Source organism: Hymenobacter negativus (assembly GCF_017571495.1).
In the GTDB taxonomy this organism is placed as follows: Bacteria; Bacteroidota; Bacteroidia; order Cytophagales; family Hymenobacteraceae; genus Hymenobacter; species Hymenobacter negativus.
This window is the reverse complement of record NZ_JAGETZ010000005.1, coordinates 1-57,671: the sequence shown is the minus strand read 5'-3', so window position 1 is coordinate 57,671 and position 57,671 is coordinate 1. Positions and strand designations below refer to the sequence as shown.

Genomic DNA, 57,671 nt, shown 5'->3' with positions numbered 1-57,671 from the left:
ACTATTTCAACAGCTCTTTCTCCTGACGGCACACGTCGCGGGCAATAGCCAGGTTGGTTTCGCGGGAATTCACTACCAGGTAGATGAACTTCTTGCCGTCGTCCGACAGGTTGATGAGGTGCAGCTGGTTTGAGAGGGTGATGAGGATGTCATCAATTTTCTCGCCTTGCAGCTTCAGGGCCGACATGGCTTTCTGCTTCTGCTTCACCACCTCGGTGTTGTAGGCAGCGGCGGTTTCGGGGTTCACGTTGGGCGAATTGGTGTGCGAAGCCAGGGCCATGCCCGAAGTAGCATCCACAACGGCTACGGCCACGAGGCTCGGCAGCGAGTTGATGATGTTCTGAACGCACTGACCAGCGGGAGTTGAAGTAGAGTAAGCCATGATGAAAAAGGGGGTTTGAGTAAAACGATGAGAAAAAAGGAGCGACTTAAAACAATGACTGGCAGCTCGTAAGGGGCAAAGCGAAGGAGCTCTCTCCGCCAGGCCGGCCCTGCTGCGCCGTTGACATTACAATGTTAAGGGCACCCTTTTGCCGGCCTTTTGGGTTTTGTGCGGATTGGGCTGTTTTTGATGTGAACGGCCGTATTTTTACAGCGAACCGAATTGCAGCGGGTACTGCGAATGGTCAATTCGGTCCATCAGGACTTCTGATATCTTGTCCCACACACGCCGAATTGACTATTCAGAGCCCTCATTCTTCTCCTCCAGCCCTATCTATGTCCGCTTCTACTTCGGCTCGTTCCATGGCTGCTTCGGCTACGGCCCGCATCGTGGAGCTGGAGGAAGCCCTGCAAGCAGCCAATGACCGCGCCGCTGCCGCCGAGCAGCGCCTTGCGGGTCTGCTGGATCAAACCGGGCCGGGTATGCTGCTCGTGAGCTCCACCGGCACCATCAAGCGCATCAACGAAACCCTGAGCCAGTTGCTGGGCCTGGATGACCCACTCAACTACTGGGAAGAGCAATCCGCCGAAACGCTGCTGGCCCAGGTGCAACGCCTGGCCGTGCTGCCCGAGCATCCGGCCCTGCAGCTGACCGCGCTGCGCGCCGCCGGGCAATCGGTGCTGGGTGAGGCCATCCCCTTGCGCGATGGCCGCATTTTGCTGCAGGACTACGTGCTGCTGCCCGCTCAGCCCGGCGCAGCACGCTCCGAGCTTCTCACCTACCGCCTGGCCCCACCCCCGCGTCCGGCCGATGCCACCACCGAAATCCAGCAGCACGAGTTGTTGAATTACCTGCCAGCGGCCGTAGCTACCCACGACGCCCGGGGCGTGCTACTCTCCTGCAACCAAGCCTTTGCCCTGCTGCTGCAACGGCCGCCCGCGCAGCTGCTGGGGCAGTCTTTGCAGGACTTTATGGAGCCCGCCGATGCGGCCCATGTGCTGCCCACCTACTTAGCGCAATTTGGCGCCCGGTCGGCGGTGACGGGGGTGCTGCCCGTGCTGGCCCGCAACGGACAGCCGCATCAGCTGCTCTATCAGGCCCACCGGCTGGGTCCGGCCGGGCGCACCGATGTGCTGCTCTGCGCCCTCGACATCACGGAGCGCATGCAGGCCGAGGGCGAACTGCGGCGCAGCAAGGAAAAAGCCGAAGCCTCGGCTCGGGCCAAGGAAGCGTTTCTGGCCAACCTCAGCCACGAAATCCGCACGCCCATGAACGGGGTGCTGGGCATGGCCCGCCAGCTCACCAAAACGCGCCTCGACCACACCCAGCAGGAATTGCTGCGCATTATTCAGGCCTCGGGCGAGCACTTGCTATCGGTACTGAATGAGGTGCTGGACCTTACCAAAATCAGCTCCTCGCGGCTGGAGCTGGAGCAGGTAGCGTTCAACCTGCCGGAGTCGATGGAGGAAGCGCTACGGCCGCTGGAGGTGCAGGCTACCGAAAAAGGTATTGCCTTTCACGTGGCGCTGCTCCTGAACTGCGGGCAGTTGCCCCGCGTGGTGGGCGACCCCTACCGCCTCAACCAAATCCTGATTAATCTGGCCTCCAACGCCATCAAATTCACGGAGCCAGACGGCACAATCTCGGTGGGCGGTTACCTTATTGGGCGCACCGAAAGCCACCTTTCGGTCTTGTTTCGCCTCACCGATACCGGCATCGGCATTGCCGAGGACAAGCTGGAATACATCTTTGAGGACTTCGCCCAGGCGGGCGTCGACACGGCCCGGCGCTACGGCGGCACGGGGCTGGGCCTGGGCATTGCCCGCGCTTTGGTAGAGCAAATGGGCGGCAGCATTTCGGTGGACAGCCAGCTCGGGCGCGGCAGCACCTTCCAGTTTACCGTGACGCTGCCCTGCGCCGTGGACGTGGAAGCAGCCCTGCCGCCAGTGCCACTCGATGCCAGTGCCCTGAGTGGCCGCCGGGTGCTGGTGGTGGAGGATAATGCCATCAACCGCGAGGTGGTGCGCCAGCTGCTGCACGGCTGGAATGTGGAGGTGGACGAAGCCGAAAGCGGCCTCGCCGCGCTGGCCCTGCACGCCGAGCGCCGCTACGATGCTGTGCTGATGGACATCCAGATGCCCGGCATGAGCGGCGTGGAAGCCACCGCCCAGCTCCGCCAGCATCCCGACCCCGAACGCGCCCAGGTACCCGTACTGGCCCTCACCGCCAACGCCTTCCGCTCCGACCTTGACCGCTACCTGCGGGCTGGTATCAACGACTGCCTCACCAAGCCTTTTAAGGAAGAAGAGTTCTACCACAAGCTGCTGGCCCTGGTGCAGCCGCCCGAAACCCCGCTCTACGACCTGGCCGAAGTGCACGAGTTGGCCGATGGTGACGCCGTGTTTGTGGAGCGCATGGTGAATTCGTTTATGCTGCACATTCCCCCCGTGATGCAGCAGATTCAGCTGGCCGCCGCTGCCGAGCAGTGGCCGCAGGTGGCCAAGCTGGTGCACCACATCAAGCCCAACCTGGTGCAGTTTGGCGTGGCCAACATAACCTCCGCCTTGCAATTGCTGATGGACGTGCCGTTGCTTGGCAGCGACGATGGCCCCGGCCGGGCGGCGGCCGTGAAGCAGCTGGTGCGGCAGGTAGAGCTGGTGCTGGAGGAACTGCCAGAGGCCCTGGCAGGGTAGCCGAACGCCATAACCGTTTAAACGAGCCTGCCTACAGCGCCCGCAGCCGCTGGGTGAACTCCTCCTGATACGGCCGGCTCACCGGCACCTCGTGCTGGCCCAGCTTCAGCATATTATCCGCCATGGCCTCTACGCGGTGCAGGTTGACGATGTAGGAACGGTGCACGCGCACAAAATGCCGGAACGGCAGCCGCTCCTCAATGCTCTTGAGCGTGCCGCCCACAATATGCTTCTGCTTGTCGGTGACCAGCAGCACATAGGTGGACAGGGCCTCGATATAGAGCACGTCCTCGAAGTTTATGCGCAGCAGCTTGCCGTTGGTTTTCACGAACATATCGGTACCAGTAGCCGAAATATCACTCGGCATGTCGCTGCTGGATGGAGCCGGCGGCTCCGGCGCAACGGGCGCGGGTGCGGTGCGGTACTTCTCGGTCACGCGGGCAATGGCCTGGCAAAAGCGGGCGTAGCCCACGGGCTTCACCAGGTAATCGAGCACGCGCAATTCGAAGGCATCGACGGCGAAAGAGGCGTGCGTGGTGACCAGGATAACGGCCGGTTTGGGCTCGGGTAGCAGCTGCACTAGCTCTAGGCCGCTGATGTGGGGCATTTCGATGTCGAGCAGCACCACATCGGCCGGGTTGCCAGCGTTGAAATAAGCCAGCGCTTCGACTGCATCGGGGAAGGACGCGGCCAGCGTGAGCTGGTCGTGGCGCTGCACCGAGCGTTCCAGCGTCAGGCGGTTGATTTCGTTGTCGTCGATGATGACGCAGGCAAGCGGAGACACGGCGGTAGGGGCTTAGGAACGGAAACAGAACATATCCCTCGAATTTCCAATTCAGCGCACTAAATGGTGCAATGAAAAGTTGTTCGAGCGGCCGAATTGGAAATTCGGGGTACACGTTCCGGATACAAGTTCGGCTAACTTACAAAGCCCGGCCGACAGGAGCCGACTTTTGTGCCCGCAGCAGGGCCGTGCCACCCGCCACCACGGTGGCATCCTCGCCTACTCCCACCAGCGCAACGGGCACCCCCGACTGCTTGCTGATGCCCGTGCGCAACGCATAGCTCACGAAAGTAGCTGCCACCGCCGCCACTCCGCCCAACAAACCGCCACCAATGGCGCTGCCGTGGCGCGACCGGTACCAGGCCGCCCCCACCAGCGCCCCCGAGAGTAGCCGGCCCAGCAGCACCGGCGGGTCGGTACGGTTGGGCGCGTTGGGCAATTTGTCACCCACCATTTCACCGGCGGCCAGCACTTTCAGCAGGCCCGCCGTGAAGGGCTTTTGTAAAAACCGCAGCCGCGAGCCAGCCAGGCCGCTATGGGGCTGCTTCGATAAGTAATGACTTAGGAAGGCCGGAGCACTCATGCTGCGCATGCCGGCGAGGGTGGCAAAACCCATCACGGGCCAGAATTTGGCGGGGCGGTGCTTCGCCGCTTTGCGGGGCTTGGGAGGAGTCTGTTTCATAAGGCAAGCATGGTGGAAATGAGCTAACGCAGCCCGCGAAATAGAGTTGAACAGATAGCGCCCCGATGGCGGGCCGAACCTACCTTTATTGTAGGGCCAGCCCACTGGCCGCGCCGCCCATTTTTTGCCAAATGACTGCCAATCCCGCACTTCCCCCTTCCACCCTTTCGGCCCGCCGTGGCCTGCTCGACACCGGCCTGCGCCTCTTCGAAGAACAGGGCTTTTCCACTGTTAGCCTCGCCGATATTGCAACCGCCGCCAACCAGCCACTAGCGGAGCTGTACCGGCATTTTGGCGCGAAAAGCGACTTCGTGCTGGGCCTCTACCAGCGCATCCACGACGAGCTGGAAGCCCGCGTGCCCGACTTGCCTGCCGGGCCACTGGCGCTACGCTTTCAGGCCCTGGTGCAGCTGAAGCTGGAATTACTGGCTCCGCACCAGCGCACGTTGCGTTCCCAAATGGCCGCTTTGCTCGATGCTGATACCCCCACCGGCGTGCTCAGCGCCGAAACCGAAAGCATTCGGCTACGCGGGCTGGCGCTGTTTAAAATAGCAGTGCGCGGCGCTACCGACGCACCGGCCGAAACGCTGGCTACACAACTGGCGCACACGCTGTACGCGGCGCATTGGGGCGTGCTGGGGTTGCGCCTGCTCGACCGCTCCGCCGGCGGCGAGGCCACCCGCGACCTGCTCGAAATGCTGAGCGCCGGCCTGGCCCTGGCCACTCCGCAGCTCGATTCGCTGCTAGGCCCGCTGCTGCTGGGGCAGGTAGGCGCGGCCGTGGGCCAGTTTATGCAGTTGAGCCCGGAGGTAGATTTTGACGTGGCGCGGCGCGTGGCCAAGCTGGTGCTGCTGCACCGCAAGGTGCTGGGACCCGAGTGCGCCGTTGTGCCCTGCGAGCAGTGCCTGGCGCTGCACCTGCCCAAGCTGCACTACTTTATCAGTCAGGGTTTGCCGGTGCATTTCATTCTGCCGGCGTTTCCGGCCAAGTCGCCCAACCGGCAAAAAGTGCTGGGCTCATTGCCCGATTTGGGCGAGGAAATTGCCTTGAACTTCCTGCAAAGCCTGTGCGAAGACATCCGGCAGGTGTACGCGCCGGGCGCCCGCATCAGCATCTGCGCCGATGGCCGCGTGTTTGCCGATTTGGTGCGGGTGAGCGATGAAGATGTATCGGCCTACAACGACGCGCTGAAGCAGCAGCTGGCCCGGCTCGGCACCCGCGACCTGGACATTGTCAACCTCGAAGACCTACTCGAAACCGAATCCTTCGACGCGGCCCGGGCCTGGATTACGGCCGAATTTGCCGAGCCGCTGGCCGAGCTGCAAGCCCGCGTGCGCGACACCGACCATCACCGTGCTATGTTCAACGGCATCCATCGCTTCGTGTCGGAAGACGGCATGGCCTTGGAACCCGAAAAGAGCAAAAGCCGCGTGAAGGAGGAAAGCAAGGCTGTGGCCTACGAGATAATCCGCCGCAGCAACGCCTGGACGCGCCTGCTGGCCCAGGAATTCCCGCACGCGCTGCGCCTGAGCATCCACCCCCAGCACCCGCACTCCGACAAAATCGGCCTCCGCATGACCCGTGCCGTAGACGACTGGCTCACGCCTTGGCACGGCGTGGTGCTCCTGCGCGACAACGACTACCTGCTCATGAAGCGCCAGCAGGCCGAGGAGTTGGGCGCAGAACTGGTAGCGCTGGATGGCCGGCCCAGCCACTTCGTAATGGGGCCGAATTCTTAACCAATTAGGCAGGATTATTTGCTGCTCCTGCTGCCGGGGTACTGCACCTTTGCCTAACGTCAAACCTCACGAGCCCCTGCGGGGCGGGCCCCTCTCCAAAAGAGAGGGAAGCCTGACGCAAGCGCATTACCGGGCCCCCTCTCCGCGGGAGAGGGGGTGAGGTTTAACGTGAGAACGAAGCGGCAGAGACAGTTCGGCTATGCTTCTTTCTCCCTTTACCTACTCTTCCAACTATGTCCACCTATACCCTCGAACCCCAAACCCCTTTCGGCCTCATCATCCGGGCCAGCCAGTCGGGCCACACCATTGCCGGCTTCGGGCGTGAGCAGATTGAAGGCTGGGTGCGCGAGCACCGCATTCTGATTTTTCGGGGGTTCGAGCTGTTCGACAAGACGGAGTTTGCCCTGTATGCGCAGCAGCTGGGCGAGCCGCTCCAGTGGCCTTTCGGGGCCATCAACGAGCTGAAAGTAAAAGTTGACGCCAAGAATTACCTCTACACCCCTAGCGCCGTGCCGCTGCATTGGGACGGCGCGTTCGTGGGTAAAATCCCCTACCTCATCTTCTTCCAGTGCCTGAAAGCACCGCGCGCCGAGGACCGGGGCGGCACTACCTTCGCCGATACGGCCCGCACGCTGGTCCGCGCCACGCCGGAGCAGCGCCAGCGCTGGGAGCAGGCCACGCTGCGCTACCGCACCGAAAAAATTGTGCACTACGGCGGCACCATCACCCAGCGCCTCACCCAGGCCCACCCCGTCACGGGTGAGGCCACGTTGCGCTTCGCCGAGCCTGTGCACGACCTCAACCCCGTGAGCGTGGAAGTGCTGGATGCCACGCCCGCAGCCCAGGCCGACCTGATTCGGGAGCTACAAACGGCCCTCTACGCGCCGGAAGTTTTCTACACCCACACCTGGCAGGACAACGACATCGTGCTGGCCGACAACCACGTGCTCCTGCACGGCCGCGACGCCTTCCTGAACCCCAATGAGCGCCATATCCAACGCATCAACCTGCTGGCGCGGCCGGCACACGGTGGGCTGCGGCGGTTTCTGAAGAACAGCAAAATCCTGCGCCGCCCCGAGTTTTTACCGGCCGAGATTCCGATTTTCTTTATTCCCATCCTGCTTAGCGCTGAAGACGCCCGCTTCCTTAAAAAGCCCGAGCTGTACGTGGGCCTGGCCGGTTTGTACCTGCTGTTCAACTTCGGCGATATGGTGAATACCTACGCCGACCGCCGCGTGGATGCCGTGTACAAAAGCCACCTTTCCAACGCCATTTTCGAGCTCGGCGACATGGGCGTGCGCTGGCAGATGCGGGCTTCGGTGGCCGGTACCGTCCTCATCAGCATCTGGCTGACGCGGCATACCGGCCGCTGGCAATTTGTGCCGCTCACGGTCATTGGCTGGGCGCTGGGGTTCCAGTACTCGTGGCAGCCGCTGCATCTCAAGTCGCAGGGTGTGTGGCAGCTAGCGGCGCTGTGGGCTGTCATTTTCTTCGGGCCGATGGCGTATTCGAGCAGCCTGGTCACGCGCTTTCCTAAGCCGGCGGTGCTCACCCTGGCCGCTGCCTACGGCATCATGCAAGTGGCCGTGCTCATGCTCAACAACGCCGAGGACTACACCGAGGACCGCGCCGCCGGCCTGCACACGGCCATTGTGGCGCTGGGCCTGCACCGCAGCATGCGCGTGGCGCAGCTGCTGACGGGTGGCGCGGGCCTGCTGGCGCTGGGCAGCTTTGCCTACTTGTTCAAAGCCGACAAGCTGCCCAAAGCCGCCTACCTCGCCTTGCTCCCGCTGGCCGGGGCCGTCGCCTACATTACCCAAGGTTACGAAACCGTCAACCGGAAAATTGCTGATAAGGACGAGGTGGACGCCACGGCCATCATCAAAGAAAACGGCCGACTGATACCCAAGTGGCTCATGGCTACGGCTTATACCAGCCTACTGGCGGCCGGGGTGCTGTTTGGGGCCCGCGTGCTGCGGAAGCGGTAGCGGCGCGACCTTTTGCGCCTCACCGTTGAACAACCATGACCTCGTCCTTCGCAAGCTTAGGATGACAGGCGCGCAGACTAAACAACATCAGCAACGAGGAGACGCGAAGTGTCGCTTCTCTACATCACCCTTACTTATGTCAACTTCTGATGATGTTATTTACGACTGCGCCATCATCGGCGGGGGCGTGGCGGGGCTTACGCTGGCCGTGCAGCTGGCGCAATCGGGGCGGCGGGTGGTACTGTTTGAGAAGGAGACTTATCCGTTTCACCGGGTTTGCGGCGAGTACATTTCGATGGAAAACTACGATTTCCTGTGCCGCATCGGGGTGCCACTGGCCGAGATGGAGTTGCCGCGCATGACGCGCTTCACCGTTTCCTCGCCGAGCGGGGTGGCCCTGCACCATTCGCTGGACATCGGCGGGCTGGGCATTACCCGCTACGTGCTCGATGAGCTGCTGGCCCGGCTGGCAGCCCGACACGGGGCGACCATTTTGGAAGGCACCCGGGTGACGGATGTGGTGTTTGCCGATGACCAATTTAGCCTCACCACGGCCAATGGAGGCACATATCGGGCCCGCCTTGCCTGCGGCGCCTGGGGAAAGCACGCCAACCTCGACAGCAAGCTGGAGCGGCCTTTCGTGGAAGCCAGCCGCAAGGAGCGCCAGTTCGTAGCCGTGAAGCGGCATTTGGAAGGGGTCGATTTCCCGGAGGCAATGGTGGAGATGCACAACTTTAAGGACGGCTACTGCGGGCTCTCGCCGGTGCTGGGCGGCCTCACCAATTGCAGCTACATTTCCGATGTGCGCAACCTGCGCGCCCACGGCAACAGCATTGCCGAAATGGAGCGCCAGGTGCTGATGCAAAACCCGCTGTTGCGCCCCTACCTCGAAGCGGCCCACCGCCAGGCCACGCCGCCCATCGTCATCTCCCAAATCACGTTTCGTGAGCGTTCCACCGTCGATGCCCACGTGCTGATGCTGGGGGACGCGGCCGGCACCATTGCCCCACTGGCCGGCAATGGCATGAGCATGGGCATGAACGCCAGCTTCCTGCTCCACGGCCTGCTGCTGGAGTTTTTGGAGGGCCGCATCAGCCGCACCGAGCTGGAGCAACACTACACCCGCACCTGGCGCGGCCTGCTGAGCTTGCGCATCACAGCAGGCCGGCTTTTTCACCAGGTATTCGGGATGCCCTGGCTCACCACGACCGGTATTCAGGTGCTAAAGCGGCTGCCCTTCATGACTAACGTGCTGCTGAAGCTGACGCACGGGCGGGCATATTGAGCGTGTGGCCTGCGCACCCATAATCCAGCGCTTTTTCAAGGCCCGTGGAGGATGGGCCAAGCCGCGCCAACCTGCAAAGAGGATGTAGTGCGGGCCATCACTACCCCTATCCCAAAGCAGAGCTTCGGCTACTGAGGGTGGTTAAGAAAAAAAAGTAAGGCCCCTCAGTAAGCATTGAGGGGCCTTACTTTTTTTTCTTAACCACCCTCAGCGCATATTGCAAAGCCCTCTGCTCTCATCCATTTAGGGGGTCTGGAGCCTGATATTCCCCGCCCGCACAATTACGACTACAAGCCCGCATCCAGCCGGACAATCTGCCGCAAGAGCTATTGTCAATAATTCCTCACCAAATCACTACCTTTCCCGCCCCACCGACCCCGCACTAGCCTGCGGTCCGGCACCGTCAGTTACGCCAATCCTAGGTTACCCTTCGATTTCGCGGCCTTTACTCACTTCTGACTTTTGCTTATGGACGGTCTGGTGGTTGTTATTATTCTTGCTATTGTGGTCCTTGTCAGGAACTGGGGCCTCCCCGGCCGCCTGACTGACCTGCAAAAGGAGCTGGCCCAACGCCTCGCTGACCAGAAAAAGCTCCAAGAAGAGCTCCAGCATCTTCGCGAACAGGTGGCCCAGCTGCGCGAAGCCGCACCCAGTCGCCCGCTAGCCGAGCCGGTGGTAGTACCCAAGCCGACGGCACCACCCGTAGCGGTTCCGCTGGCCCGACCAGTCACCCCCGCGCCACCTGTGGAAGCACCCGTAGCGCGCACCGCCAGCCCCGCACCGCCCAGCCCGCCAGCGGCTCAACCCGAGCCAACAGCCCCGCAGCCCGTTGCGGCCCCAACCCCGCCGGTTACCCCACTACCCGCACCCGAGCCCAAACCGGCGCCAGCTCCCCTACCCGCACCCAAGCCAGAACTGGCACCGCTGCCCAAGCCACCAGCGCCAGAACCCGTTTCACTACCCGAGCTTTCCGCCCCGGAACCCGAACCTGCTTCACTGCCCAAGCTGCCACTACCTGAACCCGAACCGGCTCCACTGCCCATTGCCGCTTCCATTGCTGTAGAGAAGCCGGTGGAGCAGCCCGCTTCATCCGCGCCGCCAGCGCCTGTGCTGCCCCCTACTGTTGCGCCGGCTCCAACACCTCGGCCGGTGCCTTTGCCCAAGCCGGAGCCCGCTCCGCTGCCTTTAGCAGCCGCTGTTGCGGTTGCGCCACCCGTCGCCCAGCCGCCCATTGTGCCGCCGGTTGCGCCGCCCCCGCCGGCCCCACCCCGCCGCCCGCCACCACCGCCCGTGCCCACTGGCCCCAGCTGGTGGGAGCGCGCCTCTACCATTTTACTCGAAAACTGGACCGGTATTCTCGGGGCGGTGGTGCTGGTGACGGGTGTGGGCTTTCTCGGAATCTATGCGACCCTGCGCATGGCGCCGCCGTTCCGTTTCTTGATGATTTGTGCATTCTCGGCCGGGCTGCTGGGGGCGCGGTTTGCGCTACGCAATAAGGAATTTGCCCGGCAGCTGAATGGCTGGCTGCTGAGCAGTGCGGCGGCCATTTTCCTGTTTGCCTGCGTGGGGTCGGTAAGCATTGCGGGGCTGCGCTGGGTCACGCCACCGTTCGATTACTTGCTGCTGTTGGCCGGCGTGAGTGCCAACCTATGGCTGGCCTGGCGCTCGAGCCGCCAAGAAGTGTCCACGCTGCACGGCGTATTGAGCCTGGTGGCGCTGGCGGTGCTGCCGCCCACAGCCCTCACATTGGCAGCGGCGGCGGGCGTCACGGCGTTTAGCATTGCCATCACTTACCGGCAGCAGTGGAAATACCAATTGCTGCTTAGCATCGTCAGCTTCTTCGCGTTTCACCTGTATTGGCACCAGGAGCTGGCTGCTATTTCGAGCACGCTGCGCCTTGTGGCCATGGGCCTGGTACTGCTGGTGGGCGTGGCCGCCGCAGTGGTGCAATACCGCCGCGTATACGCCAAGCGCACGTTTGAGCCGCTGCTGTTTGCCGCGCACCTGCTGAACTGGACCTGTCTCGGCATCAACCTGTACCTGTACAGCACGGGCTCCATCTGGAAAACGATTCCACTAGCGGCAGGTGCCCTGCTCACGTTCTGGGCCGGCCGCAAGGCCAAGCAGTTGGGCATTGGCTGGCTGTTCCAGACTGATACCATCATTTCGCTGATGCTGGCGCTGGCCACCGCGTTTTCGCTGCAAGGCTGGCATGCTACCAACTCGGTCATCCTGCTGTTCATGCTGCTCGAATCGTTGCTGGTGGCCCTGATTATGGCCCGGCAAAGCGAGGCCTTGGTGTACCGCGTGGCCATGAGCGGGGCCGGACTGGCCGCAACGGGCCTGCTCCTGCTGGCCGGCAGCAAGCTCAACCTCAGCCCACCGCACAGCCTTTACCGCGATGCTTTCGTGCTGGCCCTGGCCGGTTGGGCAGGCCTCGCCTTCGTACGGTTCATCTTCAAGCAGCCCCTCCTCAACCTGCCTGCTTCGCCGACGCCCAGGCGCAATGCGTCGCCCGAAACGTCGCACCGCAACCTGCTGAGCACTTTTGCTGGGGTGGCCGGTCTGCTGCAAGCGGGGGCGGGCATCCTGCTGGCGCGGGTGCTGTTTGCTTGGGCGGGGGCCCCGGTTGGCTTGCTGATTGGGGCAGTGCTCGGCTTGGCCGGTGCTGCGCTGGGCATAGCCGCGTGGCTGCGCACCGATAACCGGATACCCGAGTGGATACGCCAGCAACAGTTGCTGTTGGCGCAATTCTTCGCGCTGCTGGCGGTGTTTGGGCTGCACGAAACGGGCCTGAGCTGGCCCGTGCTGCTGGGCCTGCTCTACGCCGAAAACCTGGTAGTTGCCCTGGTAGCGGGCCGCTGGCGCGAAACCCTGCTCTACCAAACGGCCCTGGCCGGTGCTTCCCTAGCCGGCGCGAGCCTGCTGCTGGTTGCGGCCGGCAAGGCCAGTGCCGGCCTCCCACCAGAACTCTACCGCGATGCACTGGTGCTGGCCCTGGCCGGCTGGGCAGGAATTCTGTTCACACGGCTGGCACTCCGACAGCTCCTGGCCCGCGCCCTTGCTAATTCTACTGAAGCGGAACAGAACTCAAATGGCCCTCGCGCTGCTGAAGGCACCTGGCTGGGCGGCCTCGCCGGACTGGCTGGGTTGCTGCAAGTCGGTGCCGGGCTACTGCTGGCCCGCGTGGTTTTTGGCTGGCAGGATGTCCCGGTCTGGCTGCTCCTCGCGGCGCTGCTGTCCCTTGCGGGGGCCGCGCTTGGCCTAGCCGCGTGGCTTCGCACGAGTACGTACGTTCCGGCCTGGGTGCGCCAGCAGCAGCTGATACTCGGCCAATTCTTCATCGCGTTAGCCGTACTTGGCTTGCACGAAACGGGCCTCAATTGGCCTGTGGTGCTGGGCCTGCTCTACGCCGAAAACCTGGCCGCGGCCCTGCTCTCGACCCGGCAGCGCGAACCGCTACTATACCGTCTCACCCTGACGAGTGCCTACCTAACGGGCGCAACGGTGCTTTTGGCAACAACCGGCAAAATGGCTGATATCGCGCCAGCCCTGCTCTATCGCGATGCCTGCGTGCTGGCCCTGACCGGCTGGCTCGGCATCGCCTTTGTTCGGGTTGCCCATGCGCAACTAACCCTTCTTATTGCCGATGACGCTTCCCAAAGCCCACAATCCACCAGTGGCTTCGTGTTTAATGATGGCAGCTGGCTGAGTGGCTTTGCTGGTCTGGCCGGGCTGCTGCAAGTGGGTGCGGGCCTGCTGCTGGTCCGGGCAATCTTTGCCTGGGAGCACGTGCCCGTAGCATTGCTGATTGGGGCCTTGCTGGGGCTGGCCGGGGCAGCACTGGTACTAGCCGGCTGGCTGCGTACGAGCCCGCTCGTGCCGGCCTGGGTGCGCCAGCAACAGCTGGTTCTGGCCCAGTTCTTCACCGTATTGGCAGTACTCGGAATGCATGAGCTGCACCTGAGCTGGCCAATTGTGCTGGGCCTGCTTTACTTTGAAAACCTAGCCGTAGCATTGCTTACCGCCCGGCGGCGCGAGCTATTGCTCTACCACATTGCCCTGACGGGCGCGTACGCAACGGGCGCCGGGCTACTCCTTTTAGCGGCCAATGCCATGAGCAACAGCCAGCCGCCGGTGCTCTACCGCGACGCCCTGATATTGGCCCTGACGGGCTGGGCAGGCATTATTTTCGTGCAACTGGCCCACCGGCAACTGTTACGACCCACCAGCAACCAGCAAAACATTGACCCCGAAATCAGCAGCACCGACCGCGACTTGCTGAGTGGTTTTGCCGCCTTGGGCGGGTTGCTGCAAGTTGGCACCGGAGCGCTGGTAGCGTGCGTGGTTTTTGGTTGGCAACATGCGCCCGTGGGTTGGCTGCTCCTTGCGTTGGTAGCGCTGGCTGGCATTGCGCTGAGCCTGGCGGGCTGGGTACGGGCCCAGGGCTATTCGCCTAGCTGGGTGCGGCGGCAGCAACTGGTGCTGGGGCAGTTTTTCGCGGTCCTGGCCGTGCTGGGCTTGCACGAAATGGGACTGACGTGGCCCGCCGTTTTCCTCATTCTCTACGCCGAAAACCTGCTGGCAGCCCTGCTCCTCAATGGCCGCAACGAGGAAACCCTGCTACACGTCCAAACCTACCTGCTGCTGGTACTAGCAACCTTGCTCCCCTTCCTGGTCCGGTATGCCACCCCTGAAACCCTGGGCCTGGTATCACGCGCTGCGCTGCTAGCGGGCGGCGCCCTGCTCACGGTCGCCTACCAGCTCCGACACTACTTCCTTCCAAAAGCCGACGAGGAGTTTTCCGTTATCCGGTTCAGCACTACGCTCCAGTTGCCAGCTTTGGGGCTGGAAACCGGCTGGCTGCTGCTCAACGCCGGGGCCTTGGTGTATGAGCAGTCCTGGGCGGCCTGGGTCATGGTGGGGCTGCTCGGCAGCCAGCTGCTCCTTCGGCAACGGCTAACGGTGCCAGGACTGTGGGCCGGGTTGGTGCTGGCGGGCGTGGGCTACATCGGGCTGCAATGGAGCCACGTTTTAGCGCCTCCCCCTGGTCAGCATTTCAGCCCCGGCTACGTCCTGTTCTACATATTGCCCACAGTAGCCCTGCCAGTAGCCGCCCTCGGCACATCGTGGTGGGCAGCAGCCAACCGCTACCTCCGCTGGCCGTGGCTGTACTTGCTGGCGCTGCACCTGGTAGTGGCCCTGATGGCAGCTGTGCCCAAAGGCCACATTGCCTACCTGATGCTGGGCCTGCTGACACTGGCCGTAGCAGCCTTCGCAGCGGCCCAAATCTGGCGGCGCATCCTGCCCAACGAAGCCGCCGTGCAGCGCGCCGGCACCCCCGACCGCTTCCTGCTACACGTAGCCTACTGGCTGCTGGCCTGCAGCGTGGCCACCCACCTGTGGCTTATCACCCTGAACGAAACTTTCTTCGGCCAACCGGCTGAATACTTTACGGCCGCCGCGCTTTTTGCCGCACTGTCCGCCTTCACCTTGTCGCCACCTCCGGCCACTGCGCCGGTTTACAACTCCTGGCGCATCCTGCACCCGTGGCTTCCCGAAGCCACGCTGCTGTTTGGCACGGCCACGCTGTGGCACAACATCCGCACGCCGTGGTTGCCGCTGGTATGGATATTGGCAGCCTTGGCCCTGAGCTATTCAGCTGCCCGAATTCCGATTCGCCTGCGGCGGCTGGGTGTGTACGGGCGCCTGTATTACTGGCTGGCAGCTGGCACTACCTGCGTAGCCAGCTTGCTATACATCTCACCCGCACAGCTCCTCAGCCCCGAATGGTGGGAAGTTGCCGCGGCCGTCACCCTGCTTTTCGGCTACGTGGGCATGGCCCTGCAAGCCGGCACCGCTCCCTACGCCGGCCTCTCCCCTGCCTGGGATGCCCTGGCCCGCCCGCCCCGCCGCGTCCTCGAAGCCTGGCTGCTCTACCCCGCTTTCCTGGCCCTGGCCCTGCTGCTCATCCAGTCCTTCGACCGCTCGGTGCTCACCGTGCTGCTGATGGTGGAAGTGGTGGTGGTGTTCAGCACCAGCCTGCTCCTGCGGCGGCAGGACCTGCGCTACCTCTCGCTCACGGGCATGCTGGCCTGCCTGGTCCGCTTGGTGTTCTTCGACCTCAGCCAGAGCGGCACCGTCACGCGGGCCGTTGTTTTCATTCTCATGGGCCTGCTGCTGCTGGGCATGAATGCCCTTTACGCCCGCTTCAAATCCCGTTTCACCCCCGATGAAGAACCGAATAGAGTCTCCGATGAGGAAGACATTGCCCCGGAGCCAACTGGTTAAGAATCCACGGCTTGGAAATATAGGATTGAGCACACTCCTGTATTTCTAAACCCTGCTGCGGAAACACAAGAAAGCCCGTCCATTCAATTGGACGGGCTTTCTTGTGTTTGCAAAAGCCAGCTACCGCGCAGCGCGCAGGCAGCCTAGTAATTGGGTTAGTTAATTTCATCAACGTGGGCGCGCAGCACCTCCCGGGCGATAGCCAGGTTGGTTTCGCGCGAGTTCACCACCAGATAGATGAACTTGTTGCCGTTGGGGGTCAGCTTTAGCAGGTGCAGTTGGGTGGTGAGTGTGATGAGGATGTCCTCAATGGTCTCATTCTGCAGCTTGAGCGCCGTCATGGCTTTTTGCTTCTGCCGCACCACTTCGGTGTTGTAGGCGGCGGCCGTCTCGGGGTTGATGTTGGGCGAATTGCTGTGCGACGCCAGGGCCATGCCCGAGATTACGTCCACTACGGCCACCGCCATCAGACCTGGCAAATCACTAATAATAGCATCAACTATCTTACCTGCAGCAGTATTCTTGGAATAGGCCATATCGGCTGGGGAGGGAGAATGGGATAAAGAAGACTCTTTGAGCTTATTCGCCACGTGCTTACGGTAGGTCCTCGCTTTCACTTAGATAACACGGATAGGCAACTATAAAACAATGATTTAGAGCGCAGTTCGTACTTAGCAATAAATAGCAAGTAGCTGACTGAACCATGCTGCGCAATTGGCGAATGGCGACGTCTTGCTACTTGCTACTAAATACTCGCTGCTGAATGCTAGCCATTTAGAAGAACAGCCAGTGCTTACGCTTCTCGGCACGGGGCTGCAGCTTCACGCCTTGCTGGGCAGCGGCGCTGGCTTTCACATCCTGGTCGTGGTAGCCAGCGTAGCCGTACTGCAACGTGGCCGTGGCAGCTTCGGCGGCGGGCACACGCAGAGTGTAGGTGCCAGTAGCATCAGTGCTGGCGCCAAAGTGCGTGCCTTTACGCATTACGGTGGCTCCCACCAGAGGCGCGCCGGCTTCGTTCAAAATACGGCCCGAAACGGTTACCATACGCGTGACGCTGGCCTCGGCAGCAGCGGCGCTCGCCGTTTCCAGCGAAGTCATTTCGGGCATGCTAACTGGCATGGCAGGCATGTTGTGCGAGGGCAAACGAGTGCCGGCCATCGACACGCCGGCAATCAGGGCGGCCATGCCAACCATCGAGAAGGCGCGGCGACGGAAACGCTGGGGCTGCTCACGAATGAACATCATCTGCTTCTGCATCCAGGTCGTGGGACGGGCATCCTCGGCCTCCTGGGTGGTCATTTCGTGCCAGCGGGTCACGGTGCTGTGGGCTTGGGTGGCATCTTTGCGCAGATATGCTTCCACGGCACGGGCCGAGGTGCGCGCCAGGTCGCCACGCAGATAGGCATCGCGGTATACCGGCAATAGTTCGCCAGTTTGGGGGTCGAAGGGGGTAGCGGTGAGTTTCATGGTTTTTGAGAAAAAAGAGTGAAAGTGTATTTGTGGTCTAACCGGCTAGCCACCAGCCTAAACTACTCCAGCACTAAAGGTTCTAATAGTTGAATGCCACTGCGCATCACGGCGCGGGCAATGCCCAGATTCGTATCGCGGCTGTCTACGGCGAGGTACACAAACCGCAGCCCACTGGGCGTCAAATGCAATAAATGCAGTTGCGAGGGCAGCGTGAATAACATCTCTTCCAGCTGCTCATCAGCTGATTGCTGTGCCGCCAGCGAGGCCCGCACCTGCCGCACTGCTTCGGCGTTGAAGCCTGCTACGGTTGCGGGGCGCAGCCCACGGTCGGTAGTGTAGGTGGCCAGCGGCTTGCCAGTGGCTACATCCACTACAGCGGCCATTAACAAATCGGGCAGTTCATCCAACAAGTGCCGGATGGTTTGCTCGGTATTGATACCTTCCGGGCCATTTGTGGTTAGCTCGACTTCGTTTGGAACCGGCCCGGCCAGGCGCTGTAGCTGCTTGAGAAAGGGAATATTCATAGGGCACGGGCAATACTTCCCGGCTCGAGCCCGCTACGCCAGAATGCAGCAGCCGGTCCGATGTGGCAGTGCGACGGCCTAACCGTCAATGTTGTTCAATACTTAGTTGAGCTGGTCGGCGGTGGCGCGCAGCACCTCCCGGGCAATAGCCAGGTTGGTTTCGCGCGAGTTCACCACCAGATAGATGAACTTGTTGCCGTTGGGGGTCAGCTTTAGCAGGTGCAGTTGGGTGGTGAGTGTGATGAGGATGTCCTCAATGGTCTCATTCTGCAGCTTGAGCGCCGTCATGGCTTTTTGCTTCTGCCGCACCACTTCGGTGTTGTAGGCGGCGGCCGTCTCGGGGTTGATGTTGGGCGAATTGGTATGCGACGCCAGGGCCATGCCCGAGGTTACGTCCACTACGGCCACGGCCATTAGGCCCGGCAAGTCGTTCAGAATGTCTTGTATTACTTTGCCGGCGGGGGAATTTGTGGAGTAAGCCATGCGTGGGATGTGTAAAAATGGAGAATAAGAATGGGTTATCAGAATGAATTGGTCAGGCAATAATTGATTTGAGTACTTCGCGAGCTAGGGCCAGGCTGGTGTCTTGTGCTTTCACCACCAAGTAGCCAAACCACTGTCCGTTTTTAGCCAGCCGAATCAGATGCAACTGCTTGCGAAAGGGTATCAGAATATCTTCGAGTCGTTCGCCACGCATGGCAAATTCTTTCATCACTAATGATTGCCGGCGTACTACTTCTGCGTTTTGAGCAGCTGCCACGGTTGGGTTGATTCCCCGCGTACCAGCGTAAGCCAAGCAGGTGCCAGTGGCTACTTCCACTATTGCGATGGTCTGCAACTTCGGGAAATGCGTCGTTGCCTTTTTTATTATTTTTTCAATTTCGGCCGTTTCAATTCCAGTTGAATCATGTGCTGGGCTGCCAAAACGTATTCTTGTAGGTATAGCTGTTTTTGGAAGACTCTTATTGGCGAGAGAAGGATTAATCATGGATAATAAGCTCAAGTCTAATTCAGCTCATTTATCTCATTATCCAAGCGCTTGCATCGATTTCGAGAGCTTATTTAGTAAGACAAAGCTCTACGGTTATCGCGCATTAAAAAATGATATTCGTCACTTTTTTGAATGATTAATATCATAGAATGCACCTATTTATCACTAAGAAATTATATAACTTTTCCAATAAAGCTTATCCGCTCATTATATGCCGCTAGAACTGTAGGCAACTGGTTGCGCCAAGCCTTGACACCATGCCATTTATGAGCGGTAAGCCATAGTCCAGGAAGCAAATTTGCGATGGTTTAGAGGCGCATCTTCCAGCATTTGCATATTGGTATGGCGAGGGTCGCACAAAATTTTGTCGTATAATATTCGGATGGTAGCTTCTTCGCCTTCTAGCACTTGCACGAATTGCCCATCACGATACAGGAGCATTCCGCTAATCTGGTTTGCCGCGTTAAAGGCCCGGGCCTTGACCAGCATTGCTCGCATATCCTCTTCGGCGATGGGCGCCACTATCGTGCTCTGATAGCGTAGGCTGTGGAGTGACATAAAGTGCTTTGGCGTAATAGTGGCAGCTTAAACTTACTATGCCGCAATACGGCTGAGACGGTCCGCCTTTAGGATGGTAACTTGGCTACCGCGAGTGGCGATAATGCCTTCTTCCTTGAATTCGGATAACAACCGGGTAGCCGTTTCCTTGGCCGTGCCTACCAGCGACGCCAAATCCTCGCGCGAAATGCCAATGACAAAGGGTTGCGGTTCATCTTCTTTGCGGAATGTGTGGTAGAGCATCAACAAGGCCTCGGCCAGCCGCTCGCGAACGGGCTTGTAGGCGAGGTGGAGCATCTGTACTTCCGCTTCGCCCAGGGCCTTGGCCATCATCTGCATCAACGACACCGAAAACTGCAGATTGGACTGCCACACCCGGAAGAAATCGGCCCGCGGAATAAAGCACACAATGCAGTCCTCCAAAGCCACCGCCGAGCTTGAATACTGCGTCTCGGTCAGCACGGAGCGAAAACCCAGCATATCGCCTCCTTTCGCCAATCGAATAATCTGTTCCTTGCCGTCGCTGCTGGCTTTGCTAATCTTTATTTTCCCTTGGTTGACACAATGCAACCCCAAGGCTGGGTTGCCTTCAAAAAAGATGCGTTCTCCCTTCTGATAGCTCTGGGATACTTTGGCACTAGTGATAAAATCTAACTCTTCTAATTGGCAGCAGCCCATGAGTGGGCCCTTGCGGCTAGGGCAATTCTGGCAGACGGGGGTAATAAACTTTCCCATAGATAGCGGTGCTAAAATCATTACTTAGTCACATAGGCGTCAAAGATACTACTTCGTTTAATAATTCAATTACTATTTTATTTTTCGACCGGCAAAAATATGTTTTTATCGCCTAAATAGGCCTGTATGTCGTCCAAAAATGAAAAAGCCCAATTCCCGATTTGGGAACTGGGCTTATAAAAATCCTAAAACAGGAATTACACTCCTAATAGCAGACGCGTGGGGTCTTCGAGCAATTCCTTTACCCGCACCAAGAAGCTGACCGACTCACGACCGTCAATAATGCGGTGGTCATAGCTTAGAGCGAGGTACATCATCGGACGAATAACCACCTGCCCGTTCTCGGCGATGGGGCGCTGAATGATGTTGTGCATGCCCAGAATAGCCGACTGTGGTGCATTGATGATAGGCGTGCTGAGCATAGAGCCGAATACGCCGCCATTGGTGATGGTGAACGTACCACCGCTCATTTGCTCGATGGTCAGCTTGTTGTCGCGGGCTAATGTGGCGAGGCGCACCACTTCCTTCTCAATGCCGTCGAAGGACAGCTGCTCGGCGTTGCGAATGACGGGCACAACCAGTCCTTTCGGAGCCGATACGGCGATGCTGATGTCGCAGAAGTCAGAGTACAGAATTTCGCCGTTGTCAATCTGCGCATTCACGGCGGGCCATTCTTTCAGGGCAACGCACACCGCTTTGGTGAAGAAGGACATAAAGCCCAAGCCCACGCCATTCTTCTCCTTAAACTTGTCTTTGAACTTGTTGCGCAGGTCCATGATGGGCTGCATGTTCACCTCATTAAAGGTGGTGAGCATGGCTGTCTCGTTCTTCACGGACACCAAGCGACGGGCCACCGTCTTGCGCAGGTTGCTCATGCGTTCGCGGCGCACTTCGCGGCTACCTCCGGCTGGTGCCGGATTGCTGGTGACTGGTGCCTGCGTAGTTGGAGCAGGTACGGCCGCAGCCGGCGCGGGGGCGGCGGGTTTGGCTTGTGCATTCTGCGCGTCTTCTTTGGTGATGCGACCATCGCGGCCGGTACCGGCAACATCGGCAGCCGCAATGCCTTTCTCCCCGAGGATTTTGCCAGCAGCCGGCGACGGCACGCCCGTGGCATATGTAGCGGCACCGCTGGCAGCCGGCTGGGCCAGGGCCGCAGTGGGAGCTGCAGCAGCTGGTGCTGTAGCGGCGGGGGCGGCGGGAGCACCGCCACTGGTTACACCACCTTCAATGCGGGCGATAGTCGCACCGATGCTGATGGTTTCGCCTTCTTTCACGGCGTGACGCAGGGTGCCGGCGGCTTCAGCCGGCAGCTCAAACGTGGCCTTGTCCGACTCCAGCTCGGCAATCACTTCGTCGCGCTCTACCTGGGCACCGTCGGGCTTCAGCCACTTGGCCACCGTCACTTCCGTGATGGACTCGCCTACGGCCGGGATTTTCATCTCCGTTGTGCCACCAGTGGCAGGCGCAGCGGGAGCCGCAGGTGCGGCGCCGCCTTCCGGCGTGCCGCCATAACCGGCTTGGTCGCTGGCTTTGGGGTTTTCCTCTCCTTTATTAATGGGGTCGGCAGTGGGGTCGCTGGCGGGGGCGGCGGCCGGAGTGGGCGCGGCTGGTGTGCCAGCCGCGGCACCATCGAGTTCAGCAATGGTGGTGCCAATGCCGATGGTTTCGCCCTCCGCTACGCGAATTTTCAGGATACCATCGGCTTCGGCCGGCAGCTCAAACGTGGCTTTGTCGGACTCCAGTTCGGCAATTACTTCGTCGCGTTTTACGGCCTCGCCGTCTTTCTTGAGCCACTTGGCAATGGTGACTTCGGTGATGGATTCGCCAACGGCGGGAATTTTGATTTCGAGGGCCATGTGCAGGCGTTTGGGATTAGTCAGTGTAAGTAAGAAGTGTCGGGCAGGGAAATTAGTCAGTCACCTTTTTGTCAGCAGCCACCACTACTTCCTTGATGTTGGCATCGGCTATGGCTTCCTTGGGCTTGTCGAAGGCGCGAGCTACAAGCTCTTTTTGCTCCTTCACATGGATTTTGTTGTAACCCGTGGCTGGCGAAGCCGAGGGTTTGCGTGCAATCACGTCTTCCAGGTCGCGGCGCATGAAGCGAAGCATGTAGTTCCAATAGCCCATGTTTTCGGGCTCTTCCTGTACCCAATAGATTTTGGCTTTACTGTACTTAGCCAGTTCGGCATCGAGCTGCTTTTTGGGGAAGGGGTGTAGTTGCTCTAGGCGTACGATGGCCACGTCGGTACGGTTGGAAGTGCGCTGCTCCTCTAGCAGGTCGTAGTACACCTTGCCCGAGCACAGCAGTACGCGCTTCACCTTTTTAGCGTCGGCAAAGTCGTCGCCCAGCACTTCGCGGAAGCTGCCGCTGGTGAACTCTTCCACCGGCGATACAGCCAGCGGGTGGCGCAGCATCGACTTGGGCGACATCACCACCAGCGGCTTGCGGAAGCTCCAGGTGAGCTGACGGCGCAGGGCGTGGAAGAAGTTGGCTGGCGTGGTGATGTTGGCCACGATGATGTTGTTCTCGGCGGCGAGCTGCAGGAACCGCTCGGGGCGGGCATTGGAGTGCTCCGGGCCCTGGCCTTCGTAGCCGTGGGGCAGCAGCATCACTAAGCCGTTCATGCGCTGCCACTTGCTCTCGGAGCTCACCACAAACTGGTCAATCATGGTCTGGGCACCGTTGGCAAAGTCGCCGAACTGCGCTTCCCATACCACCAGGGCGGTGGGGTTGGCCATGCCGTAGCCAAATTCAAAACCCAGCACCGCGTACTCACTCAGCAGCGAGTTGAAGATGCTCAGCTTCTCGTTTTCGCCTTCGATGTTGTTTAGCGAGTTGTACGGGGCCGACGTTTCGGCATCGTGCAGTACCGCGTGGCGATGCGAGAACGTACCCCGCTGCACGTCCTGACCGCTTAAGCGCACAATATGCTTTTCGCTGAGCAGCGAGCCGTAGGCCAATAGTTCGCCAGCGGCCCAGTTCAACACGCGGGTGCCATCGTACTTTTTGGTGTAGTCCCGCATCCAGCCTTCGGGCATGCGCGACCAAGTACCGTAATTCTCGAAGAACATGTTCCGGCGTTCCTTCAACAGATTATCAATCTGCTTAATGGGCTTGAAGCCCTCCGGAATTGTGGTCAGTGCCTTGGCCACTTTCTCCACCGTCTCAGCCGAAATACCAGTTGCGGGCGACTGCTCGAAATCCTCGGGCGTGCTGCGCCGCAGACTGCGCCACTCGTTTTCCAGCGCCTGATACTTATAAGGAAGGGGTTTCTGTTTCACCATATCCAAGCGGGCCTGGAGGGTGTCGCGGAATTCCTTGTCCATCTGGTTGGCCAGCTCGGCATCCACGTCGCCGCGGCTAACCAGCATGGTGTTGTACACCTCGCGTGGGTTCTGATGCTTCGAGATAATGTTGTAGAGCGTGGGCTGCGTGAACTTGGGCTCATCCGACTCGTTGTGACCGTGGCGACGGTAGCACACCATATCAATGAAGATATCGGCGTGGAACTGCTGGCGGTATTCGGTGGCCAGCTGCACGGCAAATACCACGGCCTCAGGGTCGTCACCATTGACATGCACTACCGGTGCATCAATAATTTTGGCCAAATCCGTTGAGTAAATCGACGAGCGGGCGTCCTCGAAGTCAGTTGTGAAACCAACTTGGTTATTAATCACGAAGTGGATAGTGCCGCCTGTCTTATAGCCTTCCAGCTGCGACATCTGCGTTACCTCGTAGCCAATGCCCTGACCAGCCAAAGCAGCGTCGCCGTGGATGATAATGGGCAGAATCTGGTGGTAGTCGCCGCCGTACTGGTGCTCGATTTTAGCGCGCACGAAGCCTTCCACCACCGGATTCACCGCCTCCAGGTGGGAAGGGTTGGGAGCCAGTTTGAGGTTAACTTTCTGGCCACCGCTTGCTTCCACCTCCGAGCTGTAGCCCATGTGGTACTTCACGTCACCGTCACCCATGGTCAGGTCGGGCACAGCCGTACCTTCGAATTCGCTGAAAATCTGCTCATAGGTCTTGCCCATGATGTTGGCCAGCACGTTGAGCCGGCCGCGGTGGGCCATGCCAATCATCACTTCCTTCACACCCAGTTCCGCGCCCTTGCCAATAATGGCATCAAGGGCCGGAATGGTCGTTTCGCCGCCTTCGAGCGAGAAGCGTTTCTGCCCCAGAAATTTGGTATGCAGGAAGTTCTCAAAAACAACAGCCTCATTCAGCTTCTTCAGAATGCGCTTCTTGTACTCCACACCGGGGTTGAAGGCCAGCGAGTCATGCTCCACCTTGGCGCGGAACCAGTCCAGCACCTGCGGGTCGCGGATATACATGTACTCGAAGCCAATGGCGCCGGTGTAGATTTTTTCCAGTGCCGCCACAATGTCGCGTAGCTTAGCTTGCGCACCTAAGCCCAATACTTCACCGTTGAGGAACGGCGTATCCAAGTCAGCCTCGCTCAGGCCGAAATCGGCGAGGTCGAGGCGGGGCTGGCGGTCTTTGCGCTCACGTACCGGGTTGGTTTTGGCACGCAAGTGACCACGGCTGCGGTAAGCATGGATGAGGTTGCGCACGGCCGTTTCCTTATCGGAAGCAGGCTCGCCGCCAGCCACACCGGGTGCATTATTGGTCGAAGCAGCGGTGTTGAGTACGCCGTAATCGTTGGGCTGGGGCCGCGGGCCGGGGGCCGGGGCAGCTTTGGTGGTCCCAGCAGCATTGCCGTTGGTAGCACCGGTGCCGTTGGCACCGGGCACTACGGGTGCTCCTTCGGGAAACTGTTGCGAGAAATCAAACCCCTCAAAAAACTTGCGCCAGCCAAAATCCACCGATTCGGGATTTTGCTGGTAGGCCTGATAAAGGGTTTCGATGGCCGCCGCGTCGGCGTTGGCGATATACGAGTACGTGTCCATTTGGGAATTCAGCTTAGTAAGGTAGCGTAAAGGTAACTGTGTTATCAATCAGGAGGAAACCTAAATTCGGTTACACGAATTCAACTACCAACCAGCAATTTACAAACACTTTCAGGCTACAGTCCCCTGTGCTTGCGTGACCAATTTATTAAAAATTAGAAGGATGCCTTGCCTGTACTTCCATGACGCCGACGATGATATCCATCTTCGAGCGTGCCGGGAATGGTTGAAAAGTTTTTAGACAGCCAAAAAACGCGCGTTTTATATAAACTTTTTGCTATGTCATGGCTCAGTTGTCCATACAGGCATTTTGGAATTGGACATTTACTTTTCAACGAACTCATCTGGCTATCACAGCGTTACTAACCTCCTGTCCACTTTCCAATTGAGAGACAGGGCTTGTACCGCCGGGCGCTATGGCGGGTGTACGAATGCTTCATTGATGAATAATGTTAAACTGCTAACAGAAATCCTGATTGCCGCTATGGCCCTCGCCACGCCGCTTTTTAATTCCAAACCTGCCGCAAAAGCTACCGGTCTGACCGGATTTCTGGCGCCCCGACGGGCTGTGAAGCGGCTTCATTCCAAAACCAAAGCGCTGGTGAAGCGCAAACCCACCTATACCGTGACGGCTACTGCTTATCAGGCGGTGGCCAACCAGACAGATAACGAGCCCTTTATTACGGCCGACAATTCTCATATCAAGCCCCATTATGGGAGCAAAAAGCGCTGGATGGCTTTGTCGCGCGACTTGCTCAGGCCCTGGGGCGGGCCCTTTAACTTTGGGGATAAGGTGCGCGTCAGCGGCATTTCGCCCATACTGGACGGCGTGTACACGGTGCACGATACGATGAACCGCCGCCACCGCCACTGCATGGACGTGCTAACCCACGTGAGCGAGAAATTCGATATCTTCCAGAAGGGTGTTAAGATTCAGCTGGTTGAGCGCAAGAAAGAAATTGCAAGGCTATAGCTAGCGCCAGTTCATGCTACAGGTAAGATAAAAGCCCGTCATGCTTCACTCAGCATGATGGGCTTTTTGTTTCTATCAGGATATCCTATCGTGAATCTACTTTGGCAAAGCCATTTTGAAGATGCGGAACGGCGGCCGGGGCTGCCCTACGCCTTTGTTCCAGTTGGGCGTTTTGTGGATGGAAGAGTTGGTAACGTAGAGGTTGCCGTCCTGGGTCAGGCTATAGGTATCGGGCCATTGCAGACGGTCGTCCTGCACCAGGGTTTCGATTTTGCCGGCGGGCGTGCGACGCAACAACGCGCTTTGCTCGAAAGAGGTGAGGTACACGTTGTTGGCAGCATCAATTTCTAAGCCGTCGGTGCCGGGGATTTCACCTACCGTTTCGACCTGCTGGCCGAGTTGAGCTTCGGTTAGGGCGGGGTCGCGGAGAGCGGCGGTTTTGATGCGGTAGAGGGTGTGGCCGGTGAGCGGGCAGTAGTAGAGATAAGTATTGTCCGTGCTGAGCGCAATGCCGTCGGCATTGAACTGGGCAGGCTTGCCTTCAAGGTCAATCATGGGGTGCCCAGCGGCTTTAACAACCAAGCCTTTCACCGCTTTGGTGGATGGATGATTAGCCAGCAGGCGGCGCGATTTCAGCGTCTTCAGGTCCGTCACAACCAGCGCGCCCAAGCCTGATTCGGTCATGTAGGCGTAGTTGTTCTGGAGGTCGATGCGCACATCATTGAGGTAGGATTTGCGCGGGGCAACGCTTTCGGGAAAGGGAATGGTGAGCAGAACCTGACCGGTTTTGGGGTCGGTTTTGACCAGTTTGGGACCACCGGCTACGGTAAATTTCAGGCCGGGTGAGGCTGGGTCGAGTACCCATATCATGCCCGATTTATCGGCGAAGACGCTTTGTGGGCAAATCCAGTGCTTGAGTGGCTCGGATTTCACGGAGTCGTTCCACATGCACCAGCTTGCGTTGGGATAGGGCGTGAGGGTGCTGTTGGGCCCGACTTTGGCAATGGGAAACGAGGGGTTCCAGTCCCAGCGCGGAAAGCAGGCGAATACTTGGCCGCCGGGCGCCACGGCCACGCCCACCATTTGCGGGTCGTTGAATTCGGCCACCACTTGCAGGGGTGAATTGGCCGGCGCGGCGGGATTGGCGGTGTTGGTGGCCGACGAATCGGCAGAGGCAGCAGTAGTGGCCGAACCTTCTGACTTGCTGGTTGGCGAGGAGCAGGCTCCGAGCAGTAGCGTAGCAGCTAAAGCGGGCCAACCAATTGAAAGAGAACGTGAAACTGGCATGAGCAAGAATAGTGGAAAGGAAAAAGAAAACCCCAGCCGAAAGGACTGGGGTTTAGCATACGACCTTGAAGCCAGTACGTTGAGCTAAAAAACCGAAACCTCGGCCGTGATTGCAGCGTCTTATTGGCTAACAGCAGAATCGGTAGCGGCGGGGGCAGCGACAGAATCGGTGACAGCAGGAGCTGGCCGGGGCTGAATGACCGGGGCCGGGTGCGCTGGTGCCACGCGAATGGTTTCGGGCGTAGCGGTGACGGCGGGCAGTTGCTCGGCCTGGGGGCCAGTGTCGATGGTGGCGGCAACGGAGTCGGCGGCCGTCTGACTGGTGCTGGAAATGTGTTCCGATGGCGGCCGGTTGAGGGTGAGGTAGGCTACCACGGCCAGAAACACCAGCACCCCGCCGATGGACAGAATGAGTGCTAAGGGGTTGCGGGCTGGGGTTTCCTCCATGGGAGGAAACTCATCGCCGGTCCATTTTGGGTCGGGCTCAGTGGTTGGCACCGCAGTAGGGGCCCATGCCTCAGGCGCGACTGAGCGGGGCGTTTCGGGTGTAGCAACCGGCGCGCTGGGTGTGATGAGCGCTTCATCAGCAACATCCTCAAACATGGGCGAATGCGGCTCCTCAGCTGGCGCGGGCGGCAGTACGACTGGCGGCAGCACGACTGGTGGCACCACAGCCGGCATAGGCGCTACAGGTGTAACGGGCGCGGCAGGCGGCAGCGGGGCGCCGGGGTTCAGTACCAGGCGCTGCTTCAGGGCGTCAAACTCGGCGGGCGTAAGGGCACCGGCATCGAGCATCTCCTTGAGCTGGCGCAGGGTATCGAGGGGCGACGAAGGGTTGTTGTCCATGAACCAGAATACGGCCGGCGGTAAGGCTAGTTTTTACGGTCGAGGGCCGAGAGGCGGTCGCGGCGGCGCTGCAAGCGCAGGCGGCTTTCGTCCAGCAGCTTGCCGTTTTTGAGTTGCGAAGCCGAATCGGCACGCGACTGGACTAGGTTTTCGGCATTTTTCTTCTTCAGCTCCTCAATGCGGGCCAGGTTGGCTTCGGTGTTGGTTTTGAGGAAAACCTGCTCTTTTTCGAGACGTTCTTTCTCCTTTTCAGTGGCCTTCAGCTTCTTTTCAGCCTCGGCAATCATCTCCCGGTAAGCTTTGAGACGGGCGGCACTGGCAAAGTTCTGGGTCATGGCCCGTACGGCGTCGTATTCGGCTTTGGTGCTGCTGGGGTCGAAGAAGGTGTTGTCATCGAAGCCCCCGAAAACAGCTACTTCGGCCGTCGAATCGGTGGGCGCGATGACAGTGGCATACAGGTCCACGAGCTTGCCCGATACGGTACTGGCGGGGGTTTGGCGTGCCAGTAACACGTCGCTTTTGCCCATGCCCAGCACACCACCGGTTTTAAACTTTACATTGTAGCTGGTTTTCATCCACTCCTGGAAGAAATCGCGCACATCGGTCGCCTTGCCATCGACCTGCACTTTGAGGGCGGCACGGGGCTTTTTGTTATAGTTTATCTCGCTGGGGCGCACATCGTAGAGTTGGGCCGAAACGGGCGCGGCAGTAAGTAAAGCGGCCAGGGCCAGCAGCAGAACGTAGATTTTAGACATTCTAGGAATAGGGAAAGAGCCGGCGGCTAGCGCAGCTCGTGACGGTCGAAAGCGGCTTGTAAATCATCCCGCATGGCTTGGAACCGAGCAATGGCGGCGGCGAGAAATTCATCGTCGAGCAGCTCGCGGGCCTCAGTATCGGTGCCGGTGAGCAGGTCGAGCTCGGCTACTTTATAGGTTTGCTCCAGATTGCCTTGCTCCAGCTTGAGTAAAAACTTGCCGTTCCAGGCCAGGAGCGTGATTTTGACGGTGGGGTGCGGAATATCGGCGACGTGGCGCATGAAGAGGGAATGAATGGCCAGAACCGGGGCGAAGATACTAAGCTCCTCCTAACTCCTCCCCCACTCCACGCGTAAAATAAACCTGTGGCCCAGCACCACGGGCCGTTTCCTTTCCACTTTTATTTCATTACTGCCATGGCACAGGGAGATAAATCTAAGTACACTGATAAACAGAAGCGTCAGGCCGAGCACATCGAAGAAGGCTACGAGAAAAGAGGCGTACCGGAGAAGGAAGCGGAGGCCCGCGCCTGGGCCACAGTCAACAAAAATGACGGCGGCGGGAAACAACCCGGCGGCTCGGGCCGTAAGAAGGACAGTAAATAAATCTTGATTGCGCTTATGCGCTAGCAGGTGGCTGTCGTTCCCCCACAAAAAGCCCCACCAACTTACGTTGGCGGGGCTTTTTGTTTCGTAGCAGTTCCGTCTATCACACAGGGTACAGCAGAGCCTGACGGCTCGAATTCTGTTCCAGACCTTCGTCTCTACGGCTTTTGGGCCACCATTTTCACGAGGCGCAGCTGCTCTTTGGTGAAATCGGCGGTGCCGACGGGTTCTTCGTAGCGGAGGATTTTTAGGCCGGCGGCGGTGTAGAGCTTGGGTAACTCATCGGTTTTGAAGAAGACGCGGTAGTCGCCGCCTACCACTTGCAGCCGATTGGTGGCGTCCATGTGGAAAGCTTCGAGTACCACGATGCCGCCGGGCTTCAGGGCGCGCATCACACGGTCGGCGTAGTCGCGGCCGCCAGCGTAGCTCAGCACAATGAGGTCCCATTTGTTGGTACCCCAGTCGTATTTGGCCATATCGGCCACTTCGGTGGTGAGCTTCACATTCAACGCTTTTGCCCGGTTTTGGGCATAGGCCAGAGCTTTTTCGGCAATGTCGACGCCCGTCACCTGCCAGCCTTGCTGGGCCAGGTAAATGGCGTTGCGGCCCTCGCCCATGTCGGCGTCGAGGGCGGTGCCGGGCTTGCGGCCCTTCACGGTTTCGACCAGCAGGGCGTTGGGTTTTTCGTTGAGCATCCGGGCGCGGGCCACGGAGTCGGTGAGGAGGTAGTTCCAGCGCTGGCGGGTGCGCTCGGCCATCTGGCTCTTGTATTCGGCCTGCTGGACGGGCGTGGGGTTGGCGGGCAGTACCGGCTCGGGGCCCAGGCCGGGGATGGGCGGCAGGTTGCGCTTGCCGGTAGGCGTGGGCTGCTGAGCCTGAGCGGCCAGGGCAAATAAGCACAGGCACAAGGACAAGGCATGTTGAAAAAGCTGATTCATAGTAGCAGGGAAAGGTGAATACCACATATAAATATCAATATTTGTTTTCAACTACAAACACGCGCATCGGTCCAACGCCCACAGAAGCCGTAATTTTCGGGCATGAACATGAATAAGCTCTTACCCGTGGCGCTGGCGTTGCTGCCACTGGCGGCGGCCGGCCAAACGACCACCAACGTTCTCACCCCCGAAAAGCTTTGGCAGCTGGGCCGCCTGGGCGAGATGCAGGTTTCGCCCGATGGCAAAACCGTGGCCTACACCGTCACCAAGTATAATCTGGCCGACAATAAGGGCAATACTGACATCTGGACGGTGCCCGTAGCCGGTGGCACGGCTAAGCGCCTGACCGATACACCCGGTTCGGAAAACACCCTGAACTGGCGGCCTGATGGCAAGCTCACGTTCATTTCGGGCGAAAGCGGCACCGACCAGCTGTACGTGATGAACGCCGACGGCTCGGGCAAAACCAAGCTCAGCGACTTCCCCGACCAGGGACTGAGCAACCTGAAATACGCGCCCAAGGCCAATTTTATCCTGTACACGCAGGACGTAAAATCGAGCCCGAGTACGCTGGATATGTTCCCGGACCTGCCCAAGGCCGACGCCAAAATCATCGACGACCTGAACTACCGCCACTGGAACGTGTGGGACGACCACTTGGCCAGCCACGTATTCTTTCAGCCGCTGAATGCCGATGGCAAGCCCGAGGGCTACGGCAAGGACGTGATGGCCGGCGAGCAATTCGACTCGCCGCTGATGCCTGACGGTGGCTCGGAGCAGCTGGCTTTTTCGCCCGACGGCTACCGTATTGCCTACACCAGCCGCAAACTGACGGGCAAGGCCGAAGCCGAAAGCACCAACTCCGACATTTACCTCTACGACATCCACGACCAGAAAACGGTGGACCTGAGCGAGGGCCTGCCCGGCTACGACACCGAGCCCGCTTTCAGCCCCGACGGCCAGCACGTGGCTTGGCTGAGCATGGCTACGGCCGGCTTCGAGAGCGACCGCAACGGCATCATGGTGTACGATTTCGCCAGTAAGAAGCGCGAGGACATTACCAAAGGCTCGGAGCTGAGCGCGGGCAACGTGCGCTGGAGCGCCGATGGCAAAGCCATCTACTTCATGGCCGTGGTAGCCGGCACCGAGCAGCTGTTTTCGGTGCCCAGCAAGGGCGGCAAAATCCGGCAGCTTACAACCGGGGCCCAGAACTACAACGCGTTTGAGCTGGTGGGCAAGGACCAGGCCGTAGCCAACCGGACCACGCTGTCGGCCTTCGCCGATATTGTACGGCTGGACCTGAAAACCGGCAAGGAAACGCCCCTCACTACCATCAACCAGCAGGAGCTGGCTGGCATCAAAATGGGCAAGGTGGAGGACCGTCGCGTGACCACCACCGACGGCAAGCAGATGCAGGTGTACGTCATTTACCCGCCCGATTTTGACGCTAGCAAGAAGTATCCCACCCTGCTCTACTGCCAGGGCGGCCCGCAAAGCCCCATCACCCAAAGCCAGAGCTACCGCTGGAATTTCCAGCTGATGGCGGCCAACGGCTACATTGTGGTGGCGCCCAACCGGCGCGGCCTGCCCGGTTTCGGCCGCGAATGGAACGACGCTATTTCGGGTGACTGGGGCGGCCAACCAATTAAGGACTACCTCTCGGCCATCGACAAAATCTCCGAGGAGCCCTACGTGGACAAGGCGCGGCGCGGCTGCGTGGGCGCCAGCTATGGCGGCTACTCGGTGTACCTGCTGGCCGGCAAGCACGAGGGGCGCTTCAAGACCTTTATTGCCCACTGCGGCCTCTACGACATCACGAGCTGGTACCCCAGCACTGAGGAAATATTTTTCGCCAAGCACGACATGGCCGGCGCACCCTGGGATGCCAACCTGGCGAAGGCCTACACCGATTTCAACCCCCAGCAGTTTGCCAAAAACTGGGACACGCCCCTGCTCGTCATCCACGGCGGGCGCGATTTCCGGGTGCCCGAGGGCCAGGGCATAGAGGCTTTCGGCACGGCGCAGCTGCGCGGCATTCCCAGCCGCTTCCTGTATTTCCCCAACGAAGGCCACTGGATTCTGAAGCCGCAAAACGCCATTCTGTGGCAGCGCGTGTTTTTCGACTGGCTGGGCCGCACCCTCAAGCCCGATGGCACGGCGGCAAAATAAACGCCCGAATTAAGGTCGGTTTGTATCCGGGTTGCTTCTTCCAGTCATAACGGAATGGAGCAACCCGGATTTCTTTTTTCCGGTAAGGTGAATTTGCGGTGAATTAGTGGTTCTTTGCCAATCAGTCTTATTCTGGTAACTGCCTATGCGGTTTCTTCTACTTCTGGTGCTGCTGGGATGGTGGGTTGGGGCTAATGCGCAAACCAGTGGTATCACTGGGACGGGTGAGAAGCCGCAAATCATGCGCGACACGCTGCCGCTGAAAGACCCCAAGGGCCCCCACATTTCGGAAGCGTACCGCTACTACACCGAACCGTTTAGCGTGGCCACCGACCCGGAGCAGGTGGAAGCGCAATGGCGGGCCGGCAAGCTGCAACCCGGCCCCTGGCACAAAACCCTGAACCTGGGCCTGCGCCACGAGCGGGTCTGGATGCGCTTGGTGGTGCGCAATGCCGATTCCTTGCGCCTGCGCTTCTTCTGGAGCGTGTTCAATTTCACCGACAGTGCCGCGCTGTATTGCCGACGGGCCGGCGAAACAAAATTTACCCGCATTGGTGCGGCCAGCTCCTGGGTGCCGGCAGCCGGGCGGCCCTACCCGGCTCGCTCGCTCAGCCTGCCATTTGCCCTGGCCGCCGGCGAAACGGCGGTGCTCTACCTGCGCCTCGAAGCGCATTCGGGCGGGATTTACCTGCCCACTTACATCGAAACGACCGAGCACTTTCTGGCCTGGGAAATGGGCTTCCCGTTTGAGCGGCACTGGGTGTGGCTGCTGGGCTTTTACCTGAGTAGCGCGCTGTTTAACCTGGTACTGTTTGCGTTTTTGCGCGACCGTATTCACTTGTGGTACCTGGCCTACGTGGCCTGCATCACGGTGTTTTTGATGATGGAGGATGGGCTGGATGCCTGGCTGCTACCCACGGGCCTCTACCAGTTGCTCTGGACGGTTGGGCAGTTCAATTTCGTACTGCTGGCCGCGGCCGTGGGCATCCGCATCATGCAGCTGTTTTTGCGGCTGCAAAGCGGACGGCGCGGGCAGTACCAAACCGGCAACTGGCTCATTGGGTCCGTAGTGGCGTTTGTGGCGCTTTATGCGGGGCTGTTTCCGTGGGCGGTCCGCCACAGCCTGCCACTGGTGCAGGGCCTGAATACGGGCCGCGAGTTACTACTGGCCGCCGTGTTTGGCTACGGATGGTGGGTGCTGCTGGTGGGCTTACTCACGCGGCGCCGCCGGCGCCTGACGGCCTACTACGTGCTCACGTACTTTTTCTTTTTTGTGGGCTACGTGGTGTTCTGGTTCAACCATTTAGGCTTGAGCAGCTTCAATCCCGTTTACCCGAATACCCTGGCCTGGGGCCTATTTTTGGAGCTGCTGGTGCTGAGCGCGCTGCTCACCGGCCGCTTCCGCCAGACGCTGCGCCAGAATGCCCAGCTGCGCATCCGGCAGCTCAACCTGCGCAATGCCCAGGGCGCGCGCCTCATTGCGGCGCAGGAGGAAGAGCGCGAACAGCTGGCGCGCGAGCTGCACGACGCCCTCGGCCCCAACCTGATGGCACTGCACCTGGCTTGGCAAGGCCCGGCCGTGCGCGATGCCCTGGCTGCCTCGCCCGCAGCCGCCGCAGCTGGCCAGCAGGCCGAACTGCTGCTGCGCCATCTCCGCGACGAAGTGCGCACCTTCAGCCACGTGCTGCTGCCGGCTGAGGCCAGCCTGGGTAGCCTCTGCGATTCAATACAGGCTTTGAGCAAGCTCATCAACTCCTACGGCAATCCGACGGTGAGTACGTATTGCGAGCCTAATCTCGACCAACTGCCCATGCCGCTGCAACACGCGGCCTACCGCATCGTGGCCGAACTGCTCAACAATGCCGTGCGCCATGCCCACGCCACCACCGTGCAGGTGCAGGTATTACATCACCCCAATAGCCTCGAAATTCTGGTGGAAGACAATGGCCAAGGCTTTGCGCCTGATGCGCCGGCTGCCGGCATTGGCCTGCGCGGCGTGCGGGCCCGCGCCGACTACCTGCGGGGCCAGGTGCACATCGACAGCGCGGCCCACGGCACCAGCATCGTGGTTCAGATTCCTACCCAGGATGCGGTTTAGTGATTCAGCCTAGCCGTCAGACTGACTAGCTTCAATACTACCTGATTCCCCCTATTATTCTTCATTACGCTGTGAACTCTCCTTCTCCGTGCCGGCTGCTCATCGTCGACGACCACCAGATGCTGACCCAAAGCCTGGCTGCACTGCTGGCCAGCGAGGCCGACCTGCGCGTGGTGGGACTGCTGGCTTCGGGAGCCGAGCTGCTGGCCTGGCTCCCACCCCACACTGCTGCCCCTGCCGCCGATGTGCTGCTGCTCGACCTGCACCTACCGCCGCCCGATGGATTTACGCTACTGCCCCAGCTGGCCCAGCAGTGGCCGCAGCTGCGCGTACTGGTGTTCAGCACGCTGGCCACGCCCGAGGTTATTGCGAAAGTGCAGGCGGCTGGCGCACGCGGCTTCGTACCCAAATCAGCCGATGCAGGGCAGCTATTGGCGGCTATTCGCTCAGTGGCGGCGGGGCACCTGGCGTTTCCGGCATCGGCGGCCGTGTCTGGCCCCGAAGCGGGGAGCCTAACGCGCCTGCACCGCCTGTCGGCTCGGGAGCGGGAAATTATCCGGCTGATTTGCGAGGGACACACTACCCGTGAAATAGCCCAGCTGCTATCACTATCGGATTTCACGGTGAGTACGCACCGGCGCAACATCCTGCACAAGCTGGAACTCCACAACGTGGCGGCCCTCACGCAGTTTGCCCGCGACTACGGGCTGTAGCTTGGACTACTAAGTCCGCGCTACTGATTCGCCGGCTAGTACTTCCGTTACCTTGCCGATGTCGGTGCTGACTTTTTGCAAGAAGTTAAGCTGGTCGAGCAGGGATTTATCGTCGGCGCTGGCGGGTTCGATGGGGGTAGTGGAATTGAATTCGGCGGTGGGCTGGTCGGCCGTGGGATTAATGCGGGTGAGGCTTTTGCTGAGGGCGGCGGCGGCGCTGGTGAGGGCGCGGCGGCCTTCGGGAGGGAAGGGCGGCACGGCGGGCGCGGCCTCCCGCAGGGTGCCAGTAAGGGCCGCGATGTTGGAGGACAGAATGTGGTTCAGCACCACAAATTCGTGGGTTTCGGTGGGGCGGTGCTGCTTGCTCTTGGGCTCGGTGAGCATGCGCTGGAAGGCCGCCGCGAGGTTGGCCCCGCTCACGTACACGTCTTTGCGGAGCAAGCGGTACTTGTCGGGCGGTAGGGGGCGGCCGGCGAGGCGGTCGGCCAGTTGGCGCAGGTAGGCCAGGTTGGCGCGCAGGGCGGCGGCCATGTAGTCGGTCAGCTGCTCCGATTCCCAGTTCGGAAACAGAAAATAGCCGGCCGAGAAGGCAATGGCGCAACCAATAAGCGTATCGACAATGCGCTCCTGCGCCACGCCCAAATAGCTCAGCCCCAGGAATCGGAACATGATGAGCAGGTAGGCTGTGAGAAACACCACCGTGACCAGGTACACCGTGCGCTGGAAGCTGTAGGCCACCACCATAAACACCACCAGAATGGCAAACCGCGCCTCGGGCCACGGCACTGCCCACAGAATGAGCCCACCCAGCGCCCCGCCCGCCAGCGTGCCAATGATGCGCTCGGTGTTGCGCTGCCGCGTGAGGCTGAACCCGGGCTTGAGCATAATGGTCACGGTCATCAGAATCCAGTAGTTGTGCTGGCCCTGCCACAGTGTTTCGGCCAGAATGTAGGCCGTGAGGCAGGCCACCGTCATGCGCACGGAGTGGCGAAACACGGCCGATTTCATGGTCAGGTTCTGGCCCAGGGCGCGCAACTCGATTTCCTGGCGGGCCACAAACTGGGTGTGTTCGGCGGCGCGGCTCACGGCGGGTGCGTCGGCGGCCCGGGCCTCGTCGAAGTAGCTGCGGATGTTGCCCACCCGTCGGATGATGTCGCGCAGGTTGACCAATATTTTCTTCAGCACCCGCGTATTGCCTTCGATGGCCGGGTCGGCCTCCAGAGCACTGATGCGGGCTTGCAGGCGGTCCCACTCGGCGGTGAGCACGGGGCCGGTGCCGGGGTGCGCGTTGTTGGTTTGGATGGCCACGCCGAGGTGGTCGAGCTCGGTCGCCACGTGCCGGATGAGTCGTGCCACCTCGTCCAGAACCCCGGTTTTGCCGAATGTTTCGCGCACCGCCGAGTAGTCGTAGTAGCCCACGGTGATGCGCTCGTACAGGTCCACCGTCTCCACGAAGGTGAGCACGAGTCGGCGGCCGGTGCTGGTGGTTTCGTTCACTATCTGGCGGGTGCGAAAGATGAGGTCGCGCACGGCTTCCTGCTTCTCGTTCACCACCACCTGCTGGGCCACCAGCTGCCGGTAGTCCTCCTCAAGGGCCGTGGCGGTGTTGTAGAACTTGGCTTTCAGGGACAAAAACTGCGCCAGGGCGTGAATGCACTCGCCCAGCGCCTGCTGGGCCGGGCGGTAGGGCCGCACCTGGTAGGCCACCATGGCCAGGCCCGCGTACCAAAGCCCACCCAGCAGCAACAGGCCGGCGTGCAAGGGCGCATCGGCCAGCTTGGGCGGGTGGGCCAGCAGCAGCACCACGTTCAGCAGGGCCGCCGTGCCCACGGCGCCGGCCCGGGCGCCCCAGACAAGCAGCATGGTCATGAGAAAGCTGAGGATGCCCACTTGCAGGCCCAGCAGCCAGGGGTTGACGGCGGCCAGGCTGGTGAGCAGCGCGGTGCTGCCCACCAAAGCCAGCGCCGCCAGCATGCCGTTGCGGCGGTGGGTGGCGGGGCCGGGTGTGTCGGTCACGCTCACGCACACGGCCCCGGTCGAGATGGTCAGGCCCAGGTCGAAGTGCCCCCACTGGCCCAGCAGCACCGCTGGCAGCAGGATGGATACCGTGATGCGCACTCCATCGGAGAAGTTTTGGCCGGAGAAAAAATAGCGAAGGCGGCGCGTCTGTTCGTTCATGCAGCGGAAGCGGGTAATGCGGCTCCTAACGCAAATAAACGCCAATTGGGTTGGCCTTTTCGGCTAAAGCTGCGTGAGGCCGGGCCGGTAGTCATCGTCGTAAGCCGTCGAGTCCTCGTCTTCATACACCGCGTTTTCCAGGTCGTTGACGCAGGTTTCGAGCTGGGCCACTTCCGCTTCTTTCTCGGCCAGCCGCTGGCGCAGGCTGGCCAGTTCGCGGGCCTGCTCCTGCTGCGCGGCTTCGAGGCGGGCCAGGCGCTGCGGGTCGGTTTGGCAAGCGGGCAGCGCGAGAGCCAGCGCTACCAGCAGAGCGCTCTCGCAAAGGATGAAAGCAGACCTCCGGGTTTTCATAAGGCCAAAACTACAGCAAGGGGGTGGCATCCGCCTCCATCGGCTTTATGACAAAATCAGTCACTTCGGCTGGGTCCCCATCGACGTACGCAAACACTTCCAAAAAGTCCAACCGTCCGTCCTTTGTAAATAGGCAACTGCCCGCGTTATGCGAGAGCTCGGTCGCCTCCACATCGCTTCCACCGTAGTACCCCTTCGGGGCAATAATTAAGGGACAGTTGGCAGGGGTGGTAAGCGTGGTAAAAAAGCCGCAGCCGCTATACTCGCGTAGTACCACCCGGCACTGACTGATTTGCACCGTCAGGCTTGGGTTTTGATAGAATTCGGCAATATTCCGCAGCAGCGCTGCTTCCATTGGTGTGGGCAAATTATCGGCTGGCCCCGGCACTGATTCGCGCATAGCTAATGAGTTAGGCTGGTTTCTCTCCCTTTACCACGGCCACCAGCCAATCGTCGCCCATGCGGCTGAGCTGGTAGCTGCGCCGCCGGCCGGTGTGCCTCATTACCACCAGCCCCGACTCGCGCAGCTCGCCCCACGTGCGGGTGATGGCGCCCCCGACAGCGCCAGCGCCTCCGTCACGGTCGGGGCCGTGCTTAGCTGCATGGACTCGCCCAGGAACTGGTAGCAGATGATGGCCAGCGAGCGCAGGCGGCGCGGGTCGCGCTGCCCCAGCTGCTGGTGCAAGGCCCGGCGCACGCGTTCCTGCACGCTGACCGCATCAAAGCGCAACGGTTCGGGCAGGGTGGGTTCGTCGCGGGTGAGGACGCGGTGCTCGAATGCTGCCAGCAGGTCGGCGGGGGAGGTTTCGGGCGTGGAAAAAGGACTCATGGCAGGTAGGCAGCGAGGACGGCCCGACACAAGGTAAGCAGTACGCTCAGTTACCAGCGCATCGCCAACAATACCAGACGTATTCTACCCAGCATCAAGCCGTCTAGACCCGATACCAGGCTTAGCTTGCCTGACATCCATCGTTGTCATATCACCATCAGGCTTATTCAAATAGATACCAAGCTCAGTCGCAAAAACGCCAATCGTTGTTACTGTGACGCCAAGCTTAGCTTCCTCAAATCAACGCTTCGGTTCAATGATTATAGGCGTATTCTGTCCGATTCCAAGCATTGGTCACTCGATACCAAGCTTAGGCGAATTTGTACCAGGCTTTACACAGCTGGCAAGTTGCTGTTGGCGGGCCCACTTAGCAGCTCGCCCAGCGCGGTGAAGCGCGAGCCGTGGCAGGGGCAGTCCCAGCTCTTTTCGAGGTTGTTCCAGTGCACCACGCAGCCCAGGTGCGGGCAAATGGCGGAGCATTCGTGCGTGGCACCCTTGTCGTCCTTATACACCGCTACTTTGGTGAGGCCGCGCCGCAGCACGGCGCCCGCGCCGGCCGGGATTTCGTCGGCCGATTTTACGTCGCCCCCGGTCAGCAGGTCGGTGTATTCGAGGGCCACGTTCACGTTTTCCTTGATGAATTCCTGAGCACTTTCCCGCTTGATGGTGATGCGGCCGGGGTCGTAGAGTTCGGCCCAAGGGTTGGGCCGGCCCTGGATGAGGTCGGTGATAATCATAGGCCCGAGCGTGCCGTGCGTCATGCCATGGCCCGAGTCGCCGGTGATGATGTAGACATTGTCCGAGTCGAGCGGGTTACGGCCGGCGTAGGCCAGGCCGTCCTGCGGCTCCATCACCTGGCCCGACCAGCGGTATTCCACGTCTTTCACCATGGCAAACCGCTCGCGCACCCATTCTTCTAGGCAGTCGAGGCGGGCCTCCGGGTGGTCTTCCTGGCCGGTTTTGTGGTCTTCGCCGCCCACGATGAGCAGGTCGTAATCGGTTTGGCCGCCGCGTGGGCCGGCCGCCACTTCCTGCACCCGGATGTAGTGGTAGGGGTCGGCCGTGTCCCAGTACAGGGCCTGTGCCACCGAGCCCTTAGGAACGCGGGCGCCCACCACGTAAGTGCGGTAGGGCGCCTGCTTGGTGTGCATCACCACCCGGTCGTTGAAGGGCGTATTGGTGGCAATGACCAAGCCTTTGGAGGCACGGGCTTCCACCCCATCGGCCGTCACCACGCGGGCCTCGGTGCCACCGTACACCTCACTCACGTGCGTGTTGGTGCAGATGCGCCCGCCCCGCTTCGTGATGGCCGCCGCCAGCCCGGCCAGGTATTTCAGGATGTGGAACTGCCCCTGTCCGGGCCAGTGCAGGCATTCGCCGGTTTCGAAGCCCACCAGTCCGGCGCTGGGCAGGTACGCCACCTCGGTGAGGCCGGCGCGATGGGCGGCGTCGCGCTCCTCCGTCAGCTCCTTGGTGGTGCCACCCTTGGGCAGAAACAGGTAGCCATTGAGGCGGGTAAAGTCGCAGTCGATTTTCTCTTCTGCCACGATGCTCTCAATCTGAGCAATGGCTGCCGTGTGGCTTTCGGCCGCCAAGCGGGCCCCCTCCTTGCCAAACAGGTTTTCGAGGGTGGTGTACCGGTCGTCGAGGGCATTGGAGAGGTGGGCGGTGGTGCGGCCGGTTTCGCCGCTGGCCAGCTCGCCGTCTTCCAGCAGCAGCACTTGCCGGCCTTCCTTACTCAGCAAATACGCGGTGGTGAGGCCGGCAATGCCGCCGCCGACAATCACAACGTCGGCGGTAGTGTTTTCACGCAGCGGCTCATAAGTGGGCAGGGCGGGCGCCGTACCAAACCAGGAAGTGTTGGTGAGGGCCGACGTACGGGCGGGGTTAGCAAGGTTGGACATCAGGCATTTCGGGGAAGGTGGAAAGATGCCATCCCTTACGCCTCCGGGCCGTTTGTCGTTAGGTCGAGCTTAGGTTGCCGTCATCCCAAAGCGGTTGTAGCGCGAACTTTCAGTTCGCGCTACAACCGCTCCAAGCAGCCCGGCCTTAGTACAGCACGTCATCAACCGCCACAACTTTGGCGGGCAGCTCGGTTTCCTGTAGCAGCTCGCGCAGGTCGATTTCGATGCTGCGGCAGATGGACGTCATTGGCACGTCGTAAATGTCGTTTTCGAAGGGGTTTTCGCTGGTGTGGCCTACCACTTCAATTACGTTGAACACCCATGACACGAGCACCGAAAATGGCACCATCAGCCAGACGTGATACTGACCTAGCGCCAGGCGGCTGTCGAACTCCTCCACCAAGCCCAGGGGCAGAATGGCCGCGAATATCCAGACGAACACGAAGCTAAAAAACGCAAACTGGCGCGGAAACGGCGTGTTTTTAATGCGCTCACAGCCGCCCTGTGCGTTCAGCAAGTCCTGGATGGTTTGCATGAGGGCCACTTGGCGGAACTCGGTGAGCAGGCCCCGCTGAAACAGCTCGCGCATTTCCACGCTTTGGCGGCGCAGCAGGTGGGTGGGCGGGTTGCTGAGGCCTTTGGCCGTAGCGGCCTCGGCCGAGGGCAGGAAGGGCGCTACCTCGGTATCCCAGAGCTCGGCGGTTTGGCGGCGCAGGTGCAGGCGCAAGGCATTGCACCAGGCCACCTGGCGGTAGAGGAGGCGGCGGTGCAGCTCGGTAATGTCGCGCTGGTCGGGAATCACCTCATCAGGCGTGGCCTGCACAAAATCGAACACCCGAATGGCCCAAACGCGGCTGGTGTTCACGATGCTGCCCCAGAGTTGCCGGCCCTCCCAGAACCGGTCGTAGGAGCCGTTGCTCTTGAAGCCGATGTAGAAGGCCACCGCCGTACCAAGCAGCGCCACGGGTTGCCACGGAATATCGAGCACGTGCACATTAAGCGGCCCGTAGAGGAAGCAGATGAGCGTGTTATAGATGAGAAAAACAAGCAGACTGCGGCGCGTCAGGCGCCATACCACACTCCAACGAAGATTATTGCGAACGTACATGGCGAATTAGAATGTGTATAATCAGCAGTAAGGGCCAGCTAAAGCTGTAAAATCATTAGCTGTTGTGCCTAAATCTGAGGCTGGCAGCAAAATTTATTACAAACCTAGGCCATCCCACCCGCGCAGCCACGAACAACACTACATTAAAATGTCATTAATGGACCGTTTATTGCGGGGCCTTAGCACCCCACCACCCTTTTTTTCACCCTTCTCCCCCCTCTTTTTTCACCCCGGTTCCCTAATGAGAACATTGTTTACGCGTTTTGCCCTGCTGGCTGCTTTCGGCTTGGGCATTCTTCGTCCCGCTGCGGCTCAGCAAACGGTTTATGTGCCCGCCGCCGTCACCGGCTATACCGATGATGTAATTGCCAACGGCACAGGTACCGTGGCCAGTTCTACCACCAACACCGTAGACCGGGGCATTCCCACAGTACGTTGGTGCTTTGCCAACTCTACCTTCCCCGGCCTCAGCGCAACAAACTCGCTGCCCGCTAATGGCCTGATTAATAGCATCAGCACGGTCGGCCTGACGTTTCAGATGGCTCCCGCCACGGGCAACAACTCCCTGCGCATTGACGGCGCCGGCACTGGTACGCTCACACTGACCAATCCCTTGTCCTGCAGCGAAGTGATGGTGCTGGCTACGGAAGGCAACGGCACCACCGCCGCTGATAAGACCTTCATTGTCAGCTTCACCGATGGGACCATCCAAACGTTCAACAACGTTATCGTGCCCGACTGGTTCAACGGCACCATCACACCGGCCATCAACGTGGGCAGCCGGGTGAGCTACGTGACCAATGCCATCGACCTGACCGGTAGCAACCCGCGCCTCTACGAAGTACGCCTGAGCCTGGCCGTTGGTAACTATAATAAGTCGGTGCAGAGCGTAACAGTGATCAAAACCGTTCAGGACCCCGTGCTGAACGTGATGGGCATCAGCCTGGGCTCGAACTGCCTGAGTGCCCCGGCGGCCGGCATTGCCACGGCTAACCTATTTCCGGCGGTGGTATGCCCCAACACGCCGGTGGTGCTGGCACTTTCCGGCAACGACAACTCTAGCAGCATCACATACCAGTGGCAGTCTGCGCCTGTGGGCAGCACCACCTGGACCGATATCGCGGGTGCCACCACCAACCCTTACACCATCCGGCCCACCGCGACGGCTCAGTACCGGGCCCGCGTAATTTGCCGCCTGCTGTCGAGCACCTCCACGCCTGTTACTGTCACGGTGCTGCCTACCACGGCTACGGTATCGTATACAACCTCGCCGCAGCTACCGGCCACGTTCTGCACCGCTGGCACTGCGCCGGTGGTAACGGCCACCCCCGCCGGCGGTACTTTTACCAGCACCGCTGGGCTGAGAATTGACGCCACCACGGGTACCATCGACTTGGCCACTACCACCCCTGGCACCTATACGGTGACCTATAGCGTGCCGGCCCCGGCCCCCAACAACTGCCCGGCGGTGGGCACCACTACCGTCAGCATTATCCGCACAATAGCGTCGCTCACGTATCCCGAAACTACGTTCTGCCGCACAGGCAACAGCGGAGCTCCGGCATTTGGTCCAACAGGGGGCACCTTCAGCGCGCCGGCCGGACTGGCCATTAATACCAGCACGGGCATCATCGATTTGGCTAATTCCACGGCTGGCACTTATACCATCACCTACAACAGCGGCGGGCAGTGCGCTGCTTCGGCCACGGCTTCGGTGCTTATCAAGAGCGACGCCCTGCCTACCTTCCCGAACATCATCACCCCGAACGGGGATAAAGTGAACGATGAGCTGAAGCCGAAAGTGGCCGATGTGACCAACTACCACATCCGCGTATTCAGCCGCTGGGGCCGCAAGGTATACGACGGCACTGACCCCAACGCCGGTTGGACCGCCACCGACAGCGGCGCCGGCATGTACTACTACCAAGTGGAGTACAACGACTGCGCCGGCCGCCACCAGCTCTACAAAGGCTGGCTGGAAGTGGTGAAATAATCAAGATATGATTTGTGAGCGAGGCTACCCAGTGGGTGGCCTCGCTTTGGTTAGGCCCCTTTTGCTTGTGTCAATTCAGTTGTCGGCCCCCGGCGTGCGTCGCGAGGCTGCGCCACCCTTACTTTCCTCTCCTCCCTGTAATGACCTCACGTTTTACCCGTTTTGCTCTTTTGGTGCTGGGATTATGTGGCGCCCGGCTGGCTTCGGCCCAAACTACCTACACGCCCGTCACCGTCACTGGCTTCACCGATGATATTGTGGCCAATGGCGCGGGCACGGCCAGTTCCTCCACCACCAACCCCGCCGACCAGGGGGTGGCGGGCAACCGCTTTGCCTACATAGCCCCCAACTTTGTGAGCCCCACCAGCGGCGCGCCCACCCGGTCGCTGCCCGCCAATGGCGTCATCAGCAGTGTGATGACGCCCGGGCTCACGTTTCAGTTGGGGGCGTACACCGGCAACAATTCCTTGCGCCTCGCAGGGTCCAGTTCGGGTTCGCTAACCCTGGCCGCGCCACAATCTACTCAAAGCGTGTGGGTGGCCGGGGCCTCGGGCAATGGACAAACCCTAGGCACGCCCGTGAACATGACGGTATTTTTTACCGATGGTACCAGCCAGGCATTCGTCAACAGCGTGCCCGACTGGTTTGGGGGTACGGGCTTCGCCGTCCAGAACTTGGGCCGCGTGAACGTCGATACCGACGTGTATGACAATACGGTGGGCGAGCCCCGCATCTACCAGTTCCAGCTGCAGCTGCTGCCATCCAACTACGGCAAGCTGGTGCAGCGCATCCAGTTCGCAAAAACCCAACCAGCAGGGGCTGCTATCCTGAACATATTCAACGCCATGGCCGTGACGCTGAGCAGCAACTGCACGCTGCCAACGGGCTCTATTACGCTGGCCACCACCACTGTGTGTCCTGGCACGGCGGTACCCCTTACGGTGCAAAGCACGGGCAACCCGGGCAGCGGCTACATTGGGCAGTGGCAATCGTCGCTGAATGGCGTGACTTGGACTGATATTACCGGGGCAACTACCACTACTTATACCGCCACCCCGCAGGTGACGACGAACTACCGCTTCCGGGGCAGCTGCGGCACTACGCAAGTATTTCTGGGGCCGGTTACCATTAACGTCGTGGTACCCTCGGCTACGGTGGCGTATAATGCACCCTACTTTTGCCCAGTTGGCCAAACTGCCTCACCGGCCGCATTGCCTCTCGGAGGCGTATTTAGTGCACCCACCGGCCTGGCCCTGAATGCTGCTACGGGCATTATCGACCTGGCCAGTTCCACGGCTGGGGCCTACACGGTTACTTACACGGTCACGTCGCCCTGCCCCGTTACGGCCACTACCCAGGTCATCGTAGGGCTACCGGCCCCAACGTTCAGCTACGCCTGCCCCCCGTTCTATAAGAATGGCCCGCGCGCTACCCCCGTGCTAACGGCTGCAGCCGGCGGCACATTCACGGCCCCGGCCGGGCTGGCTATCAATGCTAATACCGGCGCGGTGGACCTGACGGCCTCCACGGTGGGCCGCTATACCATTACCTACACCACAGGCCCAGGCTGCACCAGCACCGCCGGCTTCGAAGTGGTAGATGCACTGGTTTTCCCCAACATCATCACCCCGAACGGGGATAAAGTGAACGATGAGCTGAAGCCGAACCTACCCAACGTGACGGGCTACCGCCTGCAGGTATTCAGCCGTTGGGGCCGCAAGGTGTACGATGGTACTGATGCCAACGCAGGTTGGACGGCTGCCGACAGCGGGCCGGGCATGTACTACTACCAGTTGGAGTACACGGACTGCACCGGGGGACGCAAATCCATCAAGAACTGGGTGGAAGTGGTGAAGTAGTGGTCAATTAAGAAACGCCTGTCATCCTGAGCAGCGCGAAGGACCTTATTGCGCTTCAACAGTTTGCAGTAATCATTACGCAGATACTGCGATTGTTCCGGTATGATAAGGTCCTTCGCGTTGCTTAAGATGACAGGCGTTTATATTTAGTTCTACTTCAGTTCCGCGATGCACTTCAGCTCAATGGCGATGGGCGTGGGCAGGCAGTTGATTTCGAGGGTGGTACGGCAGGGCTGGGCGGTGGCGAAGTACTCGGCGTAGAGGCGGTTGTAGACCGGGAAGTCGTCCTGCATGTTGGTCAGGAACACGGTCACGTCCACGAGGTCGTCCCACTGGGCGCCGGCTTCTTCCAGGATGTAGCGCACGTTCTGGAACACGGCATGGCACTGGCTCTCAAAGTCATAGCGCAGGATGTTGCCGTCGGCGTCCACTTCCACGCCGGGAATGGCTTTCTGGCCGCGCTGGCGCGGGCCCACCCCGGACAGGAACAGGAGGTTGCCCACGCGGCGGGTGTAGGGATAGGAGCCGACGGGCTCGGGGGCACGGCTTTCGGTGGTCATGCGAAGAAAAGGGGGATATGTAGAAATATTTCGCGCCAAAGAACGTCAACCAGAAGAGAAAGCGAAACCAGACAGGAGGCCGGCTGCCGTTCTTTGCAGTGCGCGGCGGCACTATTTTGGCCGGCGCAGCCTTGTTATTTCAAACCTCAACCATGCTGTTTTCGCCCATCTCGTCCCGTTCTGCTCTACGCATGAAACTCCCGATGCTCCTGCTGCTTGGCGGCTTTAGTTTCTTTTCCCTCAGCGCCCACGCCCAAAAGCGCAAGATGCCGGCCGCGCCCTCGGCCAATACCGTGTATGATTCGGTGGCCCAGCCGGCCGTGCCCCTGGGCGGCACCGAGCGCTACGCTCAGTTCCTGGCCAGCCACCAAAAATACCCCACCACGGCCATGCAAAAGGGCATTCAGGGCACGGTGAAGGTGAGCTTCATTGTGGAGAAAACCGGCACCGTGAACGAGGTAAAAGTGGAAAGCCCGGTATCGCCGGAGCTCGATGCCGAGGCCATTCGCCTCATCAAGAGCGGGCCGAAGTGGACGCCCGCCCGGCACCTGCGCAACCAGGTAGTGCGCCAGCGCGTGGTGGTGCCCATTTCGTTCGTGCTCTCGCCGGGCAGCACCGTCACGGTGAGCCGGCCGGGGGCCACGAACCCCATCGCCGCGCCGGCCGCCGACATTGCCGCTTCGGCCAACCCCGACAAGCCCGCCGTTATTCCGCCCGACCGCCCCACCCAGCCTGTGGGTGGCAACCAGGTGTTTTTCGACTGGATTGAGAAGAACCAGAAGTACCCCGCTCTGGCCCGCCAGCGCAAGATTCAGGGCAAGGTGATGGTTGAGTTCATCGTGCAAACCGATGGCAGCCTGACCGATGCCCGCGTGATTCGCAAGATGGGCTCGGGTCTCGACGAAGAAGCTCTGCGCCTGATAAAAGCAGCACCGAAATGGGAGCCGGCCGTGTACCAGGGCAAGCCGATAAAGCAAAAGATGGTTTTGCCTGTTCTATTCCAGCTGTAGACTACTTCGCGTCAGCTGGGCGGGCTGCCCTGGTTGAACGACCCCGCACGATGCAGTAGCCAACCGGTCAATGGCCTCCCCCATCCGGGTTGCGGCTTGAACATCCCCCTGCTCACATGGAGGGGAGTTTTCCTTTTTACCCTCCTACCCTTCCCACCCATGCTTTTTTCCTGCTCCTTGCCTATTCTTCCTATGTCTCCGCTCGTTGCTTCGCCCGCCGTCACCCAACTATGGCCCCACCAAGTGCGCTACCGTCAGGGTGCCCAGACGCTGGCCACGGAGCTGTTCGATGTGCTGGACGATGACCTGAAGCCCTTCGTACTGCTGCTGGCCCTGCCCACCGACGACAGCCTGCCCGCCCGCTGCCTGGAGCCGGAAGATTGCGGCCTGCCCGCCGAGGCATTTTCCGACGTCATGGCCCGGGGCCGGGTTATTCAGCACACTTCCTCCTGGCCCTACCCGGAGCGCGACGGCGTGACGCCCGAAATGGTGCGGCGCAAGCACCAGGGCCTGGGTATTCGGACGGCCGTGCAGGAAACCCTCGACCTACTGGATGAGCACAGCGGCCAATACCAGCACTTTGCCGGCTGGCCGGTTGAAATCAATGGCTACTTTGTGGTGACGGTGCTGCGCCTGCAACGCAAGCCGCTGCGGGCCTACCCGTCCCTGCGCCCCGCCCGCTACTACACCGACGGCAAGCCCCTGGCGCCTTCGCTGGTGCTGGCAGCCATGTACCGCTTCAACGAGGAAGGGGTGAAATCCCTGAGCGAGCCCGAGCCAGGCGCCAGCTTCATTGTGCGGCCCCGCGAGAGCGAGGAAGTGCTACGCTCAGCCGGTAAAACCTTCCTCGACACGCCCGCCCAGGCTCTGGGGCTCGACCCGTCCGTTACCAAGCTGTTTGCCACCTGCAACACCATCAGCAGCCTCCGCTACGAAGGTGCCGAAGGTGTGGGCAAGCTGCTGCTGGCCCGCCGGGGCCACCCCAACATTGAGGAAGTCTTCGCCCTCACCTGCCCCACCGAGCTCACGGACTACCGTGCTGTGCGCAAGCTACTGGAAATGACTACGCCCGACGTGCACCTGCTGGCCGACGGCGAAAACGTGTACGCCCTGGGCCGCCAGGTGGGCCACTACGACGCTGTGCGCGAGGACATGTTCGTTATCAGCTTCGTGACGCACTACGCCTGGGAATTCCAGCACGCTGGCAATGTGCTCATGCGCTCGCACTACGGCCTGCCCGGCCTGCCGCGCACCCGCCTCAGCCGGCCCGAGTTCCGCCGCGCCCTCAAGCGCACCTTTGGCGTGATGGATGCTCCCCGGGTGGAACGGCTTTGGGACGTGGTGCTCGAAGCCAGCCGGCAGAAGCACGGCACCATGCTGGTCATCACCACCGAGGCCCTGGCCGAAGCTGACCGCCTCAAGCTGCAGTGCACGCTCATCGAGCCCGTGCCGCTCACGCCGCTTATCACCCGCCTCGTCACCAGCATCGACGGGGCCGTGTTGCTCGACCCCGAGGGTTACTGCTACTCCATCGGCGTCATTCTCGATGGCCGGGCCTCGGGCCGGGGCGACAGCACCCGCGGTGCCCGCTACAACTCGGGCCTACGCTACGTGGAGAGCTCCGAGTACCCGTGCCTGGCCGTGGTAGTGAGCGAGGACGGCTTGGTAGATGTGATTACGTCGGTAAAGGAATAGGCACCTTGTGCAACGACTGCTTCTCACACGGGTTCTACGGGTTCGGCTCGGCAGCAGCTTATGCAGTTTTTGAATCGCAGTTGCAGCACCAACTAAACGGGGTTCTGCTACCTGCTAAGCAAAATGTGAGAACAGACGCCACCGGATTCTGTCAGCCCGAAGCCTATTACCACTGCGCTACCTGCCACGAAACCTGGGCCCTCGCTTCGCCTGACAACGCTTGGCGAGGGTACTTTCTACCAAAAGATGCTGCCACTGCTTACTGCGGAAAGCTTCTGCGGAAGGACCATTGGATTCGCTACTTAGCCTTGCTCCTGGCTGTAACATTAGGCGCGGCATTGCTTTGGGTATTTCGGTGAGCATGGCTGCTCTCCAAAGCAAAGGCTTTTCCGGACCGGGGCATGCGCTCTTAATATTGGCCCACATTGTTTGGGCACCAGTCACGTTAGCTTATGCGAGGCAGCGGCGGCGGGCTTAACTTCACCGCTTAGCTAATTCTATGCAGCACCCTTCCACTAGCAGTTTGGCGCGTGCCGCCGTTCACGCATTGCCCCAGCTAAACACGCTGACCAAATACCCGTCCATCCTGACACTGCACGCGCTTGGCGACCGGGGCCGGCTCACGCCAGTGCTCACCACGCCAGCCCTGTTCGACCAGTCCCTGCTGGCTACCGAAAAGATTGACGGCACCAGCGCTCGCCTGCTCGTCTTTGCGGATGGGTCCTACGTGGTCGGCTCGCGTGAGAACCTGCTCACGGTTAGCGGCGACTTGCTATTTGACCCCGCCGTGGGCATTGTGGAAGGCTTGCGGCGCACCGTGTTTCCGCAGCTGGCCGATGACCAGGGCCACCTTCCTTCTCTGGTTTACCACTCTTTGCCTGGCCAACCTGCTGCCCTCACCGTCATCTTTGGCGAGTTCTACGGCGGCAAAGTCACGGCTAGCTCCAAGCACTATGGGCCGCCGGAACAGGTTGGGTTTCGCGTGTTCGATGTGGCCGTATTTGCCGACCCGGCCCGCCTCGCCGAGCAGCTGACGGCCGACGTGCGCGACCTGTCGGCCTGGCGGGAATCGGAAACGCCGGTCGGCCTGCGCTATGGGCAACCCTTCCTGCCTGCGGCTGGCTTAGCGGCCTACCTGGCCCAGGTTGGCCTGCCAGGCGTTCCGCAGCTGGCACCTTTTTCCGCCTCCTCCGACGTGAGCCACGAGTATGTGCTCGACTGGCTGCGCCAGCACATTTCCCACACCCAGGCCCCGCTGCCGGGCCTGCCCACCCCCGGCCGGGCCGAAGGTGCCATCCTGCGTACCGCCGACCGGTCGGCCATCGTCAAGATTCGCTTCGAAGACTACGAGCGCACCCTAAACCAGCGCAGTAAAGGGTGATTACCTAGTTGTGCAGCAGTCATCGCAGCCAGGAAATCCGACCTAAGCAAATGGCCTGGGGTAGCCGGCTATAGCTGCGATTACCCGGGTTTTTCAGACTCCCGGCCGGGCATATCTCTTCGTGGTGAGGTTCTGCTTCGCTCATTATCAACCTGCCGACCCGCGGCCCGCCGCCCATGAACAACTCATTTCCTGTTTCCCTGCCCGCCACCGTGGCGCAATGCCGCCAGCAATTGCTCGACAGCCTCAAGAGCGGCGAGTACGCCTTTTTTTCGGCCGACAAGGAGGGTTACCGTACGTTGTGCTACTTCCGTGGCACCTTTCTACGGGCTGCCGTGGGCGACGAGGGCACCAGCTTGCTGCGCCTGCCCAGCGACGAGCAGCTACTCACCTACATTTGGCAGCAGAGTGGCCCCCTGCTCGAGCTGGTCGACGGCCAGCCGCAGTGGCGCTACGAGCTTAGTGCCGCCGAGCAGCTCACGCAATGGCAGCAACAACTGGCGCGGCTGCAACCCTTCAGCCCCTCGCAGCAGCAGTTTGTGGCCGGAGTGCTGGCCGAGTTTGCTGCCCTGGCCACCGCCTGACGCCCCCGGGACGGACAGGGCAACCGCCGCGCCTCGAAGGTGTCAAACGTGGCCAGGGTTGGGGTGTTGGCCTTGAGGATATCAATCTGAGTCTGCTGCTCCTTGAGCTGGAGGCGTTGCCATTCGGATAGAAGCCCGCGCTACTTGCGGGCCTGTCCGCCACCGGCTTCCAGAGCCCGTAGGCGCTCGGCGAGGCTTTCGAGGGTGGCCGTGGTCTGGGCTTTGTCGGCGGCGGCCTGTTGCTTCAGGGCTTCGTTCTCCGCCTTCAGCTCCTTAAGGGCCTCAATGAGCACGGGCGTGAGCTGGGCGTAGTTCACGGCCTTGTAGCCTTGCGCGTCGGTGCTCACCAGCTCGGGGTAGATGCGTTCCACCTCCTGGGCCAGCAGGCCCACCTGCGGGGCGCCGGCCGTGCCGCCGCGCCGGATGCCCAGCGCGTTCCACTCGTAGCGCACGCCGCGCAGGGCCAGCACCGAGGCCAGGGCACTGGCCAGCGGGCGCACATTGGTTTTGAAGCGGGCATCGGAGGCCGTGTTGAAGGCCGTGGCCTGCACGCCGCCGCTCACGCTGAATATGTTGGTGGGCTTGGTGGCCGTGCCCCCGTAGTTCAGGTTGAGGGTACCGCCGTTGCTGATGAGGCGGGTGGAGTAGTCGAGGCCCGTGTTTTCCACGAAGTCGAGGTAGGGCGACTTGCCGCTGCCGCGCAGCTCGATGCTGGGATTGCCGCTGCTGCCCCCGCCCAGCAGCACGCCCAGGGCCGTGCTGCTGCCGCTCTCGGGCCGGTCGATGTGCAGGCCGCCGGCGGGGCTGGTGCCGATGCCCACGTTGCCGCTCACCGTGGCGCTGCCCGTGATGCTGGCGCTGCCCGTGATGCTGGCGCTGCCCGTGATGCTGGCGCTGCCCGCCGTGAGCAGGCCGCTCACCGTGCTGTTGCCACTCACGTTGGCATTGCCGCTCACGTCGAGCCGGGCGCCGGGGTTGGTGTTGCCAATGCCCACGTTGCCGCCATCCTGCACGAAGAGGCGCCCCCCGGCTACGCCACTCTCGCTCAGGTTCAGCCCGCCGCCTTGCAGGCTGAAGTTATACTTATCGGCCCCGGCCGTGGTGTAGAAGCCCAGCAGCGGGCTGTTGCTGGCGGAGCCGGCCTGTACTACCAGCGGCTGGTTGAGCGTGCCCGTGGTGCCAATGCCCACGCTGCCGGTGCTGCTGATGGCCAGGCCGGTGCTGCCGCCGTTGCCCACCAGCTTGTACGTACTCAGGTTCAGGTTTTGGGTGGCGGTGTGGTTGCCCAGGTTGTCAGCCGAGCTGGGCACGGTCACGCTGCCGCCGTTGGTCAGGCTAATGATGCTGCCGCTGATGCTGAGCGCTTGGTTGTCGGCGTCAGTCACGCTGCCGCCATTGGTCAGGCTGATGGTGCTGCCGGCTTTGCTCAACTGCTGGGCATCGGCATTGACCGGAATGGCCGCCGTGGCCAGGATGCCGCTGGCATCGGCGGTTACCATGCGGGCGCCGGTGCCGGCCAGGCTCCCGAGCTTCACGGTGCTGCTGCTGCCGCTCACTTCCAGCGTAGCCGTGGGGCTGCTGGTGCCGATGCCCACGCTGCCGGTGGCGCGGTACACATCGGAGCCGCTCACGCTCCAGGTGCCGCTCACGTTGGTGCCGTCGAGGGCCGGGGCGGGCAGGGTGCCCACGGGGGTGAGGGTGATGCTACCCCCGTCGCCATCAGGCAGCACGCTATACTGCACGCTGCTGAAGCCGGAAGGCGTCACGTAGGAGCTGCCGCCCCCGCCGCCGCCCGTGCGGGCGCCGCCGCCGAAGTAGCCGCCGCCCCCCCCGCCGCCATAGTTGGTACTGCTCGCGTTGTCGCCCTGGCCGTTGGCCCCGCCCGTGGTTTGGGTGGCCCCGGCCCCGCCGAAGTAACCGCTGCCGCCCTGGCCGTCGCCGCCAATGGGAGCGCCGCCGGCCCCACCCCGGCGGGCATTCTGTGGCGTGCCGCCACCACCGCCGCCACCGGCTACCAGCACCCGGTTGGCAGGGCCAGTGCCCCCGAGGCGAATGTCGGTGGCCCCGCCGCCGGCCGCGCTACCTTGGCCGCCGCCATGGTATCCCCCGTTGCCGCCGCCATTGAACCCGCCGGCAACCGAAACGCCGGCGGTGGCGTCGGTGTATGAATTGCCGACCCCGCCCACAAACAAATTGAGCACCTGCCCGGGGGTCACGGTCATCGTGGCCTGCACGCGGGCTCCCCGGCCGCCCGGCTGGAAATACGTAAACTGCTGGTTGGCGCCCCCGGCCGCGCCCCGCGCATCGACCCGCAACTGGGTCACGCCGGCGGGCACGGTGTAGGTTTGCATGGCTCCGGTGGCGTAGAACGACCGGGCCGCGCCCGGCAGGGTGCCGTCTTCGGTGGTCGAAAAGAACTCCACCCAGGCCGTGCCGTTGTAGAAGTTGAGCCGCCCGGTGGTGAGGTTGAAGATGAGCAGGCCCGCCGTGGGGCTCAGGGCGTCACGCTGGCTCTGGGTGAGCTGCAGGATTTGCAGGTTGCTGCTGCTGACCGCTGCCGTTGGCGTGATGCTGCCGCTAGCCAGCAGGCGGATGTAGCCGTTGCCCGTCTGGTTGCCGCCCACGTAGGTGGTGGTGCTGGTGGTGCCCTGGTCGACCCAGGAGCTGCCGCCCCCGCCGCTCTGATTGCCGTAGTTGGCGGAGCCGGTGCCGCCGCCGTAGTAGCCCCCGCCGCCCCCGCCGGCGAAGTAGCTGCCGTTGGCTCCCTGGCCCAGGCTGCCGCCATTGAGGCCGCCGGCAGTTTGGGTAGCGCCCGACTGAGGCGAGCCGGTCCCGTCGCCCCCGATGGGGCCGCCACCCCCACCGGCCCCGTCCTGGGGATACCCTTGGCCGCCGCCGCCGCCGCCGGCCACCACCACCCGATTGCTCAGGTCGGTGCCCCCGCGCCGGATATCGGAGGCTCCGCCACCACTCCCGCCACCATAGGGGTTGCTGCCGCCCCCATTGTAGCCGCCTGCGGCGCCAGAGCCATAAGGGCTTTGCTGCCCGGCACCACCCACGTACAGGTTGAGCACCTCGCCGGGCGTTACCGCCAGCAGGGTTTGAACGGTAGCGCCCCGGCCGGGGCGCGACTCGTCGCTGCCCCCCTGGGCGCCGGCCACCGTGGCTTGCAGCTGGGTTACGCCGGCGGGCACGGTGTAGGTTTGCACGGCACCGGTGTAGCTGAACAGGGTGCCGCTGGCCGGGGCCAGGTCCTGACTGGAGTAGGCATCGGTCCAGCTGGTGCCGTTCCACACGTTGAGCTTGTTGGTGCCGAGGTTGTAAATCACCAGGCCCGTGGCCGGGCTGGCAATGGCATCGCGCTGGGTTTGGCTGAGGCGCGGGGGCAGAAAGCCCTTGGTGGTGCTGCTCACGTCGAGGGCGGCCGAGGCAGCGGGCGTGGTCGTGCCGATGCCCACGTTGCCACTGCCGAGCAAGGTCATGGCCGTCATGTCGGTGCCGCCGGTGGCCCCGTTGCCCAGGTTGAAGTCGAGGCGGGTCTGGCTGTTCACGCCCGTGGCGTAAGAGCCCACGGCCAGGTCGACGGTATTGGCCCATTTGGCGCCGCTGGTGCCGGGGCGGCTCAGGCGCAGCTGCCCGGCCGTGCCGGTGGTGGTGTAGGGCGCGTCGGCCCCGGCCACTTCCAGTTTCTGGCCGGGGCTGGTGGTGCCGATGCCCACGTTGCCGTTGGAGGCAATGCGCAGGCGCTCGGTGAGGGCGTTGGCCACTCCGCCGGGGGCCTTGGTCAGGAAGCTGATATGGGCGCTGGCAGCGCCGTCGTCGGTGGCCTGCAGGCGGGCCGTGCCGGGGTTGGTACCGGGGTCGTAGGTCTGCAGGTCGAGGGCTACGCCGTTGCCGGCCCCGCCGCTGGGGTTGCGCAGCAGCAGCAGGGGCTGGGCCCCCGTGCCGCCGCCCACCACGGCCAGCTTGTTGGTAGCGTTGGCCACCGTGCCGATGCCCACGTTGCCGCCCACGCTGCCGGTACCGCTCACCCGGAAGCCCCCGGTCTGGTCGGCGCTGGTCTGGTTCTGGATGAAGCCAGCTGCCCCGGCGGCAGTCGTTTGAATGGTGTTATCCGGAAAGCGGAAGCCGCCGGTGCTGCTGAATACCTGCCCCGCCACTTCCAGCTTCTGGCTGGGCGTGGTGGTGCCGATGCCCACGTTGCCGCCCACGTAGCTGTTACCGGTCACATTGGTGTTGCCTGCCACGTCGAGCCGCTGGCCGGGCGTGGTGGTGCCGATGCCTACGTTGCCGTCCGTCGTCACGCGCAGGCGCTCGGCCTCGCTGCCGGCCGCCCCGGTACTCACCAGCACGCTGCCGCCGTCGCGGCCGGCCAGTACCAGGCGCTTGCCGCCGTTGCTGCGCAGGATGGCGTCGCCGGGCTGGGCCAGGTTGGAATACTCCCCTGTGTTGGCGGCTAGGGCCAGGTTCAGCGAGCCGCTGTTGTTGCTGATGCCCACGCTGACCGGCTGGGCCGTGCCCGCGGTGGCACTCAGCTGCAGGCTGCCGTCCCTGATTTCGAGCTTCTCGGCCGGCGTGGCCGTGGTGCCGATGCCTACCCGGCCGCCCACGTAGCCGCTGCCGCTCACGCGGAATCCACCGGTCTGGTCGGCACTGGTTTGGTTTTGAATGAAGCTGGCTCCAGTGGCCGTGGTGGCGGCGGTGGTTTGCACCGTATTGTCCGGAAAGCGGAAGCCGCCGGTGCTGCTGAATACCTGCCCCGCCACTTCCAGCTTCTGGCTGGGCGTGGTGGTGCCGATGCCCACGTTGCCGCCCACGTAGCTGTTGCCGCTCACGTTGGTGTTGCCGGTTACGTCCAGCTTCTGGCTGGGCATAGCCGTTCCGATGCCCACGTTGCCGCCGTTAAGCAGCGCAAACTGGTTGACGTTGTCGGCCCCGGCTGCCGAGAGGTACACGCTGCCCGTCGTGGTGTAGAGGCCCACGTTGTTGCTGCCCGCGTTGTAGTTGCGTTTCAGGCCGTGGCCGCTGTTGCCCAGGTACAGGGCCCCGGCCGTACCATCGGTCTGGCCCACCGTCACGGCGGCCGAGGCGTCGGTGGTGCGCACGTCGAAGGTAGTAACCGGGCTGGCCGTGCCCACGCCCACCTTGCCGCTGCCGTCAACGCGCAGGCCGTTGGCATTGCCGGGGGCGTTGCTGAGCCAGTTGCCGTTTAGCCCGATGTTGGTGGTGGCCGTGTGGTTACCCAGGTTGTCGGCCCCGGCCGGAATGGCCTGCGTGCTCAGGTTGCCGCTGTTGTCGGCAGTCACCATGCGGGTGCCGGTACCGGCCAGGTTGCCCAGGCTCACCGTGCCGCCGCTGCCGATGGCCAGGCCGGTGGTGCCGCCGTTGCCCACCAGCTTGTAGGTGCTTAGGTCCAGGTTCTGGGTGGCGGTGTGGTTGCCCAGGTTGTCGGCCGTGCCGCCGCTGCCGCCACTGGGCACGGCCTGGGTGCTGACGTTGCCGCTGGCATCCGTCACCAGCATGCGGGTGCCGGTGCCGGCCAGGCTGCTGATGGTTAGGGTGCCGGTGGGGCCAATGAGCAGGCGCGGGCTCGCGCTGCCGCCCGTGTGCAGGCCCAGGCCGCTGCCCGACGAGAGGATGCGGGAAGCGTAGTCGGTGCTCAGGTCGTTCACGAAATCGAGGTAGGCCGCCCCGTTGGTGCCGCGTAGCTCAATGTTGGGGTTGCCCGAGGCCCCGCCCGACAAAAACACGCCGCTGCTGGTCGAGATGGAAGTCTTCTCGGCCGTGCTCACGTGCAGGCCCGCACCGGGGCTGGCGGTGCCGATGCCCACGTTGCCGCTGTTATCAATGCGGATGCCGTTGGCGTTGCCTCGCGCGTTGCTGAGCCAGTTGCCGTTTAGCCCGATGTTGGTGGTGGCGGTGTGGTTGCCCAGGTTGTCGGCCGTGCCGCTGCCACTGGCGGCGGTGGCCTGGGTGGTGCCGTCGGGGAAGGTGAGCACGCTGCCGGTCCCGGTGAACTTGATACCGCCGGCCACTTCCAGCTTCTGGCCGGGCGTGGTGGTGCCGATGCCCACATTGCCGCCCACGTAGCCATTGCCGCCGATGTTGAAGCTGGCCCCGCTTTGCACGCTGGTCTGGTTCTGGATAAAGTCCGTCGCACCAGGCAGGGCCACCGAGGTAATGGAACCGTCCGGGTTCACCACCACCGCCCGCTGCGGTTGCGAAAAGATAAAGGCCTGCAAGCTGTTGCCCTGGTTCACCACGTAGGCCGTGCTGCCGCTCACGGCCACGCTGACGGGGCCACTGCCCGTGCTCACGCTGCCCAGCAGCACCGGACTGGCCGGGCTGCTCACGCTGAAGGCCTGCAAACTGTTGCTGCCTGTGCTCACCACGTAGGCCGTGCTGCCACTCACGGCCACGCAGTTGGCGCCACTGCCCGTGCTCACCGTGCTCAGCAGCACCGGGCCAGCCGGGTTACTCACGTTGAACGCCTGCAAGCTGTTGCCGCTGTAGTTTGCTACGTAGGCTGTGCTGCCGCTCACGGCTACGCTGCTGGGGCTGCTGCCCGTGCTCGCGGTGCCCAGCAGCACCGGGCTGGCCGGGTTGCTCACGTCGAACACCTGCAAGCTGTTGCCGCTGTAGTTTGCTACGTAGGCCGTGCTGCCGCTCACGGCCACGCTGACGGGGCCACTGCCCGTGCTCACGCTGCTCAGCAGCACCGGGCCGGCCGGGTTGCTCACGTCGAACACCTGCAAGCTGTTGCCGCTGTAGTTTGCTACGTAGGCCGTGCTGCCGCTCACGG

The 57,671-nt window shown here is 61.6% G+C and carries 41 protein-coding genes; 16 read left to right on the top strand and 25 right to left on the bottom strand.

Annotated features, from left to right (window positions below):
- Window position 1: 1 nt before the first annotated feature.
- Window positions 2–382 (bottom strand): hypothetical protein, encoded by a 381-nt coding sequence (locus J4E00_RS12620; RefSeq protein ID WP_208175529.1) that lies wholly within the window; start codon window positions 380–382, stop codon window positions 2–4.
- A gap of 335 nt (window positions 383–717) precedes the next feature.
- Here J4E00_RS12620 and J4E00_RS12615 point away from each other — a divergent pair, with 335 nt between their 5' ends.
- A complete protein-coding gene (locus J4E00_RS12615) occupies window positions 718–3,075 on the top strand; it encodes a response regulator (RefSeq protein ID WP_208175528.1) in 2,358 nt (785 codons plus the stop codon).
- A 31-nt stretch (window positions 3,076–3,106) separates the two neighbouring features.
- On the opposite strand, the gene J4E00_RS30015 is transcribed toward J4E00_RS12615, so the two are convergent.
- Window positions 3,107–3,859 (bottom strand): LytR/AlgR family response regulator transcription factor, encoded by a 753-nt coding sequence (locus tag J4E00_RS30015; protein ID WP_208175527.1) that lies wholly within the window; start codon window positions 3,857–3,859, stop codon window positions 3,107–3,109.
- Window positions 3,860–3,998: 139 nt separating this feature from the next.
- Window positions 3,999–4,541 (bottom strand): DUF4126 family protein, encoded by a 543-nt coding sequence (locus J4E00_RS12605; protein WP_208175526.1) that lies wholly within the window; start codon window positions 4,539–4,541, stop codon window positions 3,999–4,001.
- Window positions 4,542–4,672: 131 nt separating this feature from the next.
- Between J4E00_RS12605 and J4E00_RS12600 the strand changes: the two genes are divergently transcribed.
- The 4 genes from J4E00_RS12600 to J4E00_RS12585 all read left to right on the top strand — a co-directional run bounded on the left by J4E00_RS12600 (window position 4,673) and on the right by J4E00_RS12585 (window position 15,844).
- The gene (locus J4E00_RS12600; RefSeq protein WP_208175525.1) at window positions 4,673–6,280 is read left to right on the top strand and encodes an L-tyrosine/L-tryptophan isonitrile synthase family protein; all 1,608 of its coding nucleotides are present in this window, start codon (window positions 4,673–4,675) and stop codon (window positions 6,278–6,280) included.
- Between the two features lie 233 nt (window positions 6,281–6,513).
- Complete coding sequence (locus tag J4E00_RS12595; protein WP_208175524.1) at window positions 6,514–8,268, top strand: TauD/TfdA family dioxygenase; 1,755 nt, start codon at window positions 6,514–6,516, stop codon at window positions 8,266–8,268.
- A gap of 136 nt (window positions 8,269–8,404) precedes the next feature.
- Window positions 8,405–9,553 carry an NAD(P)/FAD-dependent oxidoreductase gene (locus tag J4E00_RS12590; protein ID WP_208175523.1) on the top strand — a complete coding sequence of 383 codons (1,149 nt, stop codon included), beginning with the start codon at window positions 8,405–8,407 and terminating at the stop codon, window positions 9,551–9,553.
- A gap of 468 nt (window positions 9,554–10,021) precedes the next feature.
- The gene (locus J4E00_RS12585; RefSeq protein WP_208175522.1) at window positions 10,022–15,844 is read left to right on the top strand and encodes a FimV family protein; all 5,823 of its coding nucleotides are present in this window, start codon (window positions 10,022–10,024) and stop codon (window positions 15,842–15,844) included.
- Between the two features lie 155 nt (window positions 15,845–15,999).
- Here the strand turns inward: J4E00_RS12585 and J4E00_RS12580 are convergent, their stop codons facing one another.
- The 9 genes from J4E00_RS12580 to J4E00_RS12540 all read right to left on the bottom strand — a co-directional run bounded on the left by J4E00_RS12580 (window position 16,000) and on the right by J4E00_RS12540 (window position 25,033).
- Window positions 16,000–16,380, bottom strand: coding sequence for a hypothetical protein (locus J4E00_RS12580; RefSeq protein ID WP_208175521.1), 381 nt, complete (start codon window positions 16,378–16,380; stop codon window positions 16,000–16,002).
- Window positions 16,381–16,618: 238 nt separating this feature from the next.
- A complete protein-coding gene (locus J4E00_RS12575; protein WP_208175520.1) occupies window positions 16,619–17,311 on the bottom strand; it encodes a carboxypeptidase-like regulatory domain-containing protein in 693 nt (230 codons plus the stop codon).
- A gap of 62 nt (window positions 17,312–17,373) precedes the next feature.
- Complete coding sequence (locus tag J4E00_RS12570; protein ID WP_208175519.1) at window positions 17,374–17,838, bottom strand: hypothetical protein; 465 nt, start codon at window positions 17,836–17,838, stop codon at window positions 17,374–17,376.
- Between the two features lie 102 nt (window positions 17,839–17,940).
- A complete protein-coding gene (locus J4E00_RS12565; RefSeq protein WP_208175518.1) occupies window positions 17,941–18,321 on the bottom strand; it encodes a hypothetical protein in 381 nt (126 codons plus the stop codon).
- A 52-nt stretch (window positions 18,322–18,373) separates the two neighbouring features.
- Window positions 18,374–18,826: a hypothetical protein gene (locus J4E00_RS12560; protein WP_208175517.1), complete on the bottom strand. Its 453-nt coding sequence runs from the start codon at window positions 18,824–18,826 to the stop codon at window positions 18,374–18,376.
- A gap of 267 nt (window positions 18,827–19,093) precedes the next feature.
- Window positions 19,094–19,387 carry a BLUF domain-containing protein gene (locus J4E00_RS30275; protein ID WP_208175516.1) on the bottom strand — a complete coding sequence of 98 codons (294 nt, stop codon included), beginning with the start codon at window positions 19,385–19,387 and terminating at the stop codon, window positions 19,094–19,096.
- 36 nt (window positions 19,388–19,423) lie between these two features.
- Entirely contained in the window at window positions 19,424–20,122 is a 699-nt protein-coding gene (locus J4E00_RS12550; protein WP_208175515.1) for a Crp/Fnr family transcriptional regulator, read from the bottom strand.
- Between the two features lie 197 nt (window positions 20,123–20,319).
- The gene (gene odhB, locus J4E00_RS12545; protein ID WP_208175514.1) at window positions 20,320–21,978 is read right to left on the bottom strand and encodes a 2-oxoglutarate dehydrogenase complex dihydrolipoyllysine-residue succinyltransferase; all 1,659 of its coding nucleotides are present in this window, start codon (window positions 21,976–21,978) and stop codon (window positions 20,320–20,322) included.
- Window positions 21,979–22,030: 52 nt separating this feature from the next.
- Window positions 22,031–25,033 (bottom strand): 2-oxoglutarate dehydrogenase E1 component, encoded by a 3,003-nt coding sequence (locus J4E00_RS12540; RefSeq protein ID WP_208175513.1) that lies wholly within the window; start codon window positions 25,031–25,033, stop codon window positions 22,031–22,033.
- A gap of 442 nt (window positions 25,034–25,475) precedes the next feature.
- Here J4E00_RS12540 and J4E00_RS12535 point away from each other — a divergent pair, with 442 nt between their 5' ends.
- On the top strand, window positions 25,476–26,006 hold the full coding sequence (locus J4E00_RS12535) for a hypothetical protein (protein ID WP_208175512.1): 531 nt from the start codon (window positions 25,476–25,478) through the stop codon (window positions 26,004–26,006).
- A 96-nt stretch (window positions 26,007–26,102) separates the two neighbouring features.
- Here J4E00_RS12535 and J4E00_RS12530 read toward each other — a convergent pair whose 3' ends face one another.
- The 4 genes from J4E00_RS12530 to J4E00_RS12515 all read right to left on the bottom strand — a co-directional run bounded on the left by J4E00_RS12530 (window position 26,103) and on the right by J4E00_RS12515 (window position 29,175).
- The gene (locus J4E00_RS12530) at window positions 26,103–27,293 is read right to left on the bottom strand and encodes an L-dopachrome tautomerase-related protein (protein ID WP_208175511.1); all 1,191 of its coding nucleotides are present in this window, start codon (window positions 27,291–27,293) and stop codon (window positions 26,103–26,105) included.
- A gap of 120 nt (window positions 27,294–27,413) precedes the next feature.
- The gene (locus tag J4E00_RS12525) at window positions 27,414–28,139 is read right to left on the bottom strand and encodes an SHOCT domain-containing protein (protein WP_208175510.1); all 726 of its coding nucleotides are present in this window, start codon (window positions 28,137–28,139) and stop codon (window positions 27,414–27,416) included.
- A 26-nt stretch (window positions 28,140–28,165) separates the two neighbouring features.
- Window positions 28,166–28,894: a hypothetical protein gene (locus tag J4E00_RS12520; RefSeq protein WP_208175509.1), complete on the bottom strand. Its 729-nt coding sequence runs from the start codon at window positions 28,892–28,894 to the stop codon at window positions 28,166–28,168.
- A gap of 26 nt (window positions 28,895–28,920) precedes the next feature.
- A complete protein-coding gene (locus tag J4E00_RS12515; RefSeq protein WP_208175508.1) occupies window positions 28,921–29,175 on the bottom strand; it encodes a hypothetical protein in 255 nt (84 codons plus the stop codon).
- Between the two features lie 84 nt (window positions 29,176–29,259).
- Between J4E00_RS12515 and J4E00_RS12510 the strand changes: the two genes are divergently transcribed.
- A complete protein-coding gene (locus J4E00_RS12510; protein WP_317196619.1) occupies window positions 29,260–29,499 on the top strand; it encodes a hypothetical protein in 240 nt (79 codons plus the stop codon).
- Window positions 29,500–29,657: 158 nt separating this feature from the next.
- On the opposite strand, the gene J4E00_RS12505 is transcribed toward J4E00_RS12510, so the two are convergent.
- Window positions 29,658–30,437, bottom strand: coding sequence for a class I SAM-dependent methyltransferase (locus J4E00_RS12505; protein WP_208175507.1), 780 nt, complete (start codon window positions 30,435–30,437; stop codon window positions 29,658–29,660).
- 108 nt (window positions 30,438–30,545) lie between these two features.
- Here J4E00_RS12505 and J4E00_RS12500 point away from each other — a divergent pair, with 108 nt between their 5' ends.
- The 3 genes from J4E00_RS12500 to J4E00_RS12490 all read left to right on the top strand — a co-directional run bounded on the left by J4E00_RS12500 (window position 30,546) and on the right by J4E00_RS12490 (window position 35,417).
- Window positions 30,546–32,606, top strand: a complete 2,061-nt coding sequence (locus J4E00_RS12500) for a prolyl oligopeptidase family serine peptidase (RefSeq protein ID WP_208175506.1) — start codon at window positions 30,546–30,548, stop codon at window positions 32,604–32,606.
- Window positions 32,607–32,751: 145 nt separating this feature from the next.
- Window positions 32,752–34,704: a 7TM diverse intracellular signaling domain-containing protein gene (locus tag J4E00_RS12495; RefSeq protein ID WP_208175505.1), complete on the top strand. Its 1,953-nt coding sequence runs from the start codon at window positions 32,752–32,754 to the stop codon at window positions 34,702–34,704.
- A gap of 71 nt (window positions 34,705–34,775) precedes the next feature.
- Complete coding sequence (locus J4E00_RS12490; RefSeq protein WP_208175504.1) at window positions 34,776–35,417, top strand: response regulator; 642 nt, start codon at window positions 34,776–34,778, stop codon at window positions 35,415–35,417.
- A 9-nt stretch (window positions 35,418–35,426) separates the two neighbouring features.
- Here J4E00_RS12490 and J4E00_RS29840 read toward each other — a convergent pair whose 3' ends face one another.
- From J4E00_RS29840 to J4E00_RS12460, 6 genes are all read right to left on the bottom strand, one after another.
- Window positions 35,427–37,595 carry an FUSC family membrane protein gene (locus tag J4E00_RS29840; RefSeq protein WP_208175503.1) on the bottom strand — a complete coding sequence of 723 codons (2,169 nt, stop codon included), beginning with the start codon at window positions 37,593–37,595 and terminating at the stop codon, window positions 35,427–35,429.
- Window positions 37,596–37,658: 63 nt separating this feature from the next.
- Entirely contained in the window at window positions 37,659–37,946 is a 288-nt protein-coding gene (locus J4E00_RS12480) for a hypothetical protein (RefSeq protein WP_208175502.1), read from the bottom strand.
- Window positions 37,947–37,956: 10 nt separating this feature from the next.
- Complete coding sequence (locus J4E00_RS12475) at window positions 37,957–38,346, bottom strand: hypothetical protein (protein ID WP_208175501.1); 390 nt, start codon at window positions 38,344–38,346, stop codon at window positions 37,957–37,959.
- A gap of 102 nt (window positions 38,347–38,448) precedes the next feature.
- Window positions 38,449–38,775, bottom strand: a complete 327-nt coding sequence (locus J4E00_RS12470; RefSeq protein ID WP_208175500.1) for a hypothetical protein — start codon at window positions 38,773–38,775, stop codon at window positions 38,449–38,451.
- A gap of 332 nt (window positions 38,776–39,107) precedes the next feature.
- Complete coding sequence (locus tag J4E00_RS12465; protein WP_208175499.1) at window positions 39,108–40,679, bottom strand: FAD-dependent oxidoreductase; 1,572 nt, start codon at window positions 40,677–40,679, stop codon at window positions 39,108–39,110.
- Between the two features lie 145 nt (window positions 40,680–40,824).
- Window positions 40,825–41,787, bottom strand: a complete 963-nt coding sequence (locus tag J4E00_RS12460) for a bestrophin family protein (protein WP_208175498.1) — start codon at window positions 41,785–41,787, stop codon at window positions 40,825–40,827.
- A 241-nt stretch (window positions 41,788–42,028) separates the two neighbouring features.
- On the opposite strand from J4E00_RS12460, the gene J4E00_RS12455 reads away from it, so the two are divergent.
- On the top strand, window positions 42,029–43,780 hold the full coding sequence (locus J4E00_RS12455) for a gliding motility-associated C-terminal domain-containing protein (protein WP_208175497.1): 1,752 nt from the start codon (window positions 42,029–42,031) through the stop codon (window positions 43,778–43,780).
- Between the two features lie 140 nt (window positions 43,781–43,920).
- Entirely contained in the window at window positions 43,921–45,639 is a 1,719-nt protein-coding gene (locus tag J4E00_RS12450; protein WP_208175496.1) for a gliding motility-associated C-terminal domain-containing protein, read from the top strand.
- A gap of 152 nt (window positions 45,640–45,791) precedes the next feature.
- Here the strand turns inward: J4E00_RS12450 and J4E00_RS12445 are convergent, their stop codons facing one another.
- Window positions 45,792–46,199, bottom strand: a complete 408-nt coding sequence (locus J4E00_RS12445; protein ID WP_208175495.1) for a RidA family protein — start codon at window positions 46,197–46,199, stop codon at window positions 45,792–45,794.
- Window positions 46,200–46,390: 191 nt separating this feature from the next.
- Here J4E00_RS12445 and J4E00_RS12440 point away from each other — a divergent pair, with 191 nt between their 5' ends.
- From J4E00_RS12440 to J4E00_RS12425, 4 genes are all read left to right on the top strand, one after another.
- Window positions 46,391–47,209, top strand: a complete 819-nt coding sequence (locus J4E00_RS12440) for an energy transducer TonB (protein WP_208175494.1) — start codon at window positions 46,391–46,393, stop codon at window positions 47,207–47,209.
- A gap of 192 nt (window positions 47,210–47,401) precedes the next feature.
- Window positions 47,402–48,904 (top strand): diadenylate cyclase, encoded by a 1,503-nt coding sequence (locus J4E00_RS12435; protein ID WP_208175493.1) that lies wholly within the window; start codon window positions 47,402–47,404, stop codon window positions 48,902–48,904.
- A 499-nt stretch (window positions 48,905–49,403) separates the two neighbouring features.
- Window positions 49,404–50,285 (top strand): RNA ligase family protein, encoded by an 882-nt coding sequence (locus tag J4E00_RS12430; RefSeq protein ID WP_208175492.1) that lies wholly within the window; start codon window positions 49,404–49,406, stop codon window positions 50,283–50,285.
- 176 nt (window positions 50,286–50,461) lie between these two features.
- On the top strand, window positions 50,462–50,869 hold the full coding sequence (locus J4E00_RS12425) for a hypothetical protein (RefSeq protein WP_208175491.1): 408 nt from the start codon (window positions 50,462–50,464) through the stop codon (window positions 50,867–50,869).
- A gap of 140 nt (window positions 50,870–51,009) precedes the next feature.
- Here J4E00_RS12425 and J4E00_RS12420 read toward each other — a convergent pair.
- On the bottom strand, window positions 51,010–57,671 hold a 6,662-nt coding region (locus J4E00_RS12420; protein ID WP_208175490.1), incomplete at its 5' end, for a glycine-rich protein.

Excerpts from the sequence above, each read along its gene's own strand:
- J4E00_RS12620 (WP_208175529.1), bottom strand. The coding sequence starts at position 382 with ATGGCTTACTCTACTTCAACTCCCGCTGGTCAGTGCGTTCAGAACATC.
- J4E00_RS12615 (WP_208175528.1), top strand. The coding sequence starts at position 718 with ATGTCCGCTTCTACTTCGGCTCGTTCCATGGCTGCTTCGGCTACGGCC.
- J4E00_RS12605 (WP_208175526.1), bottom strand. The coding sequence starts at position 4,541 with ATGAAACAGACTCCTCCCAAGCCCCGCAAAGCGGCGAAGCACCGCCCC.
- J4E00_RS12600 (WP_208175525.1), top strand. The coding sequence starts at position 4,673 with ATGACTGCCAATCCCGCACTTCCCCCTTCCACCCTTTCGGCCCGCCGT.
- J4E00_RS12595 (WP_208175524.1), top strand. The coding sequence starts at position 6,514 with ATGTCCACCTATACCCTCGAACCCCAAACCCCTTTCGGCCTCATCATC.
- J4E00_RS12590 (WP_208175523.1), top strand. The coding sequence starts at position 8,405 with ATGTCAACTTCTGATGATGTTATTTACGACTGCGCCATCATCGGCGGG.
- J4E00_RS12585 (WP_208175522.1), top strand. The coding sequence starts at position 10,022 with ATGGACGGTCTGGTGGTTGTTATTATTCTTGCTATTGTGGTCCTTGTC.
- J4E00_RS12580 (WP_208175521.1), bottom strand. The coding sequence starts at position 16,380 with ATGGCCTATTCCAAGAATACTGCTGCAGGTAAGATAGTTGATGCTATT.
- J4E00_RS12575 (WP_208175520.1), bottom strand. The coding sequence starts at position 17,311 with ATGAAACTCACCGCTACCCCCTTCGACCCCCAAACTGGCGAACTATTG.
- J4E00_RS12570 (WP_208175519.1), bottom strand. The coding sequence starts at position 17,838 with ATGAATATTCCCTTTCTCAAGCAGCTACAGCGCCTGGCCGGGCCGGTT.
- J4E00_RS12565 (WP_208175518.1), bottom strand. The coding sequence starts at position 18,321 with ATGGCTTACTCCACAAATTCCCCCGCCGGCAAAGTAATACAAGACATT.
- J4E00_RS12560 (WP_208175517.1), bottom strand. The coding sequence starts at position 18,826 with ATGATTAATCCTTCTCTCGCCAATAAGAGTCTTCCAAAAACAGCTATA.
- J4E00_RS30275 (WP_208175516.1), bottom strand. The coding sequence starts at position 19,387 with ATGTCACTCCACAGCCTACGCTATCAGAGCACGATAGTGGCGCCCATC.
- J4E00_RS12550 (WP_208175515.1), bottom strand. The coding sequence starts at position 20,122 with ATGGGAAAGTTTATTACCCCCGTCTGCCAGAATTGCCCTAGCCGCAAG.
- odhB (WP_208175514.1), bottom strand. The coding sequence starts at position 21,978 with ATGGCCCTCGAAATCAAAATTCCCGCCGTTGGCGAATCCATCACCGAA.
- J4E00_RS12540 (WP_208175513.1), bottom strand. The coding sequence starts at position 25,033 with ATGGACACGTACTCGTATATCGCCAACGCCGACGCGGCGGCCATCGAA.
- J4E00_RS12535 (WP_208175512.1), top strand. The coding sequence starts at position 25,476 with ATGAATAATGTTAAACTGCTAACAGAAATCCTGATTGCCGCTATGGCC.
- J4E00_RS12530 (WP_208175511.1), bottom strand. The coding sequence starts at position 27,293 with ATGCCAGTTTCACGTTCTCTTTCAATTGGTTGGCCCGCTTTAGCTGCT.
- J4E00_RS12525 (WP_208175510.1), bottom strand. The coding sequence starts at position 28,139 with ATGGACAACAACCCTTCGTCGCCCCTCGATACCCTGCGCCAGCTCAAG.
- J4E00_RS12520 (WP_208175509.1), bottom strand. The coding sequence starts at position 28,894 with ATGTCTAAAATCTACGTTCTGCTGCTGGCCCTGGCCGCTTTACTTACT.
- J4E00_RS12515 (WP_208175508.1), bottom strand. The coding sequence starts at position 29,175 with ATGCGCCACGTCGCCGATATTCCGCACCCCACCGTCAAAATCACGCTC.
- J4E00_RS12505 (WP_208175507.1), bottom strand. The coding sequence starts at position 30,437 with ATGAATCAGCTTTTTCAACATGCCTTGTCCTTGTGCCTGTGCTTATTT.
- J4E00_RS12500 (WP_208175506.1), top strand. The coding sequence starts at position 30,546 with ATGAATAAGCTCTTACCCGTGGCGCTGGCGTTGCTGCCACTGGCGGCG.
- J4E00_RS12495 (WP_208175505.1), top strand. The coding sequence starts at position 32,752 with ATGCGGTTTCTTCTACTTCTGGTGCTGCTGGGATGGTGGGTTGGGGCT.
- J4E00_RS29840 (WP_208175503.1), bottom strand. The coding sequence starts at position 37,595 with ATGAACGAACAGACGCGCCGCCTTCGCTATTTTTTCTCCGGCCAAAAC.
- J4E00_RS12480 (WP_208175502.1), bottom strand. The coding sequence starts at position 37,946 with ATGAAAACCCGGAGGTCTGCTTTCATCCTTTGCGAGAGCGCTCTGCTG.
- J4E00_RS12475 (WP_208175501.1), bottom strand. The coding sequence starts at position 38,346 with ATGCGCGAATCAGTGCCGGGGCCAGCCGATAATTTGCCCACACCAATG.
- J4E00_RS12470 (WP_208175500.1), bottom strand. The coding sequence starts at position 38,775 with ATGAGTCCTTTTTCCACGCCCGAAACCTCCCCCGCCGACCTGCTGGCA.
- J4E00_RS12465 (WP_208175499.1), bottom strand. The coding sequence starts at position 40,679 with ATGTCCAACCTTGCTAACCCCGCCCGTACGTCGGCCCTCACCAACACT.
- J4E00_RS12460 (WP_208175498.1), bottom strand. The coding sequence starts at position 41,787 with ATGTACGTTCGCAATAATCTTCGTTGGAGTGTGGTATGGCGCCTGACG.
- J4E00_RS12455 (WP_208175497.1), top strand. The coding sequence starts at position 42,029 with ATGAGAACATTGTTTACGCGTTTTGCCCTGCTGGCTGCTTTCGGCTTG.
- J4E00_RS12450 (WP_208175496.1), top strand. The coding sequence starts at position 43,921 with ATGACCTCACGTTTTACCCGTTTTGCTCTTTTGGTGCTGGGATTATGT.
- J4E00_RS12445 (WP_208175495.1), bottom strand. The coding sequence starts at position 46,199 with ATGACCACCGAAAGCCGTGCCCCCGAGCCCGTCGGCTCCTATCCCTAC.
- J4E00_RS12440 (WP_208175494.1), top strand. The coding sequence starts at position 46,391 with ATGAAACTCCCGATGCTCCTGCTGCTTGGCGGCTTTAGTTTCTTTTCC.
- J4E00_RS12435 (WP_208175493.1), top strand. The coding sequence starts at position 47,402 with ATGTCTCCGCTCGTTGCTTCGCCCGCCGTCACCCAACTATGGCCCCAC.
- J4E00_RS12430 (WP_208175492.1), top strand. The coding sequence starts at position 49,404 with ATGCAGCACCCTTCCACTAGCAGTTTGGCGCGTGCCGCCGTTCACGCA.
- J4E00_RS12425 (WP_208175491.1), top strand. The coding sequence starts at position 50,462 with ATGAACAACTCATTTCCTGTTTCCCTGCCCGCCACCGTGGCGCAATGC.